The organism is Chryseobacterium sp. 6424 (assembly GCF_003692615.1).
Lineage (GTDB): Bacteria > Bacteroidota > Bacteroidia > Flavobacteriales > Weeksellaceae > Kaistella.
The window spans coordinates 749,730-807,400 of record NZ_CP023540.1; the positions used below are offsets into that span (position 1 = coordinate 749,730).

A 57,671-nucleotide genomic window follows, 5' to 3' on the forward strand; every position below is an offset into this window, starting at 1 on the left:
CTAACTTATGCGAAAAATCTACCTTTTAGTTTTCTTGGGAACTCTTTTAATTTCCTTTTCGTGTCGAACGGAAATAGATTCTCTGGATTCTTTGGACCAAAATGCCGAGAAATCTAAAAAATTTTCCGTTTTCTCCCGAAACAGTAATTTTGCCAAAAATGGTGACTCGTTAAACTATGCTGAAGCCTTTGCTTATTTAGCCCAACGATATGATGCGGTGAATATAACCAATATTACAGGCTTAGTAAACACGACAAATAATGTACACTATAATAAAGTAAAAAAGCTACGATTCATCTCAAAAAATTCTGATGCGTATATCGAGTTTAGATTGCATTCTCAGACTGTTTTCGAAAAAAATGGCGACTTGTGGGTTTTATTCCCGAAGATTAAAGACGGGATAGTTGTCGATTTAGTTGCCGGATTACTGACAAAAAATGAAACCGAGGTATATTATGTTACGCTTAATAGACACTCATCTTTGTTTTTGAATAATCTTAATTCTTTTCAGTCCAGGTTCGATCAAAATTTCAAAATTGATGAATACGGAAATGTTCATGTTGGAGCAACGAGTGGAAGATGCGGTTTTCCAGGTTCTCCTGCGTGTGAAATTGAGGAAGTTATTATTGTCGGAGGCGGAGGTGGAGGCGGGTTTTCTGGAGGTTTGCCCGGCGACCACGGTTCACCTGGAGGAGGTTGTTCCATATATATAGAATGCGAACCTGAACATGGCGAGAACGGCGGAGGCGGTGACTACTCAGATCCAAATGCAGGCGCTAACGATCCGTGCACACTAGCCGAAGGACCATCCTCCACCGCAACTGAAAATTCAAAATCAACTGCCTACACCAATGCCGAAGCTGCTATAGTTGGAGTGAATAACGGTTTAGAAAACGGAGTGGATTTGGGGAATGTTAATGGCACCATACAAGCGACAGGAGTACAAACGGGCGGTACATCATCGATAAATTTGACTAGTAGTTTTTCTAATCCGATTGGTGATATACACAATCATCCAAACAATAACCCTCCTTCCCCTGGAGATGTTTATTCATTAATGAATATTAGAAATCAATTTTCTGAATACAATACGCGGTATGTAATTACACAGGATGGTACTACGTATGCCTTGGTCGTTACAGATCATAATGCCATGAATACTTTTTTACAAAGCTATCCGCCTTCTATCACGTTAAATCCAAACGGCGGAAATTTTGTAGATTTTCCACCGAGCCTTTTTGAAGAATGGACAGATTTAGCACTAGATTTTTCAGAGTCTGGTGCTATAGCTTATATTCTAAACAAATACAATTCTGGAATTACCCTTACTAAAATGGATGGAGCAGGTAATTTCCGAGCAGTAAATATTACAACAAGTCAAAATTCTGACGGGACAACAAATTATAATTATTCACTATGCCCTAATTGAAATATATAACAATGAAAAATTTAATTAAAACCTTAGCATTAATATCTCTTTTAATTTTTAATTATTCATGCGCGCAAACCACGATGAAAAGTGTTGCTGATGCTAGAAACATAGAAATTAACAAAAAAGAATTTGTTGGCAAACCTTTGAGTTACCTTGTGTCAAAAATGGATGTGGAAGTTAAATCTATAAAAGCTTTCCCGAATAAAAACGCAAATGAGGTTAACAGAATTACATTTAGATATGTAACTAATTATGAATATAAAAAAACAAGCACTAAGGAAATAAAAGACAGGCCCACACAATTAACAATTGTATTTAATCAAAACTGGGAAATGTTTGGAGAAAGATGCATGACATCAAATTCAAAATGTGTAGAATGGACGAAAGAAGATGCAAAAAATCTTGGTGACCTGATTGTGTATGATATCTATGTATTAGGAAAAAATTAATGTCCTGCGTGAAGAATGTTCTATTTGTCAATTACCCAAATGAAAAACCTCACCCTCGTCCTCGCCATCCTCCTTTGCTCTTTCGCAAGCCTCCACGCCCAAACCAAAGGCTTCTACGAAAACGTGCAGAAGAAAAACATCAATAAAGTTCTGGATGATCTCAATGCGTTTGCAGCTGCAGCAGATTATAAAAATTACTTCGATCTGTACGCGGAAGAATCTACATTCATCGGAACCGATGCCACCGAAGTCTGGAATAAAAAAGAGTTCATGGTTTGGGCAAAACCTTTTTTCGATAAAGGCAAAGCCTGGAATTTTACCTCGCTCAAAAGAAACATCACTTTCAGCAAAAACGGTACCTACGCCTGGTTCGATGAGATCCTCGATACGCAGATGAAGATCTGCCGCGGCTCCGGCGTCCTCGAAAAAATCGGCGGCGAATGGAAAATCCGTCAGTACGTTTTATCGGCCACCGTTCCGAATGACGTCATCGATGAAGTCACCAAAATGAAAGCGCCGATCGAAGATCCGATCATTTCTAAATTAAAAAAATAACCTCTCAAATACTTAAAAACTCCACCACTCAAATACTAAAAAAGCATGGCTAAAAAAATAAAACCAAACCTGCAACTCGCTCAGATCATCAACATGAGCATGGGTTTTCTCGGAATCCAGATGGCGTTTGGCCTGCAAAACGGTAACGCGAGCCGCATCCTGCAAAACTTAGGCGCCGACGTGCATCACCTTTCCTGGTTCTGGCTGGTCGCACCTTTCACGGGACTTATCGTGCAGCCGATCATCGGCCACATGGGCGATCACACGTGGTCAGAAAAATGGGGGCGGCGAAAACCGTACTTTCTGATTGGTGCTTTGCTTACCGCGGTCGGACTGGTGTTTTTGCCGAACTCGGCGTCGGTGGGCGTCTTTTTGGGCAGCGGCGTTTTGCTTTTCGCGGTACTTTTCCTTGCACTGATGGATGCGTCGATCAATGTCGCGATGGAGCCTTTCCGCGCGCTGGTAGGCGATATGTTACCGAAAAGTCAGGGAACAGTTGGGTTTTCGGTTCAAACTATTTTAATCGGAATCGGTGCCGTAATCGGTTCAAATATGCCGGCCTGGCTCACAATGCTCGGCGTTTCGAACGTCGCGCCGGAAGGTTTTGTGCCCGATTCGGTGATCTATTCATTTTACGTCGGTGCGGCGGTTTTACTTTTAACCATACTTTACACGATTTTCACTACGAAAGAATACTCACCGAAAGATTTCGCGGATTTTTCGGAGGAAGAACCACATGAGGTCACACCACGGTTTTCGGATATTTTCAGGGATTTTGCCAATATTCCTCCATTAATGAAAAGTCTCGGCGTCGTGCAGTTTTTCTCATGGTTTGCGCTTTTCACGATGTGGGTTTACACAACAAGTTCCGTGGCAACGCACCATTTCGGGCTGTCTCCGGACGATGCAAAGTCAGAACAGTTCAACAACGCAGGAAACCTGGTGGGCGAACTTTTCGGTTATTACAACCTGTTTGCGATCGGTTTTGCGTTTCTGTTGATTCCGTTGGCCAATAAAATCGGCAAAAAACAGACGCATGCGCTCGCACTTTTTAGTGGTGGTATCGGACTTATTTCAATGTATTTCATCGAAAATACATCACTTCTTTGGATTCCAATGGTAGGAATCGGATTTGCATGGGCGAGTATTCTCGCGATGCCTTACGCCATGCTGATCAACGCCATCCCACTTAAAAAAATGGGCGTGTACATGGGTATTTTCAATTTCTTTATCGTGCTTCCGCAGATCGTGAACGGAATCATCGGCGGGCCGGTTGTGCACAGCATTTTCGGGAATTTTGCGATTGGTTATGTAGTTGCCGGTGGTGTCGCGATGATCATCGCGGCAGGGATCTCGCTTACTTTGAAAGGTGTAGGTAAAGATGACGACGCTGAAATGGAAACCGTTTAGAATTTATATTTAAATATTCAAATCTGTCAGAATTTCCTGGCGGATTTTTTTTGTTTTAATATTTAAAGCTACATCCGAACTTATCCCATATCAATGTATTAGAATCTTCATTGTCTTAAATTTGTACTATTAAATCTAAAATCTAAAATCTCTCAAAATGAAAACAGTATATCATAAAGCCGACACAAGAGGTTTCGCCGATCATGGTTGGTTGAAATCTTATCACAGTTTTAATTTCGCCAATCATTACGATCCCGAAAGAATGAATTTCGGCGCATTGCGAGTTTTAAACGACGATCAGGTTGCTTCCGGAAGGGGTTTTGGGAAACATCCGCACCGCGATATGGAGATCATTTCAATTCCGCTGGAAGGCGATCTGGAACATCAGGATTCAATGGGAACTTCGGCCGTAATCCGGAAGGGTGAAATTCAGGTCATGAGCGCTGGTACCGGTGTTCAGCACAGCGAATTCAACAGAAATAAAGATCAGCTTGTAAAATTTCTCCAGATTTGGGTGATTCCGAATAAAATGAATGTCACGCCGCGTTACGACCAGATCAGTATTAAAGAAAACGAAAAACTTAATGATTTCCAGCAGATTCTTTCACCAAATCCCGATGATGAAGGCGTATGGATTCATCAGAATGCGTGGTTTAACTTAGCTAAATTTGATAAAGGAAACGCCAAGGAATACAAAATCCATCAAAATGGAAACGGCGTCTACGTTTTCGTGCTGGAAGGTTCAGCGAAAATCGGCGATCAAATTCTGGAAAGAAGAGACGGTTTTGGAATTTGGGAAACCGAAAGTTTTACATTAGAAGCACTTGGAGATTCGGAAATCCTGCTGATGGAAGTTCCGATGCAATTTTAAATAAAATAAACAGCCTATTTTACAAAAGAAAAGCGGATTTTCGTCCGCTTTTCCTGTTTTTTTAGTTCGTTGGTTTCTTAATCATTGCAAACAGTTTTTTGCCCAATGCAAATACAGGAATTGCGACTAATCCACCGATAATACCGGCTAAAGCTTCCCGCAAAAGTGAATTGAAGTTTGGCAAGAAATGATGGTGAATCCACTCAATATTGTGAACGAAAATGCCTCCCGCGACTAAAATCAGCGCAACTGTACCCACAACCGCGAGCCCTTTGATTACCCAAGGCAGCGCGTTTACCAGAAAAGTTCCGAATGAAACCAGAAATCCTTTTTCGGTTTTCGATTTTTTGATGAGGCGCAAGCCGGCATCATCCATACGGACAATTAACGCCACAATTCCGTAAACACCTACTGTTGCGATGATCGCGACGATTGAAACGGTAACGATTTCGACTAACATCGGATCAAATTGACTTTTCAGCGACTCATAACCCTGTTTGGCCGAGGCCAAAGCGATGATCACAATTTCCAACGAAAGAATGAAATCAGTCGTTATCGCCGACTGAACCTTGGTTTTCTCGTTCTGTTCAGCGCTGATAGTACTCGCCGCTCTTTCTTCAATTACTTCGTGTCCTTTTTTCTTGCGGTGGAAAAGAAACTCGATGATTTTTTCGATGCCCTCATACGCAAGGTAGAAGCCTCCGGCTATTAGTATCAGCGTGATCGCAGGGGAATATAGCCATTCAAGCAAAAAAACCGCGGGCACGATGATGAGTTTGTTGATGAACGAACCTTTCATGATCTTCATCAGAACAGGAATTTCGCGCGACTCCAGGAAACCTGTAGCTTTTTCGGCGTTTACCGCCAGGTCGTCACCTAAGATTCCGGCCGTTTTTTGGGTTGCCATTTTTGCGGTGACTGCCACATCATCCATCAGCGCGGCAATATCATCCAAGATTGCAAAAAAGCCTGAAGCCATAATTTATTTTTTTTAATGGGAACAAAAATAGTTATTTAACCCGATAATCAAACTTAAAGCCACCTTTTGATAACAATTTTTTAAAAAGTAATTTTTTATTTTCGACAGAAAACCTTATTTTCGCAAAACAAATTTTTAATGAAGTGATACGGCTGACATTGCATTCCCCGAAAGAAAAATTCCAGAATTTTGGAAGTGCAATTTACGCTGAAAAATAAACGAGAAGCCGACGGTCAGAATGATTGTCGGCTTTTTTTATTTGATTTTTTTACAGCAATTATCCTAAATCTATACATTTAATACCCATGAATAATACCTATAAATCCGCCGGCGTAGACAAAGAAGAAGGCTACAAAACGGTTGATAGAATAAAATCAGCGGTTGCAGAAACCCATAACAAGCAGGTGCTGAATAACATTGGCAGTTTCGGTGCGTTTTATGAAATTGCAGGTTACAAAAATCCAGTACTTGTCTCGGGGACAGATGGTGTGGGCACAAAACTGAAAGTGGCGCTTGATGCCAAGAAATATGATTCCATAGGTGTAGATTGTTTTGCTATGTGCGGCAACGACATCCTGTGTCACGGTGCCAAACCACTGTTTTTTTTAGATTATTTGGCGTGCGGCAAATTAGATGCTGATATTGCAGCTGAAATCGTGCTGGGTATGGTGGAAGCCTGTAAGGACAACAATTGTGCGCTCATCGGTGGCGAAACTGCCGAAATGCCCGGCATGTATCAGCCTGGAGATTATGATGTGGCTGGTTTCTGCGTGGGCATCGTGGAAAAAGATCAGATCATCGACGGGTCCAAAATTGCGATCGGACATAAGATAATCGCGCTGCCAAGTTCCGGGTTTCACAGCAATGGCTTTTCGCTTGTAAGAAAGATTTTCACCGATTTTAATGAAGAGTTTGACGGGAAACCGCTTCACGAGACGCTTTTAGTCCCTACCAAATTATATTACAAACCTATATTCCGACTGCTGGAAGCGGTAGCGGTTGCAGGTATCGCACACATCACTGGTGGCGGGATTATTGAAAACATACCGCGCATTATCCCAGAAGGGCTTTGTGCAAAGGTTGAAACCGCCCTTATACAGATCCCTCCAGTCATGCTCGAACTCGAAAAACGAGGAAATATCGACCGGATGGAAATGTACGGCACATTCAACATGGGAGTGGGGATGGTTGTCGTAGTTGACGAAAAACAGGCTGCCGAAGTCCTAAATATACTTGATGACGCCTACGTTATTGGTGAAATCACTAAAGGAAACCAAAAAATTGAACTGATCTAATATCGTATGACCACAAAAAGAATCTGCATACTTGTTTCTGGCGGTGGCACCAATCTTCAGCGCATCATTGACGCAGTACTGAGTGGTGAAATACCCGAGGCTGAAATTATAAAAGTAATCGCTGACCGCCCTTGTTTCGCGACCACAAGAGCAGAGAATCACGGCATAGAAGTCGCTCAGCTTAAAAGAGGAAAAAATTTTCAGCAGCAGTTGCTTGATGCCATTCCGCCCGATACCGATTTTATGGTGCTCGCAGGGTTTCTATCTATATTAAACGAAGAAATTTGTACGAGATTCAAAGGAAGGATAATCAATATCCATCCGGCTTTACTGCCGAAATTTGGTGGTGCGGGCATGTGGGGAGCTCATGTACATAAAGCAGTAATTGAGGCCGGCGAAACCTACAGTGGCGCCACAGTGCATTACGTAACGCCGGGCATCGATGAGGGAGAAATCATCCTGCAGGAAGCAGTAGCCATTAGTGAAGGTGAAACACCAGATTCCTTAGCAAAAAAAATACACGAAATAGAATACCGGATTTTCCCGAAGGCTATTAAGAAAGCACTTGCTCAACTTCAGGAAAAATAAGGACAAAAGTAAAAGTAAAAAGAAAGAAAAATGTTAAAAAAGCGCGCGCTGATCTCAGTTTCGGATAAAACCCACCTGATTGATTTTGCAAAATTTTTAGAAGAAAACAATTACGAACTCATTTCCACCGGTGGCACCTTCAAGCATCTTAAAGAAGCAGGGTTGCAGCCCGTACAGATAGATGATGTTACCGGCTTCCCTGAAATGCTCAACGGCCGTGTGAAGACGCTGCACCCGAAAGTACACGGCGGCCTGCTGGCAGTACGCACCAGCGAGGAGCATATGCAAGCCGTCAGCGATCACGGCATTGGCCTTATTGACATGGTGATCGTCAATCTTTATCCGTTTTTCGAAAATGCCAACGCTGATATTTCACTTCAGGAAAAGGTGGAGTTTATTGATATCGGCGGGCCTTCCATGTTGCGTTCAGGCGCTAAAAATTTCAGTGCGGTTACGGTGATTACTGATGTGGCCGATTATGCCAAAGTGCAGCAGGAAATCACCGTATCTGGTGATACCAGTTTAGAAACCCGTAAAAAACTTGCCGGTAAAGTCTTTAACCTTACGGCAGCGTATGATGCGGCCATTTCAATGATGTTGTTGGATGAAGAGTATCCGCAGTATCTGAATGCGTCTTATAAGAAAATATCGGATCTGCGTTATGGCGAGAACCCACATCAATCGGCAGCTTATTATGTTTCAACAACCGACAGCGGGGCGATGAAGGATTTTGAAATTTTAGGCGGAAAAGAGCTTTCATTCAATAACCTTCGGGATATGGACCTTTGTTGGAAGGTGGTGAATGAGTTTAAGACTGAAATGGCCTGCTGTGCGGTAAAGCATTCCACGCCATGCGGTGTAGCTGTAGGAACAGATGCTTTGGAAACTTATAAAAATACTTTCGAGTGCGATCCTGTTTCAATATTTGGGGGTATTGTGGGTATGAATTTCAAAATTGATAAAGGTACTGCGGAAGAGCTCAATAAAACATTCCTGGAGATTGTCATGGCGCCCGAGTTCGATGAGGACGCGCTGGAAACTCTGAGAAAGAAAAAAAACCTACGCATCATAAAAATCAAAAATGCAGTATCCGACAGACACACATGGGAGAAAACCGACGGTGGAATGCTGGTGCAGGAAACCGATACGCATTTTTCAGAAAATATAGCGACTGTCACGCTCACCGTACCTACCGCTGAACAGCAAGAAGCCCTTTTGTTCGCACAGCGGGTGGTAAAATATGTAAAATCTAACGCTATAGTGGTTTCTAACGGCAAGCAGGCCTTAGGGATCGGTGGTGGGGAAGTGAACCGGATTTGGGCTACACAACAGGCTATTGCACGGGCCAAAGAAAAGTTTAGTGGTGATTTGGTACTCGCTTCCGATGCTTTTTTCCCGTTCCGCGATGTGGTAGATTATTGCGCTGCAGAAGGTATTAAAGCCATCATTCAGCCTGGCGGCAGTATGCGCGACCAAGACAGCGTGGATGCGGCTAACGAACATAAGATCCCGATGATGTTTACAGGAATGCGCCACTTTTTGCATTGATGGAAATACCAAACCTGTCCTTAAAACACACAGGGATTTTATATAACTGAATTTGAAATTTATCATACAATCATTACTTTTGATGAATTCAAAATAATAAGCAATACCAAATGAAAATATTAATTGTAGGAAACGGCGGACGAGAATCCGCACTCGCCGTAAAACTGAAGGATGATAGCCGAATCTCTAAGATGTATTTTGCCAAAGGTACCGTAACCACCGGTAAACTGGGCCAGAATTTACATGAAGACAGTGTGGAGGCCTTGCGCGATTTCGCCATTAAAGAAAAAATAGACCTTACCATTGTAGGACCTGAAGCGTCTCTGGTAGAAGGCATTGTTGACGAATTTAATAAACATGGCCTAAAGATTTTCGGGCCAGAGAAAAGAACTGCCGAGCTAGAAGGTAGCAAAGCATTCTCTAAAAAGTTCATGCAGACGCACAACATCAAAACGGCCAAGGCTGTGGTATTCGATGCCTATCATGAAGCCTTGGATTACGTGCGGAAACAGCAGTTTCCGACTGTGATAAAAGCCAGCGGACTGGCCGGTGGTAAAGGCGTTGTGATTGCTGAAGATCTGGCCGAAGCCGAAGCTACCATTCACAGGTTCATGATCGACCGCATTTATGGCGATGCCGGTATTCAGTTAGTCATTGAAGAATATCTGAAAGGTTTTGAAGCTTCGGTGATTGCCTTTTCAAATGGTATAAAACTGTTCCCGTGTATTGCCGCGAAAGATTATAAAAAAGCCGGCAACGGTGATAAAGGTCCGAACACCGGTGGTATGGGCAGCGTTGCGCCAAGCCCGGAGTTTACAGAGGCACATTACCAGGATTTCGAGCAAAACATCCTGAATCCTACTTTACAAGGTTTAAATGCGGCTAGTATACAGTTTAAAGGATTTATTTTTTTCGGGCTGATGGTGACGGAAAAAGGCACATACCTTCTTGAATATAACATGAGAATGGGCGATCCGGAAACGCAGGTGATCCTGCCTCTGATGGAGAACAAATTGCTTGATGTCATTAATGATTGTCTGGAAGGACGCGATGTGCAACTTAAATTTAAAGATGAAAAAGCCGTTTGCTTGGTAATGTGTTCCGGCGGTTACCCAAGGAAGATCGAGACCGGTTTCGAAATAAGAAATCTTGATAAAGTTGCGCACAGCGAGGTACTTTTTGCAGGGCCAGGGCAACAGCGAATAAAATCTTAACCTCCGGTGGCCGTGTGCTCAACCTTGTAGCCACAGGGAATACCTATGAAGAAGCCCGTAAAAAAGTGTACGAAGATGCCAAGACCATCAGTTTCGATTACGAATCGTACCGTGAAGATATCGGCAAGTTTTAGCATAAAGCGTGATATTTCACGCTTTTTCGTTTTTTAAATCTCACTAAATAAATATACATGAACAGAGGAATCATCATTCTGGATTTTGGGTCACAATATAATCAGCTCATTGCCAGAAGAATCCGCGAACTCGGTGTGTACTCCGAAGTACTGCCTTACGATACACCTTTAAATGAAATTCTTACAAAAAACCCTTCGGGAATCATCCTTTCGGGCGGCCCTAGCTCTGTAAATATTGAGAATGCCCGGCTCGTCGATAAAAACCTTCTGGAACAGGGGATTCCGGTGCTTGGCATTTGCTACGGTATGCAACTGATTACGCATCTTTTGGATGGTAAGGTGAAAAGAGGCGAAAAAGGTGAATATGGTAAAGCCACCCTCGAAATCAAAAAATCAAATACGTTACTTTCAGGTGCCAGCCAGTTTTCTACGGTATGGATGAGTCATTTCGATGAAGTTCAGGAAATACCAGCCGGTTTTGAAGTGAACGCGGTAAGTGATGTGATTTCAGCAATTTCTAACGAGGCTCAGCGCATCTACGGCGTACAGTTCCATCCAGAAGTGTCACACACGGAGGAGGGCGCTCGCATCATCGAAAATTTTGTCTTCGGTATCTGTCATGCGCCAAAAGACTGGAAACTAACCAATTATATCGACAGCGCGGTTGCCGAAATCAGAGCAAAAGTCGGCAGCCAGAAAGTGATTTTAGGACTTTCCGGTGGTGTGGATTCTTCTGTGGCCGCTGTACTCATCCATAAGGCAATTGGTGACCAACTACAGTGTATTTTTGTCGATACCGGCTTGCTCCGCAAAGATGAAGCTGAAAAAGTAATGACCAATTATGGCGAACATTTTCACTTGAATATTAAATTGATTGACGCAAAGGACCGTTTTCTCGGTAAACTCAAGGGTATTTCAGACCCTGAAGAAAAAAGGAAGATTATCGGTAATGAATTTGTAGCGGTATTCGATGAAGAATCTCACAAAATTGAAGGTGCTAAATTTTTAGCTCAAGGCACTATTTACCCTGATGTCATTGAAAGCCAGTCGGTTAAAGGCCCGTCTGCTGTCATTAAATCCCACCATAATGTTGGTGGTTTACCTGAAGAAATGGATTTTGAACTTTTAGAACCACTGCGCGAACTCTTTAAAGATGAAGTACGCAAAGTTGGGGAAGAGCTGGGCATCCCAGCGCATTTGGTTCATCGTCATCCGTTCCCGGGACCCGGACTGGGGATCAGGATTTTGGGAGAGGTGGACGAAGAAAAAGTAACCATTCTGCAACATGCAGATGATATCTTTATTGAAGAACTGTATAAAAACAACCTTTACGATAAAGTTTCGCAGGCATTCGTCGTGTTACTGCCCGTAAAATCTGTCGGTGTGATGGGGGATGAGAGAACGTATGAATATACCGCCGTTGTACGTTCAGCGAATACCACCGATTTTATGACTGCGACCTTCAGTAAGTTTCCGTGGGAATTTCTTGAAACGGTCTCTAACAGAATCATTAATGAGGTGCGTGGTATTAACCGTGTGACGTACGACATCTCCAGCAAACCGCCGGCAACTATTGAGTGGGAATAAAATATCTTAAAATGCGCTCTAAATTGGGCGCATTTTTCTTTAAAGACACTACTACAGCATTTAAAAATTCGTATTGCTGCTAAAAAACTATCTTTGCAAGATGGAAAAGATCACGTTTGCCGATTTCGAGTTACCAGAAAAAATTCTGGATGTTTTGGCCGATTCTAATTTATTCGAGCCTACACCAATCCAGGAAAAAGCCCTGAAACCTATACTGTCAGGCCGTGATGTGATGGGCATCGCACAAACCGGGACCGGCAAGACCCTTGCGTATTTACTGCCCGTACTGAAGACATGGAAGTACAATAAAAACGGAAATCCTACAGTGCTGATCCTGGTGCCTACCCGCGAACTCGTGGTACAGGTAACGGAAATCCTGAAAAACCTTACCCAACACCTTACGACAAGGGTCATCGGTATATATGGTGGCGTAAACATCCGTACACAAAAGCTGCTTTTTGATGAAGGTTGCGACATCCTTATTGGTACGCCGGGCCGTGTGATGGATTTGGCGATTGACAGTGCCATCAGTCTAAAAGAGGTACAGAAACTGGTGATTGATGAGTTCGATGAAATGCTGAACCTGGGTTTCAAAATGCAGTTAAGCACAATTCTTACAATGACGCGCGAGAAAAGGCAAAACATATTATTTTCCGCTACCATGACCGATGCAGTGGATGAGATGTTGGAAGAATATTTTGCAAGTCCGATAGAAATTTCATTAGCCAAATCGGGCACACCGCTGGAAAAGATTGAACAGTTTGGCTATAAAGTCAGCAATTTCAATACGAAGATCAACCTGCTTGAATATCTGCTGAAATCAAACGCAGACCTGTCTAAAATTCTAGTATTCTGTAATAACAAGAAGCACGCAGATTATCTTTTTACGAAGATAGAAGAGCTTTTTCCGGGAGATTTTGATGTCATCCATTCCAATAAATCCCAGAATTACCGCCTTCGCGCGATGCGGAATTTTGAAGAACAGAATCTTCGTGGCCTAATCACTACTGATATCATGGCGCGTGGCCTCGATATATCAGAGATTACCCATGTCATTAATTTTGAAATACCAGAAGTGCCCGAGCAGTACATACACCGTATTGGCCGTACCGGGCGCGCAGAGAAAGATGGGGTAGCCATCTCTTTCATCACTAAAAAGGAGGAAACACTGCTGCTTGACATTGAATTATTGATGGATAAAGCTCTACAGATTGTTCCGTTCCCTATAGAAGTGAAAGAAAATCCTGTGAAAATTGCTGCTGAAAATGAAACAGTAGTAATGAAAAATGCCCATACCATAAAACTTGAAGAAGGCGGGGGCGCATTTCATGAGAAAAAAGCCAAAAACAAGAAGGAAAACTGGGGCGGGCCTACCAAGAGAAATCCACCTAAGACAAAACCTGGCAACCGTGCGCAGGCTAAAGCAAAATCAAAGGCAAAAAGAAAGAAATAATAATCTATTTCCAGAATTCATCACTGAAATCAGGTTCCTTTAGTGCAGGATAATCCAGCGCCATAATCTTCTGTAGCTGCCTGTCTGTGGCTTGTCTTTCGATTTCGGGGAAAATCTGGCGCTCTTCTTTACGGATATGCGTTTCCAGCAAATCCCGGAAATTCTGTATCTGTGTGATTTCTGTAAAACCTTCCGCCACCATTTCACGCATAATGGCATGTTCCTGCAATGCTTCCGCGATTAACGGATGTGTATTTCCTAAAATGAGAAAGATGGTCTCTTCTTCCTCTTTAAAATGAGGATAGAGGTTGTGATTGAAAAACAACTGGATATAAGTTGCCATCCTCTCTGCACTGATTTCTTTATTGATCCCTTGTTTAAGCTTCCAGCACAGCAGCAAGCCAAAATGGTGGTCGCGACTCAGTTGTACAAGCGCTTCATGTCTTTTCATCCCAAATATTATTTTAAATAAGGTTGTATTTCCTTTGCCCAGATCCGGTAACCTTCTGGCTTCATGTGGAGTAAGTCGGCTAAGAAGAGGTCACTACGGGTGGTGCCATCGGGTCCGTTCATCGCTTTGGTAATATCAATATATGCTGTATTCTTATTTCGCTCCATAAACTTTCTGATCATAGTGTTCGTGGCAATAAATTTAGGCCAGAGCTGTTTGCGGCTTGGTGAAAGTTTTGTTGAAACATAAGCTACCGGGACATCTGGATGATATTTCCTTATTTCTGTAAAAAAGTGTCGGAATCTGTTATAAACCTGTCGGGGTTTCAAGTTAGGATTTGAAGCGAAATCGTTTTCACCACAGTAAATAATGATTTGTTTTGGCTGGTAAGGTTTTAGAAGTTCCACTGAATAGAAATTAAGATCTAACAGACTGGAGCCTCCGAAACCACGGTTAATGAAAGTTTTCCCCGGGAAATAATCGGCGACATCCTGCCACATGGTGAAAGAGGAACTCCCAACCAGTAAAATCGCATCACGAGGCGGTGGCGTTTTGTTGTCCGTTTCTTTAAAACGTTCTATATCATCCCAAAACGCGGGTTTCGACTGTGCGAAAATAAACGCTGAAAACAGCAAACACGCCAGCAGCGAAAGAAATTTTTTCATAAGAAATATCTTTTATCAGATAAAGTTAAGTAAAATTTCAGTCACTGCATATTTGCACTGTTTGTAATACTTATTGTGTGGTTTGTGCGGTTACGTAGATTCTTGCCATATCGTCGTTAATGTTATTACATCCTTTCGCATTGCCACCGTACACAATTTGGCTGTATCCACTGGTTATAGTAGGCAGGTTTTTGCCATATACGGCCAGGGTATGCGTACCTATCGGAAGATCATTAAATACCCCAGACAAGTTGAACTTCCGCCAGTTACAAACGAAATCGCTGCTGGAAGTGGTGTACTTGCTGGCAAGTTTCAGTTTGCCGTTGACGAAGATACCAATCGCAAACTGAAACTTCTGGTAAGTATCATACACGTTGTTTATCTGCACCATTCCCTCAGTCATGATATAGTTGCTGTTACTGGTTTTGGTGATTTTAATGGTGGTTGTGGTGTTAAGGTCCGTCCAGTCGTTGGTATTGTCATCCAAATTGAATAATGGTACACTGGAGGGGAAACTGCTGATGGTAGTGCTTTTCGTGCAGCTACCGGTAAAATTCTCTGTCTGTTTTATAATCGCTAATCCATCATTAACATCGAAGTTTCTGTTCCATTTTCCTTCCGCCCAAAAATTCGTTTTGTTGGTATTGGTGTTAAAGACTAGTACACCATCTACCGGTGTGGCTACAGTCACTTGATCAGTGTTGCTCAGCAGGCCCACCTGCGGAAGCAATAATCCTCTTTTGTCATCTGAAATATGAAGTACCGAACTTGGATCGGGCTTGGTCACAGTACTGTTTTTGGAAGTTATAAGAATCTGGCCTTTCACGGTAAACGCACAAAGGATGACGGCGGCGCAAATTATCTTTTTCATCTTAAAAAACATAAGGCTGGTTAATAAAAATTGTGCTGCTGATGGCAGATTCAAACTTTGAAAGGCTTTTACAGGTAGAACTTGGGTTTGGCGAGCCGTACGTAACTGTTAGTCCCGAGATGCTTGGCGCATCAATGTTTCTGATGGCAAATTTTACGGTATGGTTGCCCTTCGAAAGGTTTTTAGCCACTCCATAAATCATAAATTGCCGATATGCACAAGCGGTAGAAAAGTCTAGGAACATGGGTTTAACATCAATTAATTTGTCATCAATGAAAAAGCCGATGGTTGAGGTAATCCCAACGTTATCGACTGCGGAATTATTTGCCTGATACATCCCGTTGATACTCATCAAAACATCATTTTCTGCACGGTCAACCGTAATGTTTTTAGTGAGAGAAGAGATCACCGTCCATTGAGCGCCCAAGGCTTCCCCGTTGGTATGCGCGGAATAACCATAAAACTGATTGGTAGTGCTTTTAGTAAAAGTGTATGCGGTGGAAGATGATGCGGTATAATATTTCACCTGGTTCATTAAATTATTTTGGTTAAGGTCTGAAAACAGAAAGTTCCATTTTTTACCGTCCCAGTAATAGAACCCTTCATTACCCGAGTTGGCAGTGTTGGTATTATATACAATCAAAGATTCTTTAGGGCTACTGATGGTTGTGACATCATTTTTGTTTAGTAAAGCTACACGTGGGAGGCTTACACCTTTATTATTTGCATAAATATCCAGCGCTGCAGAAGCGTGGGGGGACTGTGTGTTGATGCCCACCTGCGCAGAAATGAAATGTGCAGTAAAGAGCATTACAGGGAGTAATATATTTTTCATGTCAGTTGTGTTTAAGGTTTTTCCGAAATCTGGATGTTCATAATAGATTTTTCCATTATGGGACTTAGATTGCCACAGGAGGTGTGTTTGCCACCGAAAGTGATGCTATAGCTGTCTTTATGCCTCACCCGCAGTGTTTCGCGCAATTCAAACAGGTGATTACCGGTACTTAGGTTACTGATATTGAAGTATACATTAAAATCATTGTAAAGGCATTTTTGCTTGCCGTTAATAATGAAATTACGTACACCTACCAGCTTAGAATCTACAAAAAGCGCAATAGAATAGGATAGAAAAGTATCATCAGTAGCCGCAGAATTTACTTGGGCGATCCCGCTACCGGAGACCGACACAGCGTTTTCACTCGAGTACAGAGAAATGGTTTTTGATAAGCCCGGGATTAACTGCCACTGATGGGCAGACGGTGCCTCGCCCATGGTATAACTTACACCCGTAATCGGTGTATTGTCATTAACCCCAGAGGTAGATACGGCGCTTTCTGAACGAACAATACCTAAATATTTGTAAATATTGGTGGTGTCTAAAAGCGGATTCCACCGGTTGTTGAGCCAGTAATAGAAACCTTTGCCGGTGTTGCCATTGGTATTATAGACCAGCAGCGAGTTGGCGGGCGAAGTAACCGGTGCAGCTTTTGTGAGATCTGAGATGGATACATTGGGAAGTAAAACTCCTTTATTTTGGGATGCGATCCGAAGAATTTCGGAATCGTCAAAGGAAACAGCATTGCTGCCAATGCCCACCTGGGCGTGCCCTACTGCCAATGGCAGCAGGCATGCCAGCAGTAAATATTTTTTCATCAGTGTGTTTTTGTGTTGCTTCAAATTTAACCATATAATCAGTCATATGAAAATGTTTTAACACCTTTATCACACAGTGAAATCACCTTAAAATACTTAGTGGTTTATAAGTAGTCTAAGGTGTGTTGATATTATAACATGCAAAAATCATGCAAAACCGCCGCAGAAACGCTGTGGCGGTTGATAATAAATGTCTATTTTTCTCTTAGTATCGGTAGTATTCAGGTTTGAATGGACCGTCAACGGTAACTCCAATGTATTTAGCTTGTTCCGGTGAAAGAACTTCAAGTTCCACACCTAATTTCTTAAGGTGTAAAGCTGCAACTTTTTCGTCAAGATGTTTAGGTAAAGTATAAACTTCATTCTTGTAAGCTGCTGAGTTGGTCCATAATTCAATCTGTGCTAACGTTTGGTTGCTGAAAGAGTTACTCATTACAAAACTTGGGTGACCGGTTGCACAACCTAAGTTTACCAAACGGCCTTCAGCTAGAATAATAATTTCCTTGCCATCAATGTTATATACGTCAACCTGTGGTTTTACCTCATATTTGGTATCTCCGTAGTTTTCATTCAGCCAAGCCATATCGATTTCATTATCAAAGTGCCCGATGTTACACACAATGGTTTTGTCTTTCATCTTCGCGAAATGTTCAGCCCTTACGATATTGAAGTTTCCGGTTGTGGTGATGATGATATCCGCGTTTTCAACCACAGTTTCCAGTCTTTTTACTTCAAAACCTTCCATGGAAGCCTGAAGCGCGCAAATCGGATCAATTTCAGTTACGGTAACGATGGAACCTGCACCACGGAAAGAAGCTGCCGTACCTTTGCCCACATCGCCATAGCCGCATACTACCACACGCTTACCAGCAAGCATTACATCAGTCGCTCTGCGGATCGCGTCCACCGCGGATTCTCTACAGCCGTACTTGTTATCGAATTTGGACTTGGTTACCGAATCGTTCACGTTGATAGCGGGCATTACTAGCGTACCGTTCTGCATTCTTTCATAAAGACGGTGAACGCCGGTGGTGGTTTCTTCAGAAAGACCTTTGATGTCTTTTGTAAGCTCCGGATATTTATCAAAAACCATATTTGTCAAATCACCGCCGTCATCCAAAATAAGGTTAAGTGGCTTGCGGTCTTCACCAAAGAAAATGGTTTGTTCGATACACCATTCGAACTCTTCCTCATTCATGCCCTTCCAGGCGTAAACGGGGATTCCGGCGGCTGCAATAGCTGCTGCAGCATGATCCTGGGTTGAGAAGATGTTACAAGATGACCAAGTAACATCTGCCCCAAGCGCTACCAGAGTCTCGATGAGCACCGCAGTCTGTATCGTCATGTGAAGACAGCCGGCAATGCGTGCGCCCTTCAGTGGTTGCGACGGTCCGTATTCTTCACGAATGGCCATAAGGCCTGGCATTTCTGCCTCGGCAAGTTTTATTTCTTTTCTGCCCCATTCAGCAAGGGAAATGTCCTTTACTTTGTAAGGAACGTATTGTGTTGTTGTCTCCATTTATTAAGAAATTTCTGCAAAATTAAGCAATTTTATTCTGACAAGTGGAGCGCTGACACTTTTCGGGCCCTAACTTTATTTAAAAACACTAATTTTACCGTTCTGCTGTTTAATATTTTTCAAATATGTCTTTATACAGAGATTTTTCGGATAAACAAGCCACAATATTACTTTGGAAATATGACGAAACGGAGTCGCTGGACCCACACGAACTGCTGGAACCAGAGAATTATGAGAAAGTGAAAGGTTATCATCCGGTGAAACTGAAAGAGTTATTATTGGTAAGAAAAATCCTGAGATCTGTACTTCCGGGGCATAAGATTTTATACGATGGGCGCGTCCCATATCTGGAGCCTAATGATTTCCATATCTCCATCACGCACTCTTTTCCGTTTGCAGCGCTGGCTATTTCAGAGAATGAAGTGGGCATTGATATTGAACCCTTTAACCCTAAGATTACGAAAATACGTCACAAATTTCTGCAAGAAGAAGAGTCGTATTTCATTGAAAGCCAAAAAGAAGTCACTTACCTGACCGTTATTTGGTCTTTGAAGGAAAGTCTGTACAAGATTCATCATTCAAAATACTGGTCGCTGAAAAAACATTATGAAGTGAGACCGTTTGATCTCAGTTACCCCTATGATATCCAGTGCAGGGTGCATGATGACAAGGTTTCAGACCTTTACACGGCGCGTGTGGAATTTTTCGAGAACTATTGCCTTACTGTGGTAGACTGATTATCCGGCTCATAATTTTCAACGATTTTCCGTTGCTCTTTTGCTACATCATATATCAGATCGAGAATTTCCTGTAGATTTTTGAGTTCTGTGAGACGGGTAATGCGGTTTGGGTCGCGGCGGTCGGTTAACTCGTTTTCGGCCAGTTCTCTACGACGCTTTTCAAGTAATTTTTCTACGGAATCTTCGGGTTTCAGCCTGCTTTCATCAACAATGTGTGTACGCAACTTTTGCTGCTCCAGCAATAGGGTAGTGCGCAGTAGTTCGGCTGAGATTTTCCGGTTCCAGTTATGAAAATCGATTTCGGGATATGCTTCGGCGGTTTTAGAATATTGTGATAGTGAAGCGATATACGCAGTGATGAGGTGTGTGGTAGTGACAAACTGATGCAGTTGCTCCATCTTTTTCTGCTGGTTTTTCGGATCGGAGATCATCCTTTGGAAATTATCCGACAGGTTGGCCAAATCAATCACCGCATCTTTGCGTTTCAGTTTATAATCCTGGATGCCGGTTTTACCATTCAGAAAGGTATCCATCACGGCTTTGTAGTATTTGAAATTACTCTTAGCCGATTTTTTCATTAAATCGAGATTCTGCGTATGTTCCCATACCGGTAGCACAAAATAAGATACCATATACGCTACAACGCCTGCAATGGCGGTATCAATAATGCGGTCTTTAAAGATCATATTGATGTTGCCGGGGTTCAGGAAGTTGAAGGTCAGGAAGATGTATATGGTCATGAACAATACGGCCCAGAAATACTGCGCCTTCAAAAAACTGAAACACAGGATCATGCTCAGCATTAAGATGACAAACAACACCGTATTTTCTTCAACAGTCAACAGAATGCCGTACGCCAGCACCGCGCCCACGATGGTGCCGTACAACCGCAGCAAATTGCGGTGTTTGGTGGTAGCATACGCTGGCCTCATGATAGCGATGATGGTAATTAAAATCCAGTAAGAATGGCCAATGCCTAAAAAACGCAACTGCGATATGAAATAGCCGATCAGCAATGCGATGGTAACCCGAAGCGCATGCCTGAAATGTGAGGATTTCAAAGAAAAATTACCCAGCAGTACCTTTAAGTTTGGCTTTTCACCGTCTGGTACAAATTTATTCAGGTCAAGCCCCGCGGATAGACTTTTCGCGAGTTTATTATCTTGGCTGAGGACTTTGTACATGGTAGTGATTTCATCGGAAATGGCGGTGATACGTGACAGAATAAGCCTCAACACCATAAAGTTCTCTAAGTTATGGGCATTGAGTTTCCGGTTGCGCAGATCAAAATATTGCTCGTGGATTTCGCTAAGTTCATGCGGTATATTCCCCAGCGGACGCGCCTTGGTGCCGCTTTGCAGCGCGATGCCCATATTCTCAAGCTCGCGGGCGAGATAACCGAGATAGGTACCTACATTTTTAAGGAAACCACTTTCACCAAATGTTTCCTGCATTTTCCGGTAATCACTCTCAGAGGTCATCAGCTTTTCATGAAGATCTATTGAGTTTAGAAACATCAGCATCAGCAAACGGCTTGTAGTGGTGGACTCGTTGACGATTTTCCTGGTTTTGAACACTGTTTCGCGCGTTTCTTCCTGTAGGTTTTTAATCTTTACCTGTTGTGCGATGACCTGTAAATAAAGTTCATCAAAATCAGGGTTTTCAAGATAGAATTTAGATTTTATATTTAAGTATTGGCCCAGTTCCATATAATTTTCACCAATCATCTGTGCGGCGAGTTTATACGGCTGGATTTTCGATACAATCATGAAAATGATGAAATACCACGTTGCCCCTGCCAAAAAGATAAGCAGGCTTTTACCAAGATGTCCGCCCAGCATATGACCATCCGCAAAAATCGCCAGTACCACCAGGGATAAAGATCCTACAGCGGCCAATCGCTGCCCATACACGCCAATCATACCAAAAAATATCCCGAAAACAAGGATTTCCGCAAAAATCAACAGTGGATAATCTTTCAGTAAACTGGCCACGGTAGCTGTGATGAAAAATGTGATGACTGCCAGCAAAAGTGCATTCCTGCGGCGGATGAAAGGGCCGGGCTGATCGGTAAGCCCTACAAAACTAGTCGCCAGCGGAAACAAAAAATATTCCTGAAGTAACCCGAAATGTGCGAGTATGATACTCGGGATTACAATAGCCAGAGCAATGCGCACCGCCGAATAAATATACTGGCTGGTTACAAATTTCTTGAGTTCATTGGCGTAATTCATCATGCTAATTTACGGTTTATTCATAAAAAAAGCCCCAATTTATGGGGCTTCACTGTTATTTTGCTAAGATTTAATAATCGTAGTTAGAGGATTCTTCCCCGATGTTCCATGTAAGTCCGAATCTCAATGTATTATCAAGTGCGGAGTTTACTTTAGAGGTGTTGATGAGATAAGACAAGTCTAAACCAAAAGACTGATATTTCAGACCAACCCCTACGGTAGCATACTGGCGCGCGCCTGTTGTTCACTTTCATGGAAGTAGCCGCCACGTAAGGCAAACGCGTTATCATATTCATATTCAACCGCCCCGCTGAACATGACACTTTTTTCATTGCTGAATGATTTTCCGATGCCTTCTATCACACCGACATTTGGTACATTACCGGTATTGTCAGGTCCTGGTACCAATAGTTTTGATGCTTCAAAATTCAGGCCTACACGGTTGAGGTCATCAATAAATAGATCGTAACCCGCGCCAAGTCTTGCCATGGTGGGAAGGTAGGATCGGGATTCGTCGTCACCGGTATAATCTAAACGCGGCCCTATGTTCTGGATGGCGAAACCGGCGCGCGCACGCCCTTCAAAATCATTGATACTGGTATGTCTGTCCGATTGGAAATACCCGGAAACATCTACTGCAAAACTGTTCGCAGGCTTCAAAGTGTTATCGGAACCCAAACCTCCGGAAAGGTCGGAACGGATGAAGCGGCCGGTCACTGCCATGGAGTAATAATCAGATAATTTCAAACCGTAAGCTACATCAATGGAGAATTCATTAGGCTTGGTAGTTCCGCGGTCTTGAACTTCGGCTCCTACAAGTTCGGTGAGGTTTACTTCGCCCATATTGAAGTAATAAATACTTGCGGAAATGGTAGAACGCTCTTCCTGTCCCAAAAACTGGTGATATGATGCGTACAGCAGGAAGACATCATTGGTAAGTTTGCTCATGTACGGCGTGTAATTCACACCTACCGCAGCTGTGGTTTTACTGAAGGGATATTTAGCGGCATTCCAGAACTGTGAAAAGGCATCGGTAGTGGTGGCTACACCTTGGTCGCCCAAACCACCGGCGCGCGCATCGGGTGATATCCTCAGGAAGGGGGCACCGGTAAGGACGGGATTGGTTTGCGCAAATGCTGCCACGCTTAGTCCTAACCCTAATCCTAAAAATAATTTTTTCGTCATTGTCATAAATTAGTTTTTATCGTTGTTTTTTTTATTTCAGTAAAACCATTTTCTCTACAGCGGTAGCGCTGCCTTTGCATTTCTCTTGGTTTTGGCTTTTTGCAAAGATCTTAAAAATATAGGTGCCTTTTCCAACTGCGTCTCCAAAATCATCGTTCCCGTCCCATTCAATGGCAGTTTTCGGTGTGCGGAAACCCTGAAAGGACGGCTCTGCGGTAACTGTTGTACTGATGGTTTTCACGAGTTTCCCGGTAATGGTGTAGATCTGTACATTTACATCAAGCAGGTCATCACAGTTATGCTCAAACTGAACATAGGTTTTGTTGGTAAAGGGGTTTGGCCAGTTTAGTGGTTTGTTTAGGGTGAGGTTCTGGTTGCTCTCGTCTTTAACTACAAAATTTAACGTGCTGGTAGTAGAATTATTGTTAATATCCCAAACCTTGAAAGTGAGCTGATGTGGGCCCGGCGCGAGGTTACGGAACGGGTAGCTTACAGTGCCTTTCTGGTAATCCGCTAAATTGGTGTTGTTGCAGCCATTGCCGTCACCGGAAAAATAAAAATCATTAAGAACCACGGTATCTATCACTTTACCATCCAGGATTACCGTAATGTCGTGCCCAATGCCCGAACCGGTAGAATTGATTCCCTTGTCATCAGTGATGCACGCCAGAAGCGTAGGGTTCTGATTGGTGATGCCGCCGTCCGCGAAATTGGTATTGTTCATATACAACTGCACTTTCGGCACTTCGTTGTCTATAATTCCGTCTGGATTGATGCCGCCGATCTGCTGCTCCTGGTTATTAAAGACATCAAACACGTTATTGTCCGCATAGGCTAGAATTCTGCCAGTTCCTACCTCGTAGTTGATATCTTTCGGCACATAAAATTCTACAGTGAACATACCATCCACGGCTTTGCCGGAAGCCTTTACGATCGGCCCGTTCTCTTCGGTGTAATTTAAAACGGGGTTCAGTTTCGAGTCGTTGTCGTTATTCAGCGTTTTTTTATTCACCCTTTTATCGAAAATGTTGATGGCCACTCTTCCGTTAAAATCTGCATCAACGGAACCGTCTGCTTTGGTAATGTGCCCCTTTATTTTCACAAAATCCAGTGCGCGCAATTGGCCGGGTATCGGAGATTCCACCGAATCTATTTTCAGCAATCTTTTAGGTCGGCTGAGTTTGGCCGCAGGATCGCCGAGCAGGTTTACTTTAAGGTGATTTTCATCGATGCCTTTCTCAATTTTGGCTTCCAGGAAAGCGTCACCCAGGCTTTTAAAATCATCATTCTCCAGTTCAAAAAGATGGCGGGTAAAAATGGTTGTAAAAAGTTCGCCGTAACCCACACCGATCGCACGGCTCGAGGTAAGCATCATGGACGCTCCGCCCTGCTTGGCTTTCATTACCTGCTCACCCGCGGAAAATGTGGAAGGCTCGTCCCAAAGTGTAAATTCGCATGTAATGGTAGAAACCAATGGAAACCGGGAATAGACATTGTTCCAGTTGTTAAAATTCCGGATCTCTTCCAGCGAAAGAACCCTTTCCTGTGCCCAGCCATTAATACCACCATGCCCGAAATAGAAGATGTAAAGGCTGTTACCCATATCATTGGCGATCGCCTGGTTGATCTGCGGATAACGTTGCCCGGCGGCGGAGGTCTGTGCCTGAAACGCATCAAAGTAAAGCTTACGGATGTTATACTCAGGTTTTTTATTGGTATAATAGATATTTGAAGGAGGCGTGAGATATCCGCTATCCAATTCTGCTTTTTTCAAGGCGTTATTCATGGTGTTATGGAATGGGACTCCGTTATCCGCGTCGTCGTCCACCACAAAATCCAGTTTCATGCGCCACTCACCGAAAGGCGTGGACTGTCCTGGTAACGCATTATAATAAGCCAAAGTTTTGTCAATCAATAGTTTGGCTTCTGTAATGTTTGCGGCAGGAAGTCGGCCAACAGGTAAATCTGGCAGCGTGGATGATAAGGAACTGGCTGTGATGCGTTGTGGAGAGGTCATCACGAAATAATCGTCAGTGACGTACGTCATTTCATAATCCCTGCTTTCCTCGCTCTGGTAAGATGGGATGATATCCGAACCAGGGTTTGCCTTTCCCTTGAAATCATAAGAAGTATCGCCCAGAATGAAAAGGTATTTCAGTCGACCATTGGTGGTGTTCAGTCTGGTGGTGAAATCGCGGATAGCGGTGATGTCTTTTCTGCCACTGCTGAATTCGTTATAGATTTTATTCACATCCACTACCGCTACATTATACTGGTTCTTATAATAATCAGCAAGCCGTTGCGCCTGCCCCAGCATTTCCGGTGCGGTAATCATCAGATAATCAATGTTCTGTAGGCTGGATAGGTCTTGGTTTTCAATTCTGCCAACGAACATAGGGCTATAGGCATCGGTATGTTTAAAGGCAATGAACTCGTTAACAAAGGTATTGCTGTTGGCAGTATAGCCGAAGCTGAACTGGCTGTTGTTGCCAGATTTATTAACTTTTCTGCGGGCATTGGTAAGATCTGATACCTGCCAGACCTGTTCGATATTTGTTGCGTTGGCAATCGAGAATGCGTAATCGCTGCCAGAGTTTTCATTGATGTCATACCGCCGGAAACTCAGTTGGCCGTCGCTATATTTCAATTCCTCACGATACTGTACTTCAGCATAATCGAAATAAAACCTGCCATTGGGGTTAGCGGAAATGTTTGGTTGATAGCTGAAGGTGAGTTTATTGCCCTGTAAACCTGTAAGTTCGCCAGAGAAGGTAATGGGTTGATAATCCTTCCGCGACTCAGATGGGATGTTGGTGACATCTTGCTGCTGATTATTGAAACTGATGGTGATATTATTACCTGCAGCCTGATAGCCGACGATTCGACTCCTGAATTTGACGGATTCATCAGCCTGAATGGGTGATTTTGTAGTAAATTCTACCGTTTTATTATCATTAAAGGCATCACCGACCCAGATCCGGCCTACCTTCATCAGGTTGTATTTCTCTTCGTTAATGTACTGATATTCATCATAACGTGTAAAGGGCACCGCAGATACTTCCTGGTCCTCCTCCTTGATACGTTTGCCAGGCCCGAGATCGAAATTGATGAAATAATAGGAGTAATCATCATAGATGTTGACGAAGTTCCTACTGGTGTCGCGCCGTGTCTCAATCCGTCTGTTCGTAGGGTCAGCATGTACATTTTTATACACATTAAAGCCGTGTGGACCTTGCGCATAAAAAAGCGCATAATCACCGTCATTCCAAACGCCGTCTTCCTCGCCGGTTACCTGTATGGCATTTTCCTGAACCGATGTGTAGCGTGGGTCGAGGTTATGTTCTGGCAGCATTAACCCACCATTTCCGTAGATCCTGAAGTTCTTCGGATTGATGTTAGAAGGATTAATGCCATTGTCCCGAAGGAATTTTGTGGTAATTTTAAATACCCCGGATTTATCCACTTTTATCTTATAGAATGTGCCGGATTTGAGCGGGTTATCGCTCGTACCGATTCGCTCGGTTCGGTGTCGTGCTGTTAAATTTTGGGGAGCATCGATCAATGTGAAAGCCATGAGACGGTAAACGGCTCCGTTCTCTGTTTTTAAAGCGCCTACCCGAATATTGATGGTTTTTTGGCCCGTGTACGGATTGGTGTAGTGGCTGACTTCCTTTATTTCCCGTGTCGGCAATACGTTCGGACTGAGGTCGTAAAGTTCCTTTATCGAAATTTTTTCCCACTGCAGGTCGGTGATTTGTTTTTCACCTGCACCAGCTTTCTCACTTGAACGGAAAAAAACAGCGCCTTCTTCATAAGCGAAACCAGCGTTTTTAAAAGCAGGGGCGGTTACTTTATAACTGCCAAAATTTATGGTTTCAGTACCTGCCCAGTCCAGACGGATGGTTTGCGCCGACAAAAGGGTAGAGGTAAAAAAAAAGAAAAAAAGCAGAAAAATTCGCATCATTTGGGCTTAGGAATTCAGGGATACAAATTAAACGAAAAATATTAAATTTTAGTGTGATGCAATAAAATATATTTCCCGGCGTTCTTGCAAAAATCAATCTATTAATTTGATTAATTAAATTATTTCTATTTTCTTTGTACCTTAAAATATCTCTATATTTATGAATAAACTAAAGTTGTTCACGATATTGGCGTTAGGTTCGCTTTTCCTGTTTACAAGTTGCGGCGGTGGCAACAGCAAAAAGGGGGGCGGAACGAAGCGTTTTACCAGTAAAACCGGCTGGAAACCCAACGACCAGAAAGGCTGGTTTTTTACCGGAAAGCAACAAAAGCAAAAGGGCTGGCCCGGCATGGTGTACGTGGAGGGCGGTACTTTTACCATGGGCTTGGTGAAGGATGATGTTATGCACGACTGGAATAATACCCCACGCCGCATGCAGGTAAGTTCTTTTTTCATCGGTGAGACCGAAATTACCAATTACGAATACCGCGAGTATGTTACCTGGCTGAAATTTGTTTTCCCGCCATCAGATCCTAATTTTAAAGAAATTTACCGTGGCGCTTTGCCCGATACTTTAGTTTGGAATAACGAACTTTCACGTAACGATTTTGCCGAAACATATTTCCGAAGACCAGAATACGATTATTATCCTGTAGTGGGTGTTTCTTGGCTTCAGGCATCACGCTACTGCGACTGGCTTACAGACAGGGCCAATGAAAAAGCACTAATGGAGCAGGGTGTGATCTCCAAAGACTTTTATACGAATGATGCGAACAATCAAGGCGCAAATTCTTTCAACCTCGATAAGTTCAAAGCCAACGACCCTGAGATGGAAACTTACCTGAATACACAGCGTCTTCAGCAGCGTTCCGGTATCAAAACAAGCAACCAGAGAATTTTAGCTGCCAACCGAAACGCAGCGGCTGGTGTGGTGGAAAAATTCCGACTCCCGACAGAGGTAGAGTGGGAGTTTGCGGCACTGGGCATGCAGAAAGAAAGAAATTATAACCTCTATACCAACAAAGAACCTCAAATAGAACAGCTGAAAGGCACCAAAGGCCGTGACCGTGGCATGTATCTCGAAAACTTTAAGCAGGGACGCGGAGATTACTCGGGGGTAGCAGGTTGGAAGAATGATGGTTCACCTACCACTTCTGATGTTAAACAATATCCATCAAATAACCTCGGGATCTATGGCATGTTTGGCAACGTAGCTGAATGGACGGCCGATGTCTACAGGCCAATTATCGATGAAGAGGCCAGCGATTTCAACTACTTCCGTGGGAATGTTGCCCAGCAAGTGGTAAGAAACGAAGACGGGACCTATAAAAAAGTAGATGCCGCAAGATACGATACACTGGCAGATGGACGTTTGGTTTACCGTGGTTTACCAGGACAGTATGAACGTGAAGTTGTTGCGGATTACCGAAACTTCCGCGATGGGGATTTCCAGTCGTCGCTAGAGGCTGGCTACGGCCGTGGGGAAGACAGCACCACAGCTGGTTATAACATGTACAATTCTAAACAGAAAAGATTTATTGTAGATGGAAGAGGACGTGTAGTAATGCAGAAAGATCCCGTAAGCCGAACCACAAGAGTATCAAACGAGGTGCGCGTGATCAAAGGCGGGTCTTGGTTGGATGGCGCTTACTGGCTGGACCCGGGACAGAGAAGATACCGTGACGAGGCGAAAGCTTACGGTTGGGTAGGTTTCCGTGTGGCACAGGATGCGAAATCAACTTCCAAAGGAAGAACCAAAAGATAATTTTACCTGAAAATATTCAAGAATCCTTCTGTTAATTGCAGAAGGATTTTTTATTTTTGACCCTTATGAACGTAGCTACCTTTTACCCCATTTTTTTGAGCGCCGCCAAAGTAACCATTGATAGCCGTAATATTCAGCCAAATGATGTCTTCTTTGCGTTCTCCGGCGAAAACTTCAATGCTGCCACACTTGCACAAGACGCAATTGCAAAAGGCGCTTCCGCCGTAATCGTAGAACAAGAAGCATTTGAAAATACAGCTGAGAATATATTTTATGTTCCGTCCACACTAAAGTTTCTGCAAGAGCTGGCAGCTTATCACCGCGACCAGCTTAACATTCCGGTTATTGCGCTTACCGGCAGCAATGGTAAAACGACTACTAAAGAAATTATCCACGCTGTTCTATCACAAAAGTACAGCGTACAGTACACCAAAGGCAATCTAAACAATCACATCGGCGTGCCCTTAACGTTGCTTTCAATTAATGATACACACGATATGGCGGTAGTGGAAATGGGGGCCAACCACCAAAAAGAAATCGCGGAACTGTGCCAGATCGCAAAACCGGATTATGGGTACATCACGAATTTTGGAAAAGCCCACCTGGAGGGTTTTGGTGGCTTTGAAGGTGTGATAAAAGGCAAGTCAGAACTGTATGATTATCTCAAAAGTGCCTCTGCCACAGTTTTAGTGAATCAAAATGATCTGATCCAAATGGAAAAAACCTCCGGCTACGAAAGATGCATCAGTTTTGGAGGTCAGCACGCAGATTATCAGTTTCAAGAACTCACGAAAGATAAATTTGTGGGCCTGAGTTTTCAGGGGAATGAAGCGTATTCAAACCTTACAGGAAGCTATAATTTCACCAATCTTTGTGCGGCCGCGAGTTTAGGGTTACATTTTGGTCTGAGTTTTCAGGAAATAAAAACGGCCATTGAAAGCTATCAGCCGACGAATATGCGCTCACAAATCGTAGAGAAAAACGGCAAGACCCTGGTGTTGGATACGTATAATGCCAACCCCAGTTCAATGGCTGAGTCGTTAAAAAACTTCAGTAAGTTTAAGGGTTCTAAAACGGTTATTCTGGGTGATATGCTGGAGCTTGGTGAGGCGTCACAACAGGAGCATCAAAATATACTGGATCTGGCCTTAAAACTGCGTTTCAATGAAATTATTACCGTGGGTAACCTCTTTATGGAGATAAATAAATCAGGTAACGCATTCGGGTCTACCGCGTCATTATCAGAATATCTGAAAAACAATTCAATCGCTTCCGAAAATATCCTTCTGAAAGGTTCCCGGGGAATTGCGCTGGAGAGCATACTTGATTTTATCGCTTAGTGCTGCAGCCAGAAATCATTTAAAATAAGTTTGATGTTTTGGAAGGTTTGGGGCAAGACCTCGGCGGTCACCGCCTCCTGATCTTTCCATGCCACCTCAGAGATGCCTTCTTCGGTTTGTGGTATCGGTGTCTCATTGCCAACATATCTCATCCGGAACCAATACGTGGTTTTCAAGATTTTATCGCCGTTACGTTCGGTGTACAGGTGGAAAGTATTGTTCAGGAATTCCTCCAAGATCAGTTCCTTTAGCCCTGTTTCTTCTTCTACTTCGCGCAGGGCGGCCTGTTCCAGTGATTCGCCTTTTTCAATTTTTCCTTTGGGCAGGTCCCATCGTCCGATCCGGCGGATGAAGAGTAGTTTTCCTTCCTTGTTGCTTACCACCCCGCCAGCCGCTTCAATCACCTTGAACATATGCGTGAAATCCTCCCACATTTCCTCGATCTCTTCACCGTACACATTTATTTCCGGGCACGAGGTGTTCTGCAAAAGATCCACGGCTATTTCAAGTGTAGCAAAACCCTCATACCGAAGTTTCTTCTCGAAATCTTCGGGGTATTTACTTAATGTTAATTTTTTTTCATTCATAAAAACTTTATACATTTGTAGGGCTTTAATATTACAAAAATATAAAAATGAAATTAGAAGGACGTAAAGTAACCGTAAATAAATCATCTGCCGAACTTGTAGAAATGCTTAAGAATCCGGGCGATTACCGCAATCTGATGCCAGAGTCGCTACAGAATTTCGAAGCCCGTGAAGATGGCTTTAAATTTGGACTGAAGGGCATGCCAGAAATCGCACTGAAAATTGAAAATGTTTCTGACCGTGAAGTCGTATTGAAATCTGCCGCCTCGAACCTTGATTTTAAGCTTACCGGCGCAATGAACCCAATAAGTGAAAACCAGACAGAAGTACAACTGCTTTTTGATGGTAAATTCAATCCGTTTATTAAAATGATGGTAGAAAAACCACTGCAGAATTTTATCAACTCGCTGTCCGACAGTTTAGAGAAACTGTAAGAAAAATTAAAAGTGGCTGCCTCAAAAGGGCAGTTTTTTTTTGCTTTGAGAACTTTTACTTTTTGCTTCCTACTAATCCATTGTTAGGTATTAAAGAGGAAATTTAATTACAAATCAGTTTGTCCTGAGAAATCAGGACTTTTTTATGTGTGTATATTGGCTGAAGGCTTCTTCGAGCGTTTCAAATTTTCCTTTAAACTCAGAAATCGGCGAGTCCTGGATGATCTGCCCCTGATGGATAAGAATTACGCGCGAGCAGAGTGCTTCCACTTCCTGCATGATGTGGGTGGAGAGCATCACGGTTTTCTCGTGCCCAACATCCTTAATAACTTGCCGTATCTCTATGATTTGGTTAGGGTCCAGGCCATTGGTAGGCTCATCGAGGATCAGTAGGTCAGGAGCGTGCAGAATAGCCTGTGCAAGCCCGACACGTTGTTTGTACCCTTTAGAGAGTTGGCTGATTTTCTTCGATTTTTCTGGGGTAATGCCTACCAAGTCTATCACCTCATTCACCCGTAATAATGGCAGTTTGTGTAATCTGGCTACAAAACCCAGATATTCCTTTACAAACATATCATGGTAAAGCGGATTGTTTTCCGGTAGAAAACCCATGTGTCTTTTGGCATACAGCGCTTCCTTCTGTATATTTTTACCGTTGAAGATCACCTGCCCCTCATCAATTTTTATGCTGCCGGTGATCGATTTCATGAGTGTGGATTTTCCGGCACCATTAGGGCCTAAAAGTCCGATGATTTCGCCTTTCCCGATTTCGAGATTGATGTGGTCCAGCGCAGTTTGCGAGCCGAATTTTTTGGTAAGATTAGTGATCTGAAGAGACATTCCAACGATTTTGCGGTAAAGTTACGATTAAAAGTTGTCACGGAAACAGACAGGCTTAAAAGCAAAAAACCCCACAAAAGTGAGGTTTCAAGTGAGCGCGATAGGATTCGAACCTATGACCGTCTGCTTAGAAGGCAGATGCTCTATCCAGCTGAGCTACGCACCCTTAGGCCGTAAAATAAAAAATTCCCGAAGGAATTTTAAATAAAAAGTCGGGGCGCAGGATTCGAACCTGCGACCTCCTGGTCCCAAACCAGGCGCGATGACCGGACTACGCTACGCCCCGAGTAAATTTTCCAAAGGTTGCGGAGGGTGTGGGATTCGAACCCACGCGACCCTTTCGGGCCGACAGTTTAGCAAACTGCTCCGTTAACCACTCCGGCAACCCTCCATTGCAATATTTTTATGAACTTCTATTCCGTAATTGCGAGTGCAAATATAGAATAGTTTTCAATATTTACCAAACGTTTTTACTTAAATTTTTTTGTAATTTTGAAAGAAATTAATCCCAAATCATTTCGCTGATGCGTAAACCATTATACATCATAGGATTAGGCGCCATGCTGTTTTCCTGTGCTTCTCAAAATAAATCTAAACAAATCACAGTCACACCTGTGAAAACTGCTGTTCCGGTAAAAACAGTACAGCAAGCGCCACCTAAAGCCCAACTTGAAAAAGAAGGCGGATATGATTTTTTTAAGATAAATATCGCCAACACCGCCAAAAACGACAACACCATCAGTTACGGTTCTATCGTGTCGGCAAATCCTGCCGGTTATAGAGTGGTGAAAACTTATTTCCCGGCGGTCGCCCAGAATTTCCGGCAGAAATATATCATTCTTCATTATACGGCGCTGGACGATGACCGTTCTGTACGCGTATTGACAGAGCAGTCCGTAAGTTCGCATTATTTAGTGAACAGTTTTAACGACCGCGAAATTTATCAGCTGGTGGATGAAAACAAACGTGCTTATCACGCGGGCATCAGCGCCTGGAGGAATGACAGTATGTTGAATGATACCTCCATCGGTATTGAAATTGTAAACGCAGGATATGTAACCGATAGTTCAGGCGTAAAGATTTTCCCCGAATTTGACGAAGACCAGATCAAAAAGGTGGCTGCTCTCGTAAAGGACATCGCTACGAGGTATATGATCCCACCCACCAATATTCTGGCACATTCAGACATCGCCCCTACCAGGAAGCAGGATCCGGGTCCAAAATTTCCGTGGAAAAAGCTATATGATGATTACCAAATCGGTATGTGGTATGATGAGCCTGTCATGCAAACCTTCCTGGGGCAGATCATCCCGGAAGAATTTGCGCTGCAAAGTACCAGTTCAGAGTTTATATACAGATATCAGGTGGCTCTGAAGAAACTGGGGTACGCCATTGATACGAATGGAAGGGCAGATGACGCTACCAAAAAAACCGTGGAGGCTTTTCAATATCACTTTCGGCCGGCAAAGTATGATGGACAGATGGATGCGGAGTCTTGGGCGATCTTACAGGCATTAAATCAAAAATATCCTTAACAATTAAAATATTTTCACTTCTTTTGAAGTAGGATTTTAAAAAGCATAACGGGCGGTTTTATCGCTCGTTTTTTACAGTTTTTAGCAAGTAATTTAAAAATATTCAAATATCTTTTTATGGAAAATTTCCGGCATGAAAGCGATTTGCTTGGTACACTGAAGGTCCCTGCCAATGCCTACTACGGAGTACAGACGCAACGCGCCATCGAAAACTTTAAGATTTCAGGGCAGTATCTGATGTCGTATCCCCATTTCATCAATGCGCTGGCAATGGTGAAAAAAGCAGCGGCCAAAACCAATTATGAACTTGGCCTGCTCAGCGAAGACCTTTACCGGGTGATTGCCGAGGTTTGTGATGAGATCATCAGTGGCCAGTTGCACGATCAGTTCCCCATTGATATGATACAGGGTGGCGCGGGCACTTCCGTAAATATGAACGCCAATGAAGTGATCGCCAACCGTGCGCTCGAAAAACTCGGTAAAAACAAAGGTGAATACCAGTTCTGTTCACCTAACGACCATATCAACCTCTCGCAGTCTACCAACGACGCTTATCCTACCGCTATTAAAATGGCCTTGCTGCACATGAATATTGATCTTGTGGCTAAACTTGAAAAGACCATCCAGGCATTCAGAGAGAAAGGGCGGGAGTTTAGTGGCATCATTAAGATGGGGCGTACACAGCTTCAGGATGCTGTACCGATGACTTTAGGGCAGGAGTTTGAAGCGTTTGCGGCTACTTTAGAGGAAGACATCTCGAAACTGAATAGCAACGCCAATCTTTTCGTAGAAATAAACATGGGTGCTACCGCTATTGGTACCGGTATTAATGCACCGCTGGGTTATGCGAAACTCTGCGCAAAAAATCTTTCTGAAATTTCAGGGTTTGAGATTGTCTCGGCACCGAATCTTGTGGAAGCGACTCCGGATACCGGTTCGTACGTCATTTATTCCTCCGCGATGAAGCGGCTGGCCGTAAAACTCTCGAAGATCTGTAATGATTTACGTTTGCTGAGTTCTGGCCCGCGTGCAGGTCTTTTTGAAATCAATCTGCCGCCTATGCAGCCAGGTTCTTCCATCATGCCAGGGAAAGTAAATCCTGTAATTCCGGAAGTGGTAAATCAGGTGTGTTACAAAGTGATTGGCAATGACCTCACCGTTACGTTCGCGGCGGAAGCCGGGCAGTTGCAGCTTAATGTGATGGAGCCGGTGCTTTCGCATTCTATCATGGAAAGCATCAATTTCCTGGGTAATGCGCTCGATACGCTTCGTGAAAAATGTATCACTGGGATTACCGCCAATAAAGAGGTTTGTTTGAATATGGTGCGCCACAGCATTGGTATTGTAACGGCGCTTAACCCGTATATCGGTTATAAAAACGCTACGGAAATCGCCAAAGAAGCCTTGGAAACGGGTAAAAGCGTGTATAATCTGGTACTCGAAAAGCAAATCCTCTCGCAGGAAAAACTCGATGAAATCTTGGATCCCGCCAACATGCTGCGCCCGCACGATTTTTAAAACCGATTTACCATAATGCAATGTAATTCATGAAGAAACTCATCAGCACATTAACCCTCATAGGAGCACTTACCATGACACAGGCACAGTCCTATCAAACCAAAATAAATACCGATAGCCAAGGTTATACCTACGAAACCGTACTGAATGATAAAACCGGGGTAAGGGTTTATACCCTGAAAAACGGTTTAAAGGTTTATTTAGCACAAAATTTCGATGCGCCAAGAATTCAGACCTACATCCCAGTGCGCACCGGCAGCAACAATGATCCGGAAGATGCGACAGGATTGGCGCATTATCTGGAGCACATGCTGTTCAAAGGAACCTCAAAATTAGCCTCGGCGAATTGGGCTAAGGAAAAACCGCTTTTAGACCAGATCGCTGACCTGTACGAGCAGCACAAGGCAGAAACTGATCCGGAAAAGAAAAAAGCCATCTACAGAAAAATTGATGAAGTTTCGCAGGAAGCCAGTAAATATGCCATTGCGAACGAGTACGACAAGGCCATTTCCTCTTTAGGAGCCTCCGGAACAAATGCCCATACGTGGCTGGATGAAACTGTTTACAAAAACAACATCCCAAGCAACGAGCTTGAAAAATGGTTAAAAGTAGAAAAAGAAAGATTCTCTGAATTGGTTCTCCGGCTTTTCCATACAGAACTTGAGGCTGTTTATGAAGAGTTCAACCGTTCGCAGGACAATGATTCACGCCTTGTGAACTATGAACTGATGGACGCGCTTTTCCCGAAACACCCGAACGGGCAGCAAACCACGATAGGGAAATCCGAGCATCTGAAGAATCCTTCAATGGTCGCCATTCATAAGTATTTCAATACCTATTACGTACCGAATAATTATGCCGTAGTGTTGGTGGGCGACCTTGATTTCGATAAGACGATTAAGTTGGTTGACCAATATTTCGGCACTTTCGAATATCGCGAGCTGCCCCTGAAGAAAATGGTGACGGAAGAACCGATGACCAACATTGTAGAACGTGTGGTGAAGAGTCCGTCTGCACCACGCCTACAAATCGCCTGGAGAACAGATTCCTATGGTACTCACCAAGCAAGGCTGGCAGATATTACCGCCAACCTGTTGACCAACGCCGGCGAAACGGGCCTGATCGACCTCAACATCAACCAAAGCCAAAAAGCACTACGCGCCATGGCGTACGCTTCTCCTTTTAAAACTTACGGAAACTTCTCGATGGTGATCGTACCAAAAAACGACCAGACCTTAGACGAAGCAAAGCAACTCCTCTTAAGCCAGATTGAACTCATTAAGAAAGGCCAGTTCGAGGAATGGCTGATCCCCGCTATCATCAATGATATGAAGATTCAGCGCATGAAGACCGTTGAAACTGCCGATGGCCTTGCGACTGCACTTTACGGCGCATATATCAATGGGCAAAACTGGCAGGATGAACTTAATGAAATCAATGAATACGAGAAGATTACCAAAGCAGATATCGTAAAATTCGCGAATGAGTTCTTTAAAGATAATTATGTCATCGTAAAGAAAGAAAAAGGCGTGAATGACAAGTTGGTTCGTGTAGAAAACCCAGGCATTACCCCCATCAAGCTCAACAAAGAAGCGCAGTCACCATTCCTGGCTGGTATTTTGGCAGAAAAATCTACTGAGATCAAACCTGAATTTGTGGACTTTTCAAAAGCCATCAAAACAGATAAGATCGCGGGTAAAAAAGCCAGTTTCGTAGAAAATAAATATAATGATGTCGCACAGACTTACTTTATCTTCCCGTTCGGCAGTGACCATGATAAAGAATTGCCATTGGCCATGCAGGTGCTGGAATATCTGGGTACCGATAAGCTTTCGGCCGAGCAGTTAAAGCAGGAGTTCTTCAAGTTAGGCATCAGCTACAACTTCCGTGCGGGTGCCGATCAGCTGATCGTTTCATTAAGCGGTCTTGAGCAGAACATGCCGAAAGGGATTACCTTGCTGAAAAACTGGATGACGGATGCCAAACCTAACCAGCAAGTGTATGAAGAAAACGTGAGAACCATCCTCGAAAGCCGTGATGTCGCCAAAAAAGACAAAGGCCGAATTATGGCAGCACTCACCAACTACGCAAAATATGGCAGAACATCGCGTTTTACCGATGTGGTTTCAGCGGATCGCCTGAAGCAAATCCGTTCCGAAGAGATGACGGCAAAGGTTAAGGATCTGCTTCACATGCCTTATCAGATCTTTTTCTATGGCAATAACTTTAATAAATTTAAAAAGTATGCGAAGCCATTCGTAGAATCTGAAAATATGAAGATCCCTGCTAAGAAAGTCTATCCGGAGCCTGCAACCGAAAATAAAGTGTACTTTACCAATTACGATATGGTACAGACGGAAATGAGTAAAGTTGCCAAAGCCGGTCCTGTAAATCTTAAAAATTTCGGAAAGATAAATGTGTTTAACGAATATTTCGGGCGCGGGCTTTCGTCCATCGTCTTCCAAGAGATTCGTGAGAGCAAGAGTTTGGCTTATTCCGCCTACGTTTCTTACGCCAGCGCAGGGGAAATCAACAAGGCTGATTATGTGACCACCTACATCGGTACACAGGCCAATAAACTGGGACAAGCCGTAAACGCGATGAACGAGTTGATGGCAGATCTGCCGCAGGTGCCCGCACAGTTCGCCAATGCGAAGAACGCGGCGTTGAAGCAAATCGCCTCTGGCAGGATCAACCGTACCAATATTTTCTTTAATTACCTGAACCTACAGAAACTGGGGATTGATTATGATATAAGAAAAGACCTTTACAACGAGATCCAAAATCTTACGATTGATGAAGTAACCAAGTTCTATAATGCCACGATAAAACCATTGAATTACAACACAGCCATCATCGGGAAGAAAGAGAATCTTGATATGGAAGCGATAAATAAGATGGGCACCTTCCATGAAGTTTCGCTGGAAGAAATCTTCGGGTACTAAAGACTTTGCAGCATCTAAAGAAACGCACTTTCAGGAGTGCGTTTTTTTATTTAATAAAGACTGTTGATATAAAAATGGGTGAAAAGACGCGAATACAGCAGCCAAAATTTCCGCAAATTTGTACTGTTAAATAGCGACCTATTTAATAACTAAAAACCATGAAAACTGAAAACTCCGGAACACATGTCCCGGAGTTTTTATTATAGCTGAAAATCCCGCATAGTGGCGGGATTTTAAGGATGAATGGGTATCTTATTTTACGATCTTCATTTCATTAATCAGCCATTTAGCATCAGCATATTTATCAATGATGAACAGAATGTATTTCGTATCTACCATGATATTACGGCTGAATCGCGGATCGAAATTGATGTCGCTCATCGTTCCTTCCCACTGCCGGTCGAAGTTCAGGCCGATCAGGTTCCCGTGGGCATCAAGTACCGGGCTTCCCGAGTTACCGCCGGTCGTATGGTTTGTCGCCGTGAAGTTTACAGGTACTTCACCGGTTTTATCTTTGTAGATTCCGTAATCTTTGGCTTGGTAAAGATCAATCAGTTTTTTAGGAACGTCAAACTCGTAATCTCCCGGTACGTATTTCTCCATAATCCCTGAAATATGGGTTTGGTAACCGTAATAAACGGCATCACGCGGGTTAGATCCTTTTACCTGTCCGTAAGCAACACGCAGGGTAGAGTTGGCATCCGGGAAGAAGGGTCTATCCTTGTCCGTTTCCATCTGCTGCGCCATGTATCTTTTCTGAAGAACATCAATCTGAGACTGTAACTGGGCGTATTTATCCTCCGTAGAAGTCATATAAGACGTTCTGAGTTGCGTAGCTAATTTGATGAACGGGTCATCTTTTAAAGCCTTCACAAGTTCTGCCGGATTCGCGAATACTTTCTGGATGTCAGTTGCTGCGGTTGCGCCGTTAAGACTTTTTCTGCCGCTTACCACCGAGTTTTTCGACCACTCTTCAATAAGGGAAAGGTTGGCGTTTTCATCTTTAAACTGCGCGAAGTTTGTCGGTAAGAAGGATTGTGGGGTTTTGTTGGCATAAAGCGCAAGCAACTTAGCGGTCACTTTTGCATCCAGCGCGCCATCGTAGTCTTTATAGAAAGAAGCGAGACGGTTTTTTAGGGAAGTCATGCTTTTATCGTCGGTTTTGCCGGCTTCATAGCTTTGCATGAAGTTCAGGTATTGGTTGGCAAGCGACAGCGTTTCCGCGTTACGGATCACCTCCGAATAATATGCACGGTTCAGGGCGTAAGGTGCCTGCTCTGTGTAAAGGGCGTTTAACCCGTCGATGGTTGTTTTTACCTGCGGATTTTTAGCGATAAGGCTTTGCTCGTATTTTTTCTTTTTACCTACCGCGTCAGATTTTTTCAGACCTTCCACTTCGCCGATCCATTTTTTCCAGTAGTTGGCGACAGAGGCGTATTTAGAGGCATATTTAATTCTGGTCTCATCATCAGCACGCATTTTTTCATCCAAAGTCTTCAGCGCTACTTCGCGCACCGAAATCATTGCAGGATCAGTATCAGTCATGATCTTTTCTACAGCGATGGCCGGTAGGTATTCGGTAGTTCTTCCCGGGAAGCCGAAAACAAACGTAAAATCGTTTTCCTGCTTGTCTTTAATGGATACAGGTAAAAAATGTTTTGGTTTATAAGGGACGTTGTCTTTTGAATATTCTGCCGGACGGTTGTTCTTGTCAGCATAAATACGGAACATGGCAAAATCGCCGGTATGCCGTGGCCAAACCCAGTTATCGGTGTCTGAACCGAACTTCCCGATGCTTGATGGCGGCGCGCCTACCAGGCGGATGTCCTTAAAGGTCTCAATAACATATGCATAATATTTATTGCCGTAATACATGGGTTTGATGACTACTTTCTGCCAAGGTTCCAGCTTGAAGCCTGCCTGCACTTTTTCAAGATTTGTACGGATCAGGTCCTCTGCTGCCTTACCCTCCAGGTTTTGTGTACCGGCAAGTACCTCAGCGGATACCTCTTTGATATCAGTGATGAAATCTACCGTTACACCAGGATTCGCCAGTTCACCTCCCATGTTTTTCGCCCAGAAACCATCAGACAGATAATCGTTCTGTACGCTCGAATGTTTTTGGATTTGCCCGTAGCCACAGTGGTGGTTGGTAAGCAAAAGGCCTTGTGGCGATATGATTTCTGCGGTACAGCCACCGTTAAACTGTACTACGGCATCTTTAATGCTGGGTTTTGCAGGATCGAAAATCTGTTTTGCCGAGATCTTCATTCCCAGGTCCTTCATTTCCTTTTCATTAAGTTCTGTGGGGATCCACATACCGCCGTACTGCTGGCCAAAAGCCATCACTGCCGGGAAAATTATTGCTGCAAGCAATATATTTCTTCTTTTCATTTCTATAAAATTTGCCTAAAAATAAATAAAATAAAGCAATTGGGAAAAGTTAGCTGCCCAAACACGTTTTATTTATGAGATAATTGATAAAAAACATGAATAAATGCAGATTCAGTCACTTGAAAACGTCTGTACGTGGCATTACTTTTGAAGATCTGAAGAAAAATAAACCGAATGGGTGATCTGGGTGAACAACTCCTGTGGCTTTTTCTATTGGCAATCCCTATTGCATGCGTTGCCTGGACGGTGACACACGAAGAAATCTTCCGCGAACCAAGGGAATACTGCGTGAAACGTTCGCAGCACGCAGAAAAGATATTAGAGCGAAAGTTCTTCTATCTCTTTACCTGCGAATACTGCTTTAGCCATTACGTGACGGCTTTCTTCCTCATTATTACACAATTTACGCTTCTCATGGAAGGTTGGCGTGGCTATTTTGTTTCATTTTTTGCGTTGGTGTTTGTAGCCAATTTTTATATGAGCCTTTTTGCCTATCTAAGGCAGAGCCTGAAAGTGGAGCGGATTGAAGCCAACCTCAAAGACAATGAATGGCATGAAGTGAAGGAGGAAGTCCAGACTAAAAAATAACATACCGACTATTAAAAAAATACAATTATGGACAAACATGAAAGACTACAGAAATACAAGTATGATGAATATACCGTAGTCACCAATTTCGAAACGTATGAAGACGCGCTTGAATATGCCGACAAACACCACGGCGAACTTATAGAGGTAGGTTTCACCGATGGCTCCGACAATCCTCTGCCGGACGATACCGGAAACCTCATCGCAGAACACCGAACTTTTAAAGTAGGACTTGATAAGGAATACAAGGTATATTATTCCCAGGATAAGGAATTTCAGGATATGGCCGAAGGAATCCTCGAACTGATGAAGGAAAAAGAAGACGACAATACCCCGGAAGACTGGATTGCTGACCAGAATATTGCCACAGGCGACCGTATCATCATTGAAAAGAATGGCGAAATAAACACCGTCACCACCCGCGAAAGAGTGAAATTCCTGATGCGCGGCAGTTTATACGAACTGGCGGTAAAAGTTCCCAACAATAACGAAGACTAAGCAAACAGTACTTTTAATCTATTTAGAATCAGCGATACGCTGATTTGCCGCGCCGTGGTATTTTGAATATATTTGAATGACATTTAGCCGCACTTGTCCGACTATTCATTCAATCCCGAAATTATGGAACGTGTACTCCCTCATTCGTTATTTACAGACGCAGATATTTACCTTTTTCGTGAGGGAAAACATTATCGGCTCTATGAGAAATTCGGGGCGCATACCATAGAAAAGAACAGTAATAAAGGCGTTTATTTCGCTGTATGGGCACCAAATGCCGAGGCGGTCTCCGTTATCGGCGATTTTAACCATTGGGGCTCCGGTTTACACAAATTATATCCGAGGTGGGATGGCTCAGGTATCTGGGAAGGCTTTATCGAAGGGTTGGGCTGGGGCGATATTTACAAATACGCCATCCGTACAGCGACCGGGGTGCTGCTTGAAAAGGGAGATCCATTTGCCCTTAGCTGGGAGCAACATGTACAGGCATCGTCAGTCATTTCTACCACCTGGTTCGAGTGGCAAGATCAGGATTGGCTTGCTTCGAGACAAAATAAGGATATTTATAATACTCCGCTTTCAATATATGAAGTACATTTAGCCTCATGGATGCGGGGTACCGACCATCCCGAAAGATTTCTTTCATACCGCGAAATGGCCGAGAGGCTCGTTCCGTACTTGAAAGAGATGAATTTCACGCATGTGGAATTAATGCCGGTGATGGAATATCCTTATAATCCCAGTTGGGGATATCAGGTAACTGGTTTCTATGCCGCGACTTCACGTTTCGGCGCACCACAGGATTTGATGTATCTGATTAATGAATTACACCGTAATGGCATCGGCGTTATTTTAGACTGGGTTCCCGCGCACTTTCCGGGGGATGCCAATGGCCTGCATTTTTTCGACGGGACTTTTCTTTACGAACACGAGGATCCGCGCAAAGGTTTCCACCCCGAATGGAAATCGCATATCTTCAACTATGGCCGCCCAGAGGTGAAATCATTCCTGATTTCAAATGCCATGTTTTGGCTCGACCGCTATCATGCCGACGGTTTAAGGGTGGATGCAGTTACCTCCATGTTGCATCTCGATTATGCCCGAAACGAGGGCGAGTGGGAGCCTAATGCCGAAGGCGGTAATGTGAATCTCGAAGCCAAGAAATTCTTACAGGATTTCAATGTAGCCGTTTACAAAGAGTTTCCGGGCATCCTAACGGTGGCAGAAGAAAGTTCAGACTTCCCCATGCTTACAAAACCCGTACACGAAGGTGGCGTAGGTTTCGGCATGAAATGGATGATGGGCTGGATGCATGATACCCTAAAATATTTTAAGGAAGAACCCATTCACCGAAAATACCATCACAATAAACTCACGTTTGCCTCCATGTACGTGAATAAAGAAAACTACATGATGCCTCTCTCGCATGACGAAGTCGTACACGGCAAATCGAGCCTTATCTATAAAATGCCGGGGGACGAATGGCAAAAATTTGCCAACCTTCGGGCACTTTACACCTATATGTTCACACAGCCTGGCGCCAAACTATTGTTCATGGGGAATGAATTTGCCCAGACCAATGAATGGAACTTTGCGCAAAGTTTAGATTGGCACCTGCTGAAATATCCCATACATAAAGGTTTACAGCAATACGTCAAAGCGCTGAACGCCCTTTACTCCACCGAAGAATCTCTTTACCAAAACCAATATAAACCCGATGGTTTTGAGTGGGTGGAAGCCAATGATGCCGAGAATTCCGTATTCATTTACCTTAGAAAAAATAGCAACCAATCGCAAATCACCATGACGGTGCTAAACCTTACACCACGGGTATTAGACTACAAAATCGGTGTAGATGAAGGCACCAATTGGCAAGTGATTTTAAACTCTGATGAAAAAAAGTTTGGCGGAAGCGGGGTGATGGCAGAAATTATAGATGAGGAAGATGATGAGTGGATGTACCGCCCGAACAATATCGTACTCCGTTTGCCGCCTTTGGCAGGGGTTATTCTAAAGCACTGCGGACCACCGGTGGCGCATGTTTAAACCAATAGTTGTATGAGGATTCTCAATCTTTCAATGGAATGTTATCCGGTGGCCAAAGTGGGCGGACTGGCAGATGTGGTGGGCGCGCTGCCCAAATACCTTAACCGTATCGATGGTGTTGAAAGTGCCGTAATCATGCCTTGGTATAACAAACCCTTTGTGCATCAGCATCAGTTCGAAACGGTATTCACTGGCTTCATTCGTCAGAAAAACCAGTTGCTCGAGATTGAAATATCGAAGGAACAATCTCAACTCTTAGGTTTTGATCTGTATCTTATCAAGATTCCCGGCTTGTTGGATCGGGACCAGCCTTACGGGTATTGGGATGAAAGTCAGCAGTTCCTGGCTTTCCAACATGGTATCCTGCACTGGCTCAGCGAAATGAAGATCCGGCCCGATGTGTTGCACTGCCACGACTATCATACGGGCCTCGTCCCTTTTATGATCGAAAATTGTCCCGAGTTTAGTTTCCTGAAAGGCATAAAAACCATCGGTACCATCCATAATGGCGAATATCAGGGAGATATGTCCTGGGAAATGGCAGATTATCTGCCTTGGTTCGAGGGTGGGAATTGGGGTTTGCTGGACTGGAACGGACGCATAAATCCACTCGCCGCCATGCTCAAATGCTGCCACGCCTTTAACGCCGTTTCTAAAGGATATATGACGGAACTCTTTGATCAGTTGCGGGGGTTAGAGTCTTTGGTACAGCACGAACACCGCAAGGCTTTTGGTATCCTTAACGGTATTGATACAGGTGTCTGGAACCCCGAAACCGACCATTACCTTGATTTTCATTATAATAAAGAAACCGCTTCGGAAGGTAAACGTAAAAATAAAGCGGCGCTTTGCGCGGCATATGGCCTGGATCCTAAGTTGCCGCTTTTTAGTTTTATTGGCCGTTTTGCCGGTGAAAAAGGTGCCGACCTGCTTCCCGAAATCGTAGCCAACAGTATCCGCGAGACTTTTGGCGGCCTCAACGTAATGATCTTAGGCTCCGGGGATCAGGATGTTGAAAATCAGTTACTCCATCTCAACCAGGTGTTCTCCAACTTTGCCCTCGATTTAGGTTATAAGGAAGATCTTTCACATAAGATCTATGCGGGTTCAGACTTCCTGCTCATGCCTTCGCGTGTAGAGCCGTGTGGCCTCAACCAAATGTATGCGATGCGCTATGGTACCGTACCGATTGTGCGCTATACTGGTGGCTTGCGAGATACGGTGCGCGATGTTTCAGTGGGCGGCGGCGGTGTAACCTTTGGTTCGGCAACCGCCAATGATGCCGTGCATGCCATGCATCGCGCCATGCATATATACAACCATGATGGGTTGATGGGGCAGTTGGTGCAGACCAATATGTCCTATGATTTCTCTTGGGAAAAATCTGCGATGGAGTATCTGAAACTTTATGCTGACTAAGTTCTAAACAATCATTAATGATTCACTTTTAACGTGAAAAAGTTCAATAAGAGCGTCGAAATTTAATACAACCGTGTCGAAGCCCTGTTATCCTGATACCGAATTATATTCCTCCAAGTGAACCATATGATGCCATTGCAGCGCTTCAGTAGGGCGATATACTCTTTAATGCTCCATCCTCCGGATAGATTCTTCCGCAAACCAGCGCAGTTTATCCATTTGCCTACGCGCTTTTCTCTGCCCGAATAACGAAGCCAGATAAGTTAATATCAACAGTACCAGCATCCCCAACGATGCAGGCAATGCCCACCGGAAGTCGGTGCTGCCAATTTGCAACGCTACAAACCACACGGTGAAGAATACCATCCACAGCATACAGAAGATGAAGTAAAGAAACATGAAGAACGTCCATACCGCGGCACTCGGCCCGAAAATTCCACGGATCACCGTCGTGTTGTCCTCGGTTTCAGCCCGCAGGGACAGGGTTGGCTTCCAGTAATTATCTTCATCGGTTTTCACCGTAATCGTGGCACTTTCGGTATTGATATTTCCTGAAAATTCGGCAGTGTTTTCCGCCAGGAAGATTGTAAGGTGGGCCGTATAATCTTGCCGGCTCAGCGAAGTGTAGATCTTAAACCTTGGCCGCGCACGGATGCTGTCCAGTACAGTTTGTTCAATTTTCATCTTGGTAAGGGATTGGGTCTGTTAATATAATCTCTACGTTCAGTATCTGTCCGGCACGTTCAATCTTGAACTGCACGGTTTTTCCGTCTTCTTGTTTCAAAAGATTATTAAGTTGTTGCAGGGTATAAGCGCTCGCTTTACGCCCGTTTACATGGGTGATCTTGTCGTTTTTCCGTAAACCCGCGCTTTGGCAGGGCGAGTTTTGCCGGCAGCCAGCCACAGAATGCTGCGGTTTCAGTACAAAATGATACCGGAAGCCCGCGCTGGCATTGTACACAGATACGCCTTCAGGTTCGCCGGGCACTTTGGTGGGCAAGATATTCACAAGGTCGCTTTCCCATACCATCCCGTCGTGCTGAATATCAAGTCCGCTTTTATTGAAAAGGAAGGGGTCTTTATAATACCGGTTCTTCTTCAGATAGATTTTATTTTCAGGGTAATTGAATATTATTGTGAACCGGCGCAGGACTTCACTGCCTACCGAGCCTTTCCTTCCCGGTATAAGCCGCAGGTTTTGTATCGAATATTCATCCGGCATGGCTACCAAAGGTTTCACGAAAGCAAATTCACCCAAGTACAACCCACGTATGCGGCTGCGTTTACCAAAAATGTCGCCATTGAATCCCTGTCCGAGATAATCATCAATGAATGGGCGGTTATACACAAAACCCGGAATCAGTTTCGGGAACAGCCATACGGCATCGCTGTTGCCCAGATCCAGCAATAGTTTCGTGGGTTTTCTATCGTGCGTCAACTCAATGTCCGCAGCGATGTACGGTTTGTTACCTTCCACGGTGATCTCGAACTCGCGGAAGGTTTTCTTCGGTACATAGCTTCCTACAGGATGTATGGTAATCCTCTTTCTGATGTAATCAATTTCCACCGGGTGGTTTTTAAAGAAATGGTAGCCAATGATCCCATTGACCGGTATGCCGACATGGGAAGAGAAGTTAATGTTCTCATCCAGAATAATAAAGACCGTATGCTGCGCATCGTTGTAATTTGGGCCTACCGTTACCAGATTGTTATCGGAGCGTAGGCCCTCGATGTTTTTGTTTTCTCCAAGACCGGAAAAGGTTATTTTTTCTACTTTATTGAAGTTTACTTCTTTGTCTTCCAGGCTGAAAAGGATGGTTTCATTAACACCGGAGTCCAGAAGAAACGTAAGATTTGTGCCATTGATGCTGAGTGGCACAAAAATTAGATTGTTAATTAACTGAAACGGTATCACGGTTTTTTTATGTCCTGAGACAGTGAAGCCCTGTTGCGCAAAGGCAACTGAACTATATAAAAAAACATGATGAGCAGCAGTTTCATGAAATGAAATTACAATATTTCTGTAACAGTTTAAAAATATACGGGTTAAATCACCGAAAAACATACATTTGTTATATGCAACACCACGAAATTACCGAGAAATTCAGGCAACTTGTCGAAAATAAGTTCCAAATCTATAATTCACTGTTTATGAGTCTGCCTTATGACAGAATGACGAATATCGGCATGCTTTTACCATTTCTTTATGAAGAAAGCAAGGCCGGTTATCAGCTGGGGAAAAGCCCCGAAGAAATTATAGAAGAATTCTTCATTAAACATACCGGGTTACAGACAGAGGAACAAAAAACCGAACTCTTGTTTAAGATCATACAGTATATTGAACGACAGGTTGTTTTGTTTGACAGTATTGAAGATGCTGCTTTTTCGCAGTTACACCCCGAAAGCGAATCTGGCACGCTGCTTCAGTTGTATGAACGTGCCATGCAGGACCGGCGCTTGGATGCTGTGCGGAAAAAAATGCAAGACTTCTCGGTGCGGGTGGTCTTCACGGCGCACCCTACACAGTTTTACCCGAACGCGGTACAACGCATTTTGCATGACCTGAGGTCGGCTATTATGAAAGATTCGGTGACAGACATCGACATGCTGTTGCAGCAACTTGGCAAAACACCGTTCCTCAACCGCGAGAAACCTACGCCCTTGGATGAGGCTCTCAGTATTATTTTCTATCTGCGTTACGTGTATTACGATTCTATCGGTGAGCTTTACCGTAAAATAAAAAACACCTTTGGCAAAGACCACGACCAGCCTAATCCCAATATTTTTCAGTTAGGGTTCTGGCCAGGTGGCGACCGCGACGGTAACCCATTTGTCACCGCGGATATTACACGCAAGGTGGCGCAGCAACTGCATATTTCGATACTTAAATCTTATTACGCACATCTGAAAAAGTTACGCCGGAGACTTAGTTTCCGTGGCGTCTCTGATGAACTGGACATGCTTAGTGAAGAAATTTACAGCGCTGTGTATGACGGCAGAAACATCAGTGAAAAGCAAATTCTCAGTCGCATCAATAATGCCGAAGAAATCTTGATGACACAACATAACGGATTGTTCAGTAATCTGCTTGATGACTTTAAGGATAGGGTGACGATATTCGGGACGCATTTTGCTACACTCGATATCCGCCAGGACAGCCGTGTGCATCAGCAAGTCATTGATGAAATTGTGTGGCGAAAAGCAGGCTTTACGCATGAGCTTACCTCGGAAGAAAAACTTCATTGGTTGCTGTCCACACACGAAGTCATCCGGCCGGAAGAATTTGATGAAGTCACCAAAGATACACTTGAAAACATCATCAATATCAAAACCATCCAGCAGACCAATGGTGAACGTGGGATGAGTCGTTATATCATCTCAAATTCTGATGAGGTAAAAGATGTACTGAACGTTTTTGCGATGTTCAGGCTTTGCGGATATGCGGAAGAAGACATTAAAATGGATATTGTTCCCCTGTTTGAGACCATGCAGGGCCTAGATGCCGCCGCAGATGTGATGAAATCTCTATATGAATTGCCTGTTTACCGCCGCCATCTTGAAAGACGGGGCAACCAGCAAACCATCATGCTTGGTTTTTCTGATGGAACAAAAGATGGCGGATACCTAAAAGCAAATTGGGAAATCTACCAGACCAAAGAAGAACTAACCAAACGCTCCGAGGAAAATGGCATTAACGTCATCTTTTTTGACGGACGTGGTGGCCCGCCGGCGCGTGGCGGCGGGAAAACCCATGATTTCTATGCCGCGCAGGGCAAGACCATTGCCAACCATAAGATTGAAATTACCATCCAGGGGCAGACCATCACCAGTGTGTTCGGGAATAAGGACCAGGCAAAGTATAATTTCGAGCAGTTATTGACCGCAGGTATTGAAAGCGAAGTATTCAAAAATGATAAAAAAGACATTGAGCCTTCCGAAAGAGCGTTGATTGCCGAACTTGCGGAACTGAGTTTCCGTAAATATACCGACCTGAAATCGCATCCCCGTTTCGTGCCTTATTTGCAGGAAATGAGTACGTTGCAATACTACGGTAAAACAAATATCGGCAGCCGCCCTACCAAACGCGGCGCAGACGGCGATTTGAAGTTCGAAGATTTGCGCGCCATCCCCTTTGTAGGTTCATGGAGCCAACTGAAACAGAACGTTCCGGGTTTCTTCGGATTTGGTTTCGCGCTGAATGAGCTTAAAAAACAGGACAGGTTTGATGAGATAAAGGCCTTATACCGCGGTTCGGACTTCTTTAAAACTTTGGTACTGAACTCGATGATGAGTATGAATAAAACCTATTTCCCATTGACTTCTTACATGAAGGATAATGAAACATACGGCGAATTCTGGCAGATATTATTTGATGAATATCAACTTTCAAAATCCATGATGTTAGAACTTACAGGTTTTAAAATGTTGATGGAAGAGGAACCATTGTCGCGCAAGTCTATAAAAATCAGGGAGAAAATCGTACTGCCGCTCCTCAGTATCCAACAGTATGCGTTAATGAAACTACATAAAAACGAAGGAAACCGCGAGGCCTATGAAAAACTGGTCATGCGGTCGCTTTTCGGGAATATCAATGCCAGCAGGAATTCGGCTTAGCAGAAAGAACTGAAAATTCGCTCATTGCAAAATACATGTTTACAGTACTATTATGTCGGTTAATATAATTTTTGTATTTTAACGTCTTGTTTAATGTATAGCATAATATATCTTACATTACCAATTTACGTTAAACCCGTTAAAATATATAAAATATGAAGATAGGACTATTTGGATTTGGAAAAACCGGTAAAGCTGTCGCTAATGTGATTTTGCAACATGAAGAATTCATACTTGAATGGGTGTATCGCCAGAGCAACATTTTAGAAGGCCGCAGCGTCCCTGAATTTCTGGGTGTGCAATCGGATGATCCGGGTACAATTTATTCTTCACAATCCATTTCTGTCGAAGACCTGCTAAGGGCACAGCCAGTAGATATGGTGATTGATTTCTCTTCCGAAACCGGCCTTTCGGTTTATGGGGAAGCCGCGGCGGATGCCGGTATAAAAATCATCAGTGCGGTATCGCATTATGGCGAGTCTCAGAAAGCTATGTTGCAGAAACTTGCCCAACGCACGGTTGTATTCTGGAGCCCTAATATTACTTTAGGCGTTAATTATCTGCTTTTTGCGGCACAATTCCTGAAAAAAATCGCTCCTTGGGTAGATATTGAGATTAATGAAGAGCACTTTAAAGAGAAAAAAGGCACCTCGGGCACCGCTGTAAAACTGGCGCAAGCCCTTGAAATTACAGAGAATAACATCAACTCCGTCCGTGCCGGTGGTATTGTGGGAAAACATGAAGTCATATTTGGTTTTCCGTATCAAACTGTCAGGCTCATCCATGAGTCGATTTCCCGTGAGGCTTTTGGCAGCGGTGTCATCTTCGTGGCAGAGAATCTAAAGACAGACCAGCCGGGACTTTATAAGTTTGAGGATATTCTGTTGCCCTACTTCTCTCCGCAACAGGTCATTCAGGAATAAAAATCTTCGTGTTGACAGTTTTTCGGATAATCTTTAATCCCATAAATCACCAATGTAAATAGTAGGGAATACATTCTTTTAATTTTCCCGAGCATTTTAATTTTCTTAAATTTGGATAAATATTTTTTATGAAGAAAATACAAATGGTTGACCTGCAAAGTCAATATTATAAGATAAAAGCAGATGTAGATAATGCGGTGCTTAATGTGCTGGATTCTGCGGCATTTATTAACGGACCAGAAGTGAAATCCTTCCAGTCGGAACTGGAGGCTTATCTTGGCACCGAGCATGTCATCCCATGTGCCAATGGTACGGATGCGCTGCAGATTGCCCTTATGGCGCTGGACCTTAAAGAAGGTGATGAGGTGATTACGGCCGATTTCACTTTTGCCGCTACCGTGGAGGTGATTCACCTGTTAAAACTGAAATCAGTTCTTGTGGATGTAGATTATGATACTTTCACTATTGATCCTGAAAAACTTAAGGCCGCGATAACGCCCAGAACCAAAGCCATTATCCCGGTTCATCTTTTTGGGCAATGCGCTAACATGGAAGAGATCCTAAAGATCGCGCGCGAGCATAACCTGTATGTCATCGAAGATAATGCACAGGCCATTGGCGCCGATTTTACCTTCTCTGATGGGACCGTGAAAAAATCCGGGACAATGGGTACGGTAGGGACCACTTCCTTTTTTCCATCGAAAAATCTGGGTTGTTATGGAGATGGTGGCGCTATTTTTACCGATGATAATGATCTCGCACACAAGATCCGTGGGATTGTAAACCATGGGATGTATGAAAGATATTATCATGACGAGGTGGGGGTAAACTCGCGTCTGGATAGTATTCAGGCTACAGTTTTAAGGAAAAAACTTCCGCAGCTCGATGCATATAACGAGGCACGGCGCAAAGCGGCAGATTATTATGATGAAGCCTTTGCCAATCATCCGCACCTGTTGGCGCCAAAACGCGCAGATTACTCAACCCATGTATTTCATCAGTACACGCTTCGGGTACTGAATGGTAAGCGTACGGCACTTCAGCAATATTTGGCCGAAAAAGAAATTCCGGCGATGATTTATTATCCGGTAGCTTTAAGGAAACAAAAAGCATATTATCAGGAGAGTAATGATGCCGATTTTGTGAATACAGACAAGCTTCTTGATGAGGTTATCTCGCTTCCGATGCATACCGAGCTTGATGAAGAGCAACTGAAATATATCACGGATGCCGTACTTGATTTCTTTAAATAAACCCAGCAAAATTTAACATGACAATTCTTGTAACGGGTGGCCTTGGCTATATAGGTTCGCACACAGTGGTAGAACTTTTAAAGAATGAGTTTGAAGTGGTGATTGTGGATGATCTTTCCAATTCGGAAAGATTTATCCTTCAAAATATAGAGAAAATTGCAGGTAAGAAACCGGCGTTTTTCCCTTTTGACCTGAAACGGAAGGAGTTGCTTACGCAGATTTTCGACGCGTACGAGATTGCAGGCTGCATTAATTTTGCCGCTTACAAAGCTGTAGGCGAAAGCCAGGAAAAACCGCTTGATTATTACGAAAACAATCTGTTTACCCTCATCAATATTCTACAGGAATTTAAAGTGCGAAATATCTCGAACTTTATCTTCAGTTCGTCCTGCACGGTTTATGGCCAGGCTGATGAGATGCCGATTGATGAAAACACGCCACTGAAAACGCCGGAATCCTCTTATGGCAAAACCAAACAGATGGGAGAGGAAATCCTGAAAGACTTCGCAACGGCTTATGGGCGTAGGGTGTCCCTGCTTCGCTATTTTAATCCGATAGGTGCGCACCCGAGCGCCTTGTTAGGCGAACTGCCCATCGGTATCCCGAATAATTTAGTTCCGTACGTTACACAGACAGCAGCCGGAATCCGCGAGAAACTCAATATTTGGGGCAACGATTATCCTACTGAAGACGGTACCGCCATCCGGGATTATATTTATGTAGTTGATTTGGCGAAAGCCCACGTAAAAGCCTTACAGAAGCTAATAACGTCAAATGAAGAAACCGTCATTGATATCTTCAATATCGGTACCGGGAAAGGATCATCCGTATTGGAAGTGGTAGAAGCCTACGAACGCGCTAACAATGTCAGCGTACCCTACGAAATCTGCGAGCGGCGCCCCGGTGACATCACCATCGCATACGCCAATGCCGATAAAGCAGAACGGGAACTCGGTTGGAAGGCTGAAACATCCCTGGAAGAAGCACTCCGCACAACATGGGAATGGCAGAAATACTTGGAATCACGCCTTTAAACAAGGGGTTTTCTTACGTTATTACTGTCATGGGTACAACATAGGTACAACATTTTAAAAATTTTCAGTAAACAGGTAGATTCCCTGCTCGTGTTGTTTTGCCTGAAAATTTAAAGATTGATATTCAGTAAGCATCGAACAATAATAAGAATGGCTGGCTTTTGCCCAGCCATTTGCTATTAGGAGCTCATTCAGACATTCCCCTGAAGGCAGAATAACATAGGCCAACTGGCGCAGCCAGAAGTCCAATTCGTTTTTCTTTTCGGTGAGGATTGTGATACGTGTTCCAGGTGGGCACACCTGGAGCACGTAACCTAAACTCTTCAGACCGAGTTCCAGTAAGAAAGCTGCAGGCAGGTGGCTTTTCGCTTCATCCTCGCGCATTTTCCGGCTCATGTGCACTTGCGGTGCATCGAGGCCGTAAAGTCGGATTTCTTTGCTTTCCTGACCGAATTCTTCTTTTGCGATAATGGTATCTCCATCCAGAACTCTTTCCACAATCCAATGCGTTTCGGTAATTATTCCCGGAATCTGGAAATACTTTGCTGACGGATTTTCTGTTTTGCTGACGTTCATGGTAGTGTATTTTGGGTTAATTTCATTGTAATGCATTGATTTACTGTGTTTTAACTATTGGTTTTGTAAAGATAATTTAAGAAATTTATAACTGTCTAGACAACAGTGTTTTTCTTCAAATTATCAATTATAAAATTTAATATCATGGCAAGACAAAAAGGTCTCATGAAATACGTCGGAACCATAGGCGACGTTAGACATTTCAAAATCAAAGGGCAAAAAGGATTTTTTGCCGGCATGGTGGGCGGACCCACCGCAGAACAGGTTAAAACCGCTCCGGAGTTTGAGCGTACCCGCGAAAACATGAACGAGTTCGGTGGATGCGCCATTGCAGGAAAAGCGGTGCGAACCGCTCTTTCCCAGCTGATGGGGAAATTTACCGATACTCAGGTAACAGGCAGGTTAACTTCAATTATGAAGAAAATCAACCTGGAGGACGGAACGGAAGCCAGAGGTTACCGAAAGGTAGAGATCTCCACTCAGAGAAATTATCTGAATGGGTTTGAGTTCAACAAGAACCAATCGATCAACGGTGTTTTCAATGCTCCATATCAGGTGAATCATGATCCTGCAAGAAATACTGCAGATTTCATTGTAGAAGAGTTCATACCAATCGAATTGATCGCTGCTCCTGCAGGTGCTTCGCACTTCCGTTTGCTCCATGCTTTGGCAGTGATCGCAGACTTTTCGTATAACCCGATAACCGGAACTTATGAACCGGACGACGCGGTGAACAATGAGCTGAGTGTAGTTGCCAGATCACCTTTTATCCCGCTTAATGAAAGTTATTCCGGTGATACCATTACGGCAGACTTGCCAGGTTTACCAACTCTGGACAATACCGTTTCTGTACTTCAGTGTATCGGAATTGAATTCTTCCAGGAAGTAAACGGAGTTTATTACCCTTTTGCTACCGGTAACTGTCTCAAAATCGAGGAAGTGTTTTAGGATGTGATCATGAAAGGGCTTCCAGAAAATGGAAGCCTTTTTTTATCACTCATTTCAAAAATCCAAATACAGAATTTTATGAAAACAAAAATAGTAAGAGTAGCCCAGGGAAAACAAAGCACCCTTTCCCATCTTTATATTGACGGCATTTTTCAATGCTTCCTCCTGGAGGATAAAATCCGCCAGGTTAAGATTAAAAGCAGGACCGCGATCCCGGAGGGAAAATTTCAGCTTAAAATCAACACCACCGGTGGAATGAACAGAACGTATTCCCAGAAGTACGGACAAATGCATCAGGGCATGATTGAAATTGATGATCTGCCGACTTTCGACCTGGTGTATATCCATACAGGAAACACGATCCAACACACAGCCGGTTGTCCGCTCGTCGGGTTAAGTTACATCATGAAGGACGGAGATTATCAGGTTCTGCAGAGCCGCGATGCATACCGGCAGGTTTATCCTAAACTTTTGGCGGCAGCCAAAAGCAAGGATAATCAGATTGAGATCCAGAACAATTTTCAATTTTAAAACCGGAAAATCATGGCTAATGAATTAACACTAAGCGTTCTGTTCGGTTTTATCAGCAGTGTTCTGCTGGGGATTGTGGCCTACTTTATCAAGCAGCTGCACACCGATTTCAAGAGTATGGAAAGAGATATGTCGGAAGTCAAGACCATGGCTCTAATTATCAAAACAGAATTCAGAACCTCTTATGATATCCTCACTAAGAAAGTCGAATATCTGGAACAACGGATGAACAAATTAGAAATTAACCAAACAAAAAATCAGGATCATGAAAAATAGAAACATGAATTTAGCAAGCAGAATGAGTTCACCCACTCCCAAGTGGTTTCGGATTGCCCGCAATATCGGACTGGGTTTGTCGGCGGTCGGCGGTGCCCTGGTGGCTGCACCGGTGATTCTCCCTGCAGCTGTAATATCCATTGGAGGATATTTGCTTTTAGGCGGCACGATCATCAGCGCGGTGAGCCAGACAGCCGTGAGCTCAGAAGAGTATGGCGAAAAATCCGGAAAAATTCCCGGAAAAGCCCTGGAAGATCCAGCTGAAGAAGCTGTGAAATAGCACTTAAGTCCCATAATTAGAATTTTATTGGTTAACCGGCCTGTTGTCATGACAGGCTTTTTTTATGCCTTAGATTTTTTCTGCGTCCGTTTTCGCTCGTTTGTTAAAAGGGGTGAAATAAGTATGACTCTTGTATGGGAAAAGGGTGAAATAAGTGGCAATCAAAATAAAAAATTCCCCGGAGGGAATTTTCTGTTTTCAGATGCTGTAGTAGTATTTCTGAATGAGTGCAGCGCGTAGCTGGCTGAGCAATCTGGACTGTTCTACTTGCTTCTGTTCCAGCTCGTGGATGGATTTGATTTTGTGGATCATTTCGGGATTACGGGTAGCTTTTTCGATGCCTGGCTGGATGAAGTTCTGCAGGAGTTTTTTCAGCTCGAAGAGCCGGAGCATTTCGATGACGCTGCCGCAGAGATAAGGGTGAAAGAATCCGTTTTTCCAGAGGGAGTAAAAGGTCCAGTAAACGGTTTCGAGTTCTTCCTGGTTGCCACAGTAGATGATGAAGCAGTTCGGGCAAGGTTCACGCAAAGGTTTTCCGGCATTGTGGCCACGATTCAGAATAAAAACAGCCGTTTCCGGGGCTGGGCGGTGGACTGCGTAAGTCCGTACTTTGTTGGTAAGCATAACTTTTGTTTTAAAAAATTTGCTCTTCTGAATACTATTCAAAAGAAAAAAAGAAAAAAAAGAAAGTGCTCTACCCTTCGGGAGGAAAAATGCGATGCAATATTTTTTTGCAAAAAAGATTGCCGTATCATTTTTCACGGCCATCTTTTTTGCAAAAAACCCGGCAGGGCAAGATATTGTCAGGGCATTTTTCCGACGGTATACCTTTACTTTCTTTTTTTTTATTTTTTCTTATCCGGGTTTATCGATTGGTGCAGTAGGAGTTTTGTTTATTATAAAACTCAGGGAATTCGAAGCGGTATTTTACTAAATCCCTTCAGCGGAGGGAAAGACAGCGGTATGGCGATGCGAGGGCTCGCAGCAGCGGCATACTGCTGTGCGCGGTACCGATAGTGAATAAACTGCCACTACACTATTCCGCTGAAACCAGGCAGTTTATTGACTAGCGGTACAGGCAAAATTGTTATAAATGCCTTATGATTAAATAATTTTTCGGTTATTCGATTAGGGAATGATTTGCTTGTATAACCGACTTTCAAGGGATGGAAAGGGGATGGAAAAATCAGCTGTATGACGTTGCAAGTTCAGAAACGACCGGCATGATTCCATGGACAGGATTGGCTGAATATTGTTCTTATTTAAATTTTCTGTATTTTTAAAGAAAAACATTTGAAATGAAAAAAATTTTACTATTAACTGCCCTCTTTGTTTTTAATTTTGGGTTTTCACAGAAGCCTCTGACTAGTAGTTTGGAAAATCTTGATCAGAAATTTCTAAAAAAATTTCACATTAAAAAAGATGTATTCGATAACAAAACTGTTATTTACGAGAAGAAATCGTACGGACAAAACATCCGTATAAAACCGTACCTTGTTATAAAAGATGGGCTGGTATTTTACAGGGTGGGATTAATGTTTGATGGTTATTCGGAATGGCCGGATATGCACACCTTCAAGTTTCTTATTGATGATCAAGTATATAATCTACCGCTAGGAGAAACTCGTAAGAAAATAAGCCATCAAATTACAGCCGTAGAGACTTCTAATTTATTACTTAACGATGAAGAAATAGAAATCTTCCGAAAAGTAGGATCTGCAAAAACGCCGGTACAATACAGGATTAGCGGGAATAAGAATACGGATCTGAAGTTATATGTAAATAGTTATATAAAAATAACGAAAGAGTTATACGATATGCTTACTAAATGAAAATATATAGCGCGACAGTTTAAGCCACTCATTTTACAGTGGCTTTTTTGTTTCCTGAAAGTATTGCTCGTAGCTAAACTTCATAAACATTATAGAATATATTTATGCACCATGGTAGATATTTGGGTGAAGAGCGGAATATCAGCGCGGTGGAGAGGGATGGAAAAAACAGCGGTATGACGGTGTGCCGGAGCCAAAATAAAATAGAAAAATCCCGGTATACCGGCATACTGCTGTGCGCGGTGACGGAAGCGTATAGTTGGCTGTAACGGAACGGCCGGGGACGTCCGTGAAGTGAAAGCCGGCTATGTGCTGGAGGAACTTGGGAAAGCGATTGGCTACCATTTTAGCGGATTTCGAATAGTATAGTTGGCTGCCATCGTTTCAATTTCATCTTTTGTTGTTTGCCTGTACTTCTTTAACCAGTCATCAATATCTTTTTTTACGAAATAGATTCTTTTGCTTCGTTTAGTAAATGGGATCTCATTCTGTGAAGTTAATTTATAAACGTGGGAAGCAGAGAGTTCCAAGTAAGAACATAATTCTTTTAATGTCAGAATTTCTTTGTTAAAATGGGCATTTGTCATCGCTGCTTCGGTAGGAACTAAACTTACCAGAAGCTTTTCAATTCTGTCCAGTCTTTCAATGATTGATTCAAATGGATTTTCCATAACATGTTGATTTAATGGGTTATTACT

Annotated in this window: 47 protein-coding genes, 3 tRNA genes and 2 pseudogenes; 31 read left to right on the plus strand and 21 right to left on the minus strand. The window is 43.4% G+C overall.

Going from position 1 to position 57,671, the window contains the following annotated elements; translation table 11 throughout:
• Positions 1 to 7: 7 nt before the first annotated feature.
• From CO230_RS03535 to CO230_RS03555, 5 genes are all read left to right on the plus strand, one after another.
• Positions 8 to 1,429: a hypothetical protein gene (locus CO230_RS03535; protein ID WP_162989969.1), complete on the plus strand. Its 1,422-nt coding sequence runs from the start codon at positions 8 to 10 to the stop codon at positions 1,427 to 1,429.
• Positions 1,430 to 1,440: 11 nt separating this feature from the next.
• Positions 1,441 to 1,881 carry a hypothetical protein gene (locus tag CO230_RS03540; protein ID WP_228438176.1) on the plus strand — a complete coding sequence of 147 codons (441 nt, stop codon included), beginning with the start codon at positions 1,441 to 1,443 and terminating at the stop codon, positions 1,879 to 1,881.
• Positions 1,882 to 1,920: 39 nt separating this feature from the next.
• Positions 1,921 to 2,436, plus strand: a complete 516-nt coding sequence (locus CO230_RS03545) for a nuclear transport factor 2 family protein (protein WP_122027340.1) — start codon at positions 1,921 to 1,923, stop codon at positions 2,434 to 2,436.
• A 45-nt stretch (positions 2,437 to 2,481) separates the two neighbouring features.
• The gene (locus CO230_RS03550) at positions 2,482 to 3,846 is read left to right on the plus strand and encodes an MFS transporter (RefSeq protein ID WP_122027341.1); all 1,365 of its coding nucleotides are present in this window, start codon (positions 2,482 to 2,484) and stop codon (positions 3,844 to 3,846) included.
• A gap of 157 nt (positions 3,847 to 4,003) precedes the next feature.
• A complete protein-coding gene (locus CO230_RS03555; RefSeq protein ID WP_122027342.1) occupies positions 4,004 to 4,717 on the plus strand; it encodes a pirin family protein in 714 nt (237 codons plus the stop codon).
• 61 nt (positions 4,718 to 4,778) lie between these two features.
• On the opposite strand, the gene CO230_RS03560 is transcribed toward CO230_RS03555, so the two are convergent.
• Entirely contained in the window at positions 4,779 to 5,696 is a 918-nt protein-coding gene (locus CO230_RS03560; protein WP_122027343.1) for a DUF808 domain-containing protein, read from the minus strand.
• A 305-nt stretch (positions 5,697 to 6,001) separates the two neighbouring features.
• On the opposite strand from CO230_RS03560, the gene purM reads away from it, so the two are divergent.
• The 6 genes and pseudogenes from purM to CO230_RS03590 all read left to right on the plus strand — a co-directional run bounded on the left by purM (position 6,002) and on the right by CO230_RS03590 (position 13,515).
• The gene (gene purM, locus CO230_RS03565) at positions 6,002 to 6,991 is read left to right on the plus strand and encodes a phosphoribosylformylglycinamidine cyclo-ligase (protein ID WP_122027344.1); all 990 of its coding nucleotides are present in this window, start codon (positions 6,002 to 6,004) and stop codon (positions 6,989 to 6,991) included.
• A 6-nt stretch (positions 6,992 to 6,997) separates the two neighbouring features.
• A complete protein-coding gene (gene purN / locus CO230_RS03570; protein ID WP_122027345.1) occupies positions 6,998 to 7,579 on the plus strand; it encodes a phosphoribosylglycinamide formyltransferase in 582 nt (193 codons plus the stop codon).
• Positions 7,580 to 7,609: 30 nt separating this feature from the next.
• The gene (gene purH / locus CO230_RS03575; RefSeq protein ID WP_122027346.1) at positions 7,610 to 9,127 is read left to right on the plus strand and encodes a bifunctional phosphoribosylaminoimidazolecarboxamide formyltransferase/IMP cyclohydrolase; all 1,518 of its coding nucleotides are present in this window, start codon (positions 7,610 to 7,612) and stop codon (positions 9,125 to 9,127) included.
• 110 nt (positions 9,128 to 9,237) lie between these two features.
• A pseudogene (purD, locus tag CO230_RS03580) lies at positions 9,238 to 10,475 on the plus strand (phosphoribosylamine--glycine ligase).
• A gap of 57 nt (positions 10,476 to 10,532) precedes the next feature.
• Positions 10,533 to 12,062: a glutamine-hydrolyzing GMP synthase gene (gene guaA, locus CO230_RS03585; RefSeq protein WP_122027347.1), complete on the plus strand. Its 1,530-nt coding sequence runs from the start codon at positions 10,533 to 10,535 to the stop codon at positions 12,060 to 12,062.
• 100 nt (positions 12,063 to 12,162) lie between these two features.
• Positions 12,163 to 13,515: a DEAD/DEAH box helicase gene (locus CO230_RS03590; RefSeq protein ID WP_122027348.1), complete on the plus strand. Its 1,353-nt coding sequence runs from the start codon at positions 12,163 to 12,165 to the stop codon at positions 13,513 to 13,515.
• A gap of 4 nt (positions 13,516 to 13,519) precedes the next feature.
• Here CO230_RS03590 and CO230_RS03595 read toward each other — a convergent pair whose 3' ends face one another.
• The 6 genes from CO230_RS03595 to ahcY all read right to left on the minus strand — a co-directional run bounded on the left by CO230_RS03595 (position 13,520) and on the right by ahcY (position 18,674).
• A complete protein-coding gene (locus CO230_RS03595; RefSeq protein ID WP_122027349.1) occupies positions 13,520 to 13,966 on the minus strand; it encodes a hemerythrin domain-containing protein in 447 nt (148 codons plus the stop codon).
• Positions 13,967 to 13,974: 8 nt separating this feature from the next.
• A complete protein-coding gene (locus CO230_RS03600; RefSeq protein ID WP_122027350.1) occupies positions 13,975 to 14,631 on the minus strand; it encodes a GDSL-type esterase/lipase family protein in 657 nt (218 codons plus the stop codon).
• A 70-nt stretch (positions 14,632 to 14,701) separates the two neighbouring features.
• Positions 14,702 to 15,502: a hypothetical protein gene (locus CO230_RS03605; RefSeq protein WP_162989970.1), complete on the minus strand. Its 801-nt coding sequence runs from the start codon at positions 15,500 to 15,502 to the stop codon at positions 14,702 to 14,704.
• Between the two features lies 1 nt (position 15,503).
• The gene (locus CO230_RS03610) at positions 15,504 to 16,337 is read right to left on the minus strand and encodes a hypothetical protein (protein WP_122027352.1); all 834 of its coding nucleotides are present in this window, start codon (positions 16,335 to 16,337) and stop codon (positions 15,504 to 15,506) included.
• An 11-nt stretch (positions 16,338 to 16,348) separates the two neighbouring features.
• Positions 16,349 to 17,155 (minus strand): hypothetical protein, encoded by an 807-nt coding sequence (locus tag CO230_RS03615; RefSeq protein WP_122027353.1) that lies wholly within the window; start codon positions 17,153 to 17,155, stop codon positions 16,349 to 16,351.
• Positions 17,156 to 17,360: 205 nt separating this feature from the next.
• Positions 17,361 to 18,674, minus strand: a complete 1,314-nt coding sequence (gene ahcY / locus CO230_RS03620; RefSeq protein WP_122027354.1) for an adenosylhomocysteinase — start codon at positions 18,672 to 18,674, stop codon at positions 17,361 to 17,363.
• Positions 18,675 to 18,799: 125 nt separating this feature from the next.
• On the opposite strand from ahcY, the gene CO230_RS03625 reads away from it, so the two are divergent.
• A complete protein-coding gene (locus CO230_RS03625; RefSeq protein WP_122027355.1) occupies positions 18,800 to 19,411 on the plus strand; it encodes a 4'-phosphopantetheinyl transferase family protein in 612 nt (203 codons plus the stop codon).
• Here CO230_RS03625 and CO230_RS03630 read toward each other — a convergent pair.
• The 3 genes and pseudogenes from CO230_RS03630 to porU form a co-directional block, all read right to left on the minus strand.
• Positions 19,387 to 21,648 (minus strand): FUSC family protein, encoded by a 2,262-nt coding sequence (locus CO230_RS03630; RefSeq protein WP_122028874.1) that lies wholly within the window; start codon positions 21,646 to 21,648, stop codon positions 19,387 to 19,389. The genes CO230_RS03625 and CO230_RS03630 overlap by 25 nt on opposite strands.
• Before the next feature lie 70 nt (positions 21,649 to 21,718).
• A pseudogene (gene porV / locus CO230_RS03635) lies at positions 21,719 to 22,839 on the minus strand (type IX secretion system outer membrane channel protein PorV).
• 25 nt (positions 22,840 to 22,864) lie between these two features.
• The gene (gene porU, locus CO230_RS03640; protein WP_410492873.1) at positions 22,865 to 26,794 is read right to left on the minus strand and encodes a type IX secretion system sortase PorU; all 3,930 of its coding nucleotides are present in this window, start codon (positions 26,792 to 26,794) and stop codon (positions 22,865 to 22,867) included.
• 163 nt (positions 26,795 to 26,957) lie between these two features.
• Here porU and gldJ point away from each other — a divergent pair, with 163 nt between their 5' ends.
• Complete coding sequence (gldJ, locus tag CO230_RS03645) at positions 26,958 to 28,562, plus strand: gliding motility lipoprotein GldJ (RefSeq protein WP_122027357.1); 1,605 nt, start codon at positions 26,958 to 26,960, stop codon at positions 28,560 to 28,562.
• 65 nt (positions 28,563 to 28,627) lie between these two features.
• Positions 28,628 to 29,902: a UDP-N-acetylmuramoyl-tripeptide--D-alanyl-D-alanine ligase gene (locus tag CO230_RS03650; RefSeq protein WP_122027358.1), complete on the plus strand. Its 1,275-nt coding sequence runs from the start codon at positions 28,628 to 28,630 to the stop codon at positions 29,900 to 29,902.
• Here CO230_RS03650 and CO230_RS03655 read toward each other — a convergent pair.
• Positions 29,899 to 30,504 (minus strand): NUDIX hydrolase, encoded by a 606-nt coding sequence (locus CO230_RS03655; protein WP_122027359.1) that lies wholly within the window; start codon positions 30,502 to 30,504, stop codon positions 29,899 to 29,901. The two genes, CO230_RS03650 and CO230_RS03655, sit on opposite strands and share 4 nt — an antisense overlap.
• 32 nt (positions 30,505 to 30,536) lie before the next feature.
• Here CO230_RS03655 and CO230_RS03660 point away from each other — a divergent pair, with 32 nt between their 5' ends.
• A complete protein-coding gene (locus CO230_RS03660; RefSeq protein WP_122027360.1) occupies positions 30,537 to 30,923 on the plus strand; it encodes an SRPBCC family protein in 387 nt (128 codons plus the stop codon).
• A 132-nt stretch (positions 30,924 to 31,055) separates the two neighbouring features.
• Here the strand turns inward: CO230_RS03660 and CO230_RS03665 are convergent, their stop codons facing one another.
• The 4 genes from CO230_RS03665 to CO230_RS03680 all read right to left on the minus strand — a co-directional run bounded on the left by CO230_RS03665 (position 31,056) and on the right by CO230_RS03680 (position 32,154).
• Positions 31,056 to 31,763: an ABC transporter ATP-binding protein gene (locus CO230_RS03665; protein ID WP_122027361.1), complete on the minus strand. Its 708-nt coding sequence runs from the start codon at positions 31,761 to 31,763 to the stop codon at positions 31,056 to 31,058.
• A 92-nt stretch (positions 31,764 to 31,855) separates the two neighbouring features.
• Positions 31,856 to 31,929, minus strand: a tRNA-Arg gene (locus CO230_RS03670).
• Between the two features lie 46 nt (positions 31,930 to 31,975).
• Positions 31,976 to 32,049 (minus strand) — tRNA-Pro (locus CO230_RS03675).
• Between the two features lie 20 nt (positions 32,050 to 32,069).
• A tRNA-Ser gene (locus tag CO230_RS03680) sits at positions 32,070 to 32,154 on the minus strand.
• Between the two features lie 133 nt (positions 32,155 to 32,287).
• Here CO230_RS03680 and CO230_RS03685 point away from each other — a divergent pair.
• The 3 genes from CO230_RS03685 (at position 32,288) to CO230_RS03695 (ending at position 37,761) form a co-directional block, all read left to right on the plus strand.
• The gene (locus CO230_RS03685; protein WP_122027362.1) at positions 32,288 to 33,298 is read left to right on the plus strand and encodes an N-acetylmuramoyl-L-alanine amidase; all 1,011 of its coding nucleotides are present in this window, start codon (positions 32,288 to 32,290) and stop codon (positions 33,296 to 33,298) included.
• Positions 33,299 to 33,415: 117 nt separating this feature from the next.
• Positions 33,416 to 34,816 carry an aspartate ammonia-lyase gene (gene aspA, locus CO230_RS03690; protein WP_122027363.1) on the plus strand — a complete coding sequence of 467 codons (1,401 nt, stop codon included), beginning with the start codon at positions 33,416 to 33,418 and terminating at the stop codon, positions 34,814 to 34,816.
• A 29-nt stretch (positions 34,817 to 34,845) separates the two neighbouring features.
• The gene (locus CO230_RS03695; RefSeq protein WP_122027364.1) at positions 34,846 to 37,761 is read left to right on the plus strand and encodes a M16 family metallopeptidase; all 2,916 of its coding nucleotides are present in this window, start codon (positions 34,846 to 34,848) and stop codon (positions 37,759 to 37,761) included.
• Between the two features lie 252 nt (positions 37,762 to 38,013).
• Here the strand turns inward: CO230_RS03695 and CO230_RS03700 are convergent, their stop codons facing one another.
• Positions 38,014 to 40,155 (minus strand): S46 family peptidase, encoded by a 2,142-nt coding sequence (locus tag CO230_RS03700; RefSeq protein ID WP_122027365.1) that lies wholly within the window; start codon positions 40,153 to 40,155, stop codon positions 38,014 to 38,016.
• 174 nt (positions 40,156 to 40,329) lie between these two features.
• Here CO230_RS03700 and CO230_RS03705 point away from each other — a divergent pair, with 174 nt between their 5' ends.
• The 4 genes from CO230_RS03705 (at position 40,330) to CO230_RS03720 (ending at position 44,706) form a co-directional block, all read left to right on the plus strand.
• Positions 40,330 to 40,743, plus strand: a complete 414-nt coding sequence (locus tag CO230_RS03705; protein ID WP_122027366.1) for a hypothetical protein — start codon at positions 40,330 to 40,332, stop codon at positions 40,741 to 40,743.
• Between the two features lie 27 nt (positions 40,744 to 40,770).
• Positions 40,771 to 41,241, plus strand: coding sequence for a hypothetical protein (locus CO230_RS03710; protein ID WP_122027367.1), 471 nt, complete (start codon positions 40,771 to 40,773; stop codon positions 41,239 to 41,241).
• A 123-nt stretch (positions 41,242 to 41,364) separates the two neighbouring features.
• Positions 41,365 to 43,287 carry a 1,4-alpha-glucan branching protein GlgB gene (gene glgB / locus CO230_RS03715; RefSeq protein WP_122028875.1) on the plus strand — a complete coding sequence of 641 codons (1,923 nt, stop codon included), beginning with the start codon at positions 41,365 to 41,367 and terminating at the stop codon, positions 43,285 to 43,287.
• A gap of 12 nt (positions 43,288 to 43,299) precedes the next feature.
• Entirely contained in the window at positions 43,300 to 44,706 is a 1,407-nt protein-coding gene (locus tag CO230_RS03720; RefSeq protein ID WP_122027368.1) for a glycogen synthase, read from the plus strand.
• A 165-nt stretch (positions 44,707 to 44,871) separates the two neighbouring features.
• Here CO230_RS03720 and CO230_RS03725 read toward each other — a convergent pair whose 3' ends face one another.
• Both CO230_RS03725 and CO230_RS03730 read right to left on the minus strand, forming a co-directional pair.
• Positions 44,872 to 45,390: a hypothetical protein gene (locus tag CO230_RS03725; RefSeq protein WP_122027369.1), complete on the minus strand. Its 519-nt coding sequence runs from the start codon at positions 45,388 to 45,390 to the stop codon at positions 44,872 to 44,874.
• Entirely contained in the window at positions 45,380 to 46,585 is a 1,206-nt protein-coding gene (locus tag CO230_RS03730; protein WP_228438177.1) for a PDZ domain-containing protein, read from the minus strand. The genes CO230_RS03725 and CO230_RS03730 overlap by 11 nt, the downstream gene beginning before the upstream one ends.
• A gap of 197 nt (positions 46,586 to 46,782) precedes the next feature.
• Between CO230_RS03730 and CO230_RS03735 the strand changes: the two genes are divergently transcribed.
• From CO230_RS03735 to galE, 4 genes are all read left to right on the plus strand, one after another.
• On the plus strand, positions 46,783 to 49,320 hold the full coding sequence (locus tag CO230_RS03735; RefSeq protein ID WP_122027371.1) for a phosphoenolpyruvate carboxylase: 2,538 nt from the start codon (positions 46,783 to 46,785) through the stop codon (positions 49,318 to 49,320).
• A 155-nt stretch (positions 49,321 to 49,475) separates the two neighbouring features.
• Positions 49,476 to 50,243 carry a 4-hydroxy-tetrahydrodipicolinate reductase gene (locus CO230_RS03740; protein WP_122027372.1) on the plus strand — a complete coding sequence of 256 codons (768 nt, stop codon included), beginning with the start codon at positions 49,476 to 49,478 and terminating at the stop codon, positions 50,241 to 50,243.
• Between the two features lie 128 nt (positions 50,244 to 50,371).
• Entirely contained in the window at positions 50,372 to 51,496 is a 1,125-nt protein-coding gene (locus CO230_RS03745; protein ID WP_122027373.1) for a DegT/DnrJ/EryC1/StrS family aminotransferase, read from the plus strand.
• 17 nt (positions 51,497 to 51,513) lie between these two features.
• Positions 51,514 to 52,530, plus strand: a complete 1,017-nt coding sequence (galE, locus tag CO230_RS03750; protein WP_122027374.1) for a UDP-glucose 4-epimerase GalE — start codon at positions 51,514 to 51,516, stop codon at positions 52,528 to 52,530.
• Between the two features lie 54 nt (positions 52,531 to 52,584).
• On the opposite strand, the gene CO230_RS03755 is transcribed toward galE, so the two are convergent.
• Positions 52,585 to 53,142, minus strand: a complete 558-nt coding sequence (locus CO230_RS03755) for a thermonuclease family protein (protein ID WP_122027375.1) — start codon at positions 53,140 to 53,142, stop codon at positions 52,585 to 52,587.
• 108 nt (positions 53,143 to 53,250) lie between these two features.
• Between CO230_RS03755 and CO230_RS03760 the strand changes: the two genes are divergently transcribed.
• The 4 genes from CO230_RS03760 (at position 53,251) to CO230_RS03775 (ending at position 55,141) form a co-directional block, all read left to right on the plus strand.
• Positions 53,251 to 54,054: a hypothetical protein gene (locus CO230_RS03760; RefSeq protein ID WP_088467712.1), complete on the plus strand. Its 804-nt coding sequence runs from the start codon at positions 53,251 to 53,253 to the stop codon at positions 54,052 to 54,054.
• 78 nt (positions 54,055 to 54,132) lie between these two features.
• A complete protein-coding gene (locus CO230_RS03765) occupies positions 54,133 to 54,585 on the plus strand; it encodes a DUF5675 family protein (RefSeq protein WP_122028876.1) in 453 nt (150 codons plus the stop codon).
• A 12-nt stretch (positions 54,586 to 54,597) separates the two neighbouring features.
• The gene (locus tag CO230_RS03770) at positions 54,598 to 54,861 is read left to right on the plus strand and encodes a hypothetical protein (protein WP_088467711.1); all 264 of its coding nucleotides are present in this window, start codon (positions 54,598 to 54,600) and stop codon (positions 54,859 to 54,861) included.
• A complete protein-coding gene (locus tag CO230_RS03775; RefSeq protein ID WP_317124759.1) occupies positions 54,851 to 55,141 on the plus strand; it encodes a hypothetical protein in 291 nt (96 codons plus the stop codon). The genes CO230_RS03770 and CO230_RS03775 overlap by 11 nt, the downstream gene beginning before the upstream one ends.
• Positions 55,142 to 55,339: 198 nt before the next feature.
• Here CO230_RS03775 and CO230_RS03780 read toward each other — a convergent pair whose 3' ends face one another.
• Positions 55,340 to 55,765: a DUF6943 family protein gene (locus CO230_RS03780; RefSeq protein WP_162989971.1), complete on the minus strand. Its 426-nt coding sequence runs from the start codon at positions 55,763 to 55,765 to the stop codon at positions 55,340 to 55,342.
• Between the two features lie 674 nt (positions 55,766 to 56,439).
• Between CO230_RS03780 and CO230_RS03785 the strand changes: the two genes are divergently transcribed.
• On the plus strand, positions 56,440 to 56,973 hold the full coding sequence (locus CO230_RS03785) for a hypothetical protein (RefSeq protein WP_122027377.1): 534 nt from the start codon (positions 56,440 to 56,442) through the stop codon (positions 56,971 to 56,973).
• Positions 56,974 to 57,311: 338 nt separating this feature from the next.
• On the opposite strand, the gene CO230_RS03790 is transcribed toward CO230_RS03785, so the two are convergent.
• Positions 57,312 to 57,644, minus strand: a complete 333-nt coding sequence (locus CO230_RS03790; protein ID WP_122027378.1) for a helix-turn-helix domain-containing protein — start codon at positions 57,642 to 57,644, stop codon at positions 57,312 to 57,314.
• Positions 57,645 to 57,671 lie beyond the last annotated feature (27 nt).

Excerpts from the sequence above, each read along its gene's own strand:
- CO230_RS03655 (WP_122027359.1), bottom strand. The coding sequence starts at position 30,504 with ATGTATAAAGTTTTTATGAATGAAAAAAAATTAACATTAAGTAAATAC.
- CO230_RS03705 (WP_122027366.1), top strand. The coding sequence starts at position 40,330 with ATGGGTGATCTGGGTGAACAACTCCTGTGGCTTTTTCTATTGGCAATC.
- CO230_RS03725 (WP_122027369.1), bottom strand. The coding sequence starts at position 45,390 with ATGAAAATTGAACAAACTGTACTGGACAGCATCCGTGCGCGGCCAAGG.
- CO230_RS03625 (WP_122027355.1), top strand. The coding sequence starts at position 18,800 with ATGTCTTTATACAGAGATTTTTCGGATAAACAAGCCACAATATTACTT.
- CO230_RS03555 (WP_122027342.1), top strand. The coding sequence starts at position 4,004 with ATGAAAACAGTATATCATAAAGCCGACACAAGAGGTTTCGCCGATCAT.
- CO230_RS03710 (WP_122027367.1), top strand. The coding sequence starts at position 40,771 with ATGGACAAACATGAAAGACTACAGAAATACAAGTATGATGAATATACC.
- purM (WP_122027344.1), top strand. The coding sequence starts at position 6,002 with ATGAATAATACCTATAAATCCGCCGGCGTAGACAAAGAAGAAGGCTAC.
- CO230_RS03770 (WP_088467711.1), top strand. The coding sequence starts at position 54,598 with ATGGCTAATGAATTAACACTAAGCGTTCTGTTCGGTTTTATCAGCAGT.
- CO230_RS03775 (WP_317124759.1), top strand. The coding sequence starts at position 54,851 with ATGAAAAATAGAAACATGAATTTAGCAAGCAGAATGAGTTCACCCACT.
- CO230_RS03535 (WP_162989969.1), top strand. The coding sequence starts at position 8 with ATGCGAAAAATCTACCTTTTAGTTTTCTTGGGAACTCTTTTAATTTCC.
- CO230_RS03665 (WP_122027361.1), bottom strand. The coding sequence starts at position 31,763 with ATGTCTCTTCAGATCACTAATCTTACCAAAAAATTCGGCTCGCAAACT.
- porU (WP_410492873.1), bottom strand. The coding sequence starts at position 26,794 with ATGCGAATTTTTCTGCTTTTTTTCTTTTTTTTTACCTCTACCCTTTTG.
- glgB (WP_122028875.1), top strand. The coding sequence starts at position 41,365 with ATGGAACGTGTACTCCCTCATTCGTTATTTACAGACGCAGATATTTAC.
- CO230_RS03600 (WP_122027350.1), bottom strand. The coding sequence starts at position 14,631 with ATGAAAAAATTTCTTTCGCTGCTGGCGTGTTTGCTGTTTTCAGCGTTT.
- CO230_RS03560 (WP_122027343.1), bottom strand. The coding sequence starts at position 5,696 with ATGGCTTCAGGCTTTTTTGCAATCTTGGATGATATTGCCGCGCTGATG.
- CO230_RS03650 (WP_122027358.1), top strand. The coding sequence starts at position 28,628 with ATGAACGTAGCTACCTTTTACCCCATTTTTTTGAGCGCCGCCAAAGTA.
- CO230_RS03685 (WP_122027362.1), top strand. The coding sequence starts at position 32,288 with ATGCGTAAACCATTATACATCATAGGATTAGGCGCCATGCTGTTTTCC.
- CO230_RS03615 (WP_122027353.1), bottom strand. The coding sequence starts at position 17,155 with ATGAAAAAATATTTACTGCTGGCATGCCTGCTGCCATTGGCAGTAGGG.
- CO230_RS03540 (WP_228438176.1), top strand. The coding sequence starts at position 1,441 with ATGAAAAATTTAATTAAAACCTTAGCATTAATATCTCTTTTAATTTTT.
- galE (WP_122027374.1), top strand. The coding sequence starts at position 51,514 with ATGACAATTCTTGTAACGGGTGGCCTTGGCTATATAGGTTCGCACACA.
- purH (WP_122027346.1), top strand. The coding sequence starts at position 7,610 with ATGTTAAAAAAGCGCGCGCTGATCTCAGTTTCGGATAAAACCCACCTG.
- CO230_RS03545 (WP_122027340.1), top strand. The coding sequence starts at position 1,921 with ATGAAAAACCTCACCCTCGTCCTCGCCATCCTCCTTTGCTCTTTCGCA.
- CO230_RS03790 (WP_122027378.1), bottom strand. The coding sequence starts at position 57,644 with ATGGAAAATCCATTTGAATCAATCATTGAAAGACTGGACAGAATTGAA.
- CO230_RS03760 (WP_088467712.1), top strand. The coding sequence starts at position 53,251 with ATGGCAAGACAAAAAGGTCTCATGAAATACGTCGGAACCATAGGCGAC.
- CO230_RS03720 (WP_122027368.1), top strand. The coding sequence starts at position 43,300 with ATGAGGATTCTCAATCTTTCAATGGAATGTTATCCGGTGGCCAAAGTG.
- CO230_RS03780 (WP_162989971.1), bottom strand. The coding sequence starts at position 55,765 with ATGCTTACCAACAAAGTACGGACTTACGCAGTCCACCGCCCAGCCCCG.
- CO230_RS03740 (WP_122027372.1), top strand. The coding sequence starts at position 49,476 with ATGAAGATAGGACTATTTGGATTTGGAAAAACCGGTAAAGCTGTCGCT.
- CO230_RS03745 (WP_122027373.1), top strand. The coding sequence starts at position 50,372 with ATGAAGAAAATACAAATGGTTGACCTGCAAAGTCAATATTATAAGATA.
- purN (WP_122027345.1), top strand. The coding sequence starts at position 6,998 with ATGACCACAAAAAGAATCTGCATACTTGTTTCTGGCGGTGGCACCAAT.
- CO230_RS03735 (WP_122027371.1), top strand. The coding sequence starts at position 46,783 with ATGCAACACCACGAAATTACCGAGAAATTCAGGCAACTTGTCGAAAAT.
- gldJ (WP_122027357.1), top strand. The coding sequence starts at position 26,958 with ATGAATAAACTAAAGTTGTTCACGATATTGGCGTTAGGTTCGCTTTTC.
- ahcY (WP_122027354.1), bottom strand. The coding sequence starts at position 18,674 with ATGGAGACAACAACACAATACGTTCCTTACAAAGTAAAGGACATTTCC.
- CO230_RS03590 (WP_122027348.1), top strand. The coding sequence starts at position 12,163 with ATGGAAAAGATCACGTTTGCCGATTTCGAGTTACCAGAAAAAATTCTG.
- CO230_RS03765 (WP_122028876.1), top strand. The coding sequence starts at position 54,133 with ATGAAAACAAAAATAGTAAGAGTAGCCCAGGGAAAACAAAGCACCCTT.
- CO230_RS03605 (WP_162989970.1), bottom strand. The coding sequence starts at position 15,502 with ATGAAAAAGATAATTTGCGCCGCCGTCATCCTTTGTGCGTTTACCGTG.
- CO230_RS03595 (WP_122027349.1), bottom strand. The coding sequence starts at position 13,966 with ATGAAAAGACATGAAGCGCTTGTACAACTGAGTCGCGACCACCATTTT.
- aspA (WP_122027363.1), top strand. The coding sequence starts at position 33,416 with ATGGAAAATTTCCGGCATGAAAGCGATTTGCTTGGTACACTGAAGGTC.
- guaA (WP_122027347.1), top strand. The coding sequence starts at position 10,533 with ATGAACAGAGGAATCATCATTCTGGATTTTGGGTCACAATATAATCAG.
- CO230_RS03695 (WP_122027364.1), top strand. The coding sequence starts at position 34,846 with ATGAAGAAACTCATCAGCACATTAACCCTCATAGGAGCACTTACCATG.
- CO230_RS03630 (WP_122028874.1), bottom strand. The coding sequence starts at position 21,648 with ATGAATTACGCCAATGAACTCAAGAAATTTGTAACCAGCCAGTATATT.
- CO230_RS03755 (WP_122027375.1), bottom strand. The coding sequence starts at position 53,142 with ATGCATTACAATGAAATTAACCCAAAATACACTACCATGAACGTCAGC.
- CO230_RS03660 (WP_122027360.1), top strand. The coding sequence starts at position 30,537 with ATGAAATTAGAAGGACGTAAAGTAACCGTAAATAAATCATCTGCCGAA.
- CO230_RS03785 (WP_122027377.1), top strand. The coding sequence starts at position 56,440 with ATGAAAAAAATTTTACTATTAACTGCCCTCTTTGTTTTTAATTTTGGG.
- CO230_RS03550 (WP_122027341.1), top strand. The coding sequence starts at position 2,482 with ATGGCTAAAAAAATAAAACCAAACCTGCAACTCGCTCAGATCATCAAC.
- CO230_RS03610 (WP_122027352.1), bottom strand. The coding sequence starts at position 16,337 with ATGAAAAATATATTACTCCCTGTAATGCTCTTTACTGCACATTTCATT.
- CO230_RS03700 (WP_122027365.1), bottom strand. The coding sequence starts at position 40,155 with ATGAAAAGAAGAAATATATTGCTTGCAGCAATAATTTTCCCGGCAGTG.